The 44,679-nt window shown below is 66.1% G+C and carries 40 protein-coding genes and 1 tRNA gene; 25 read left to right on the top strand and 16 right to left on the bottom strand.

The genetic code is table 11. From position 1 onward, the window contains the following. Positions 1-51: 51 nt before the first annotated feature. Entirely contained in the window at positions 52-1,059 is a 1,008-nt protein-coding gene (locus MKW15_RS22445; protein WP_240862289.1) for a zinc-binding metallopeptidase family protein, read from the bottom strand. A 36-nt stretch (positions 1,060-1,095) separates the two neighbouring features. Here MKW15_RS22445 and MKW15_RS22440 point away from each other — a divergent pair, with 36 nt between their 5' ends. Beyond that, a complete protein-coding gene (locus MKW15_RS22440) occupies positions 1,096-2,100 on the top strand; it encodes an SURF1 family cytochrome oxidase biogenesis protein (protein WP_240862287.1) in 1,005 nt (334 codons plus the stop codon). Here MKW15_RS22440 and MKW15_RS22435 read toward each other — a convergent pair. Then, positions 2,078-3,010, bottom strand: a complete 933-nt coding sequence (locus tag MKW15_RS22435) for a cobalamin biosynthesis protein (protein WP_240862285.1) — start codon at positions 3,008-3,010, stop codon at positions 2,078-2,080. The two genes, MKW15_RS22440 and MKW15_RS22435, sit on opposite strands and share 23 nt — an antisense overlap. Before the next feature lie 66 nt (positions 3,011-3,076). Here MKW15_RS22435 and MKW15_RS22430 point away from each other — a divergent pair, with 66 nt between their 5' ends. Both MKW15_RS22430 and MKW15_RS22425 read left to right on the top strand, forming a co-directional pair. Then, positions 3,077-3,889: a spermidine synthase gene (locus MKW15_RS22430; RefSeq protein ID WP_240862282.1), complete on the top strand. Its 813-nt coding sequence runs from the start codon at positions 3,077-3,079 to the stop codon at positions 3,887-3,889. 230 nt (positions 3,890-4,119) lie between these two features. Then, a complete protein-coding gene (locus tag MKW15_RS22425; RefSeq protein WP_240862280.1) occupies positions 4,120-6,084 on the top strand; it encodes a protein kinase domain-containing protein in 1,965 nt (654 codons plus the stop codon). Between the two features lie 203 nt (positions 6,085-6,287). Here MKW15_RS22425 and MKW15_RS22420 read toward each other — a convergent pair whose 3' ends face one another. Further along, positions 6,288-7,145, bottom strand: coding sequence for a maleylpyruvate isomerase family mycothiol-dependent enzyme (locus MKW15_RS22420; RefSeq protein WP_240862277.1), 858 nt, complete (start codon positions 7,143-7,145; stop codon positions 6,288-6,290). 113 nt (positions 7,146-7,258) lie between these two features. Between MKW15_RS22420 and MKW15_RS22415 the strand changes: the two genes are divergently transcribed. From MKW15_RS22415 to MKW15_RS22405, 3 genes are all read left to right on the top strand, one after another. Further along, the gene (locus MKW15_RS22415; protein ID WP_240862276.1) at positions 7,259-8,920 is read left to right on the top strand and encodes a serine/threonine-protein kinase; all 1,662 of its coding nucleotides are present in this window, start codon (positions 7,259-7,261) and stop codon (positions 8,918-8,920) included. Between the two features lie 56 nt (positions 8,921-8,976). Then, on the top strand, positions 8,977-9,951 hold the full coding sequence (locus MKW15_RS22410; RefSeq protein WP_240862274.1) for a helix-turn-helix transcriptional regulator: 975 nt from the start codon (positions 8,977-8,979) through the stop codon (positions 9,949-9,951). Between the two features lie 75 nt (positions 9,952-10,026). Next, positions 10,027-10,098 (top strand) — tRNA-Val (locus MKW15_RS22405). Between the two features lie 143 nt (positions 10,099-10,241). Here the strand turns inward: MKW15_RS22405 and MKW15_RS22400 are convergent. After that, the gene (locus tag MKW15_RS22400) at positions 10,242-11,021 is read right to left on the bottom strand and encodes an oxygenase MpaB family protein (protein WP_308221092.1); all 780 of its coding nucleotides are present in this window, start codon (positions 11,019-11,021) and stop codon (positions 10,242-10,244) included. Between the two features lie 286 nt (positions 11,022-11,307). On the opposite strand from MKW15_RS22400, the gene MKW15_RS22395 reads away from it, so the two are divergent. Then, the gene (locus MKW15_RS22395; protein WP_374247968.1) at positions 11,308-12,156 is read left to right on the top strand and encodes an SGNH/GDSL hydrolase family protein; all 849 of its coding nucleotides are present in this window, start codon (positions 11,308-11,310) and stop codon (positions 12,154-12,156) included. Between the two features lie 157 nt (positions 12,157-12,313). Beyond that, on the top strand, positions 12,314-14,959 hold the full coding sequence (locus MKW15_RS22390; RefSeq protein WP_240862271.1) for an acyltransferase family protein: 2,646 nt from the start codon (positions 12,314-12,316) through the stop codon (positions 14,957-14,959). A 50-nt stretch (positions 14,960-15,009) separates the two neighbouring features. On the opposite strand, the gene MKW15_RS22385 is transcribed toward MKW15_RS22390, so the two are convergent. Further along, positions 15,010-15,981: a GlxA family transcriptional regulator gene (locus MKW15_RS22385; RefSeq protein WP_240862269.1), complete on the bottom strand. Its 972-nt coding sequence runs from the start codon at positions 15,979-15,981 to the stop codon at positions 15,010-15,012. A gap of 82 nt (positions 15,982-16,063) precedes the next feature. Here MKW15_RS22385 and MKW15_RS22380 point away from each other — a divergent pair, with 82 nt between their 5' ends. Then, positions 16,064-16,282 carry a hypothetical protein gene (locus MKW15_RS22380; protein ID WP_240862267.1) on the top strand — a complete coding sequence of 73 codons (219 nt, stop codon included), beginning with the start codon at positions 16,064-16,066 and terminating at the stop codon, positions 16,280-16,282. A gap of 16 nt (positions 16,283-16,298) precedes the next feature. Here MKW15_RS22380 and MKW15_RS22375 read toward each other — a convergent pair whose 3' ends face one another. From MKW15_RS22375 to MKW15_RS22365, 3 genes are all read right to left on the bottom strand, one after another. Continuing rightward, the gene (locus MKW15_RS22375; protein WP_240862264.1) at positions 16,299-16,781 is read right to left on the bottom strand and encodes a peroxiredoxin; all 483 of its coding nucleotides are present in this window, start codon (positions 16,779-16,781) and stop codon (positions 16,299-16,301) included. Continuing rightward, the gene (locus MKW15_RS22370) at positions 16,778-17,212 is read right to left on the bottom strand and encodes a DUF3052 domain-containing protein (RefSeq protein ID WP_240862262.1); all 435 of its coding nucleotides are present in this window, start codon (positions 17,210-17,212) and stop codon (positions 16,778-16,780) included. The genes MKW15_RS22375 and MKW15_RS22370 overlap by 4 nt, the downstream gene beginning before the upstream one ends. Positions 17,213-17,351: 139 nt before the next feature. Further along, positions 17,352-17,948 (bottom strand): hypothetical protein, encoded by a 597-nt coding sequence (locus MKW15_RS22365; protein ID WP_240862260.1) that lies wholly within the window; start codon positions 17,946-17,948, stop codon positions 17,352-17,354. Positions 17,949-18,168: 220 nt separating this feature from the next. Between MKW15_RS22365 and aceE the strand changes: the two genes are divergently transcribed. The 6 genes from aceE to MKW15_RS22335 all read left to right on the top strand — a co-directional run bounded on the left by aceE (position 18,169) and on the right by MKW15_RS22335 (position 26,637). Continuing rightward, positions 18,169-21,003: a pyruvate dehydrogenase (acetyl-transferring), homodimeric type gene (gene aceE / locus MKW15_RS22360; protein WP_240862258.1), complete on the top strand. Its 2,835-nt coding sequence runs from the start codon at positions 18,169-18,171 to the stop codon at positions 21,001-21,003. Positions 21,004-21,061: 58 nt separating this feature from the next. Next, entirely contained in the window at positions 21,062-22,333 is a 1,272-nt protein-coding gene (locus MKW15_RS22355) for a PucR family transcriptional regulator (protein WP_240862255.1), read from the top strand. A gap of 195 nt (positions 22,334-22,528) precedes the next feature. After that, on the top strand, positions 22,529-23,437 hold the full coding sequence (locus MKW15_RS22350) for an ACP S-malonyltransferase (protein ID WP_240862253.1): 909 nt from the start codon (positions 22,529-22,531) through the stop codon (positions 23,435-23,437). Positions 23,438-23,571: 134 nt separating this feature from the next. Next, the gene (gene acpM, locus MKW15_RS22345; protein WP_240862251.1) at positions 23,572-23,877 is read left to right on the top strand and encodes a meromycolate extension acyl carrier protein AcpM; all 306 of its coding nucleotides are present in this window, start codon (positions 23,572-23,574) and stop codon (positions 23,875-23,877) included. After that, positions 23,874-25,145, top strand: coding sequence for a KasA/KasB family beta-ketoacyl-ACP synthase (locus MKW15_RS22340; protein ID WP_308221091.1), 1,272 nt, complete (start codon positions 23,874-23,876; stop codon positions 25,143-25,145). Before acpM ends, MKW15_RS22340 begins: the two co-directional genes overlap by 4 nt. Positions 25,146-25,185: 40 nt before the next feature. Then, on the top strand, positions 25,186-26,637 hold the full coding sequence (locus MKW15_RS22335) for an acyl-CoA carboxylase subunit beta (protein WP_240862249.1): 1,452 nt from the start codon (positions 25,186-25,188) through the stop codon (positions 26,635-26,637). A 159-nt stretch (positions 26,638-26,796) separates the two neighbouring features. Here the strand turns inward: MKW15_RS22335 and MKW15_RS22330 are convergent, their stop codons facing one another. The 5 genes from MKW15_RS22330 to MKW15_RS22310 all read right to left on the bottom strand — a co-directional run bounded on the left by MKW15_RS22330 (position 26,797) and on the right by MKW15_RS22310 (position 32,385). Then, positions 26,797-27,315, bottom strand: coding sequence for a DUF3145 domain-containing protein (locus MKW15_RS22330; RefSeq protein WP_240862248.1), 519 nt, complete (start codon positions 27,313-27,315; stop codon positions 26,797-26,799). A gap of 253 nt (positions 27,316-27,568) precedes the next feature. Beyond that, on the bottom strand, positions 27,569-28,387 hold the full coding sequence (locus tag MKW15_RS22325) for a serine hydrolase domain-containing protein (protein WP_240862245.1): 819 nt from the start codon (positions 28,385-28,387) through the stop codon (positions 27,569-27,571). An 88-nt stretch (positions 28,388-28,475) separates the two neighbouring features. Next, positions 28,476-29,606 carry an NDMA-dependent alcohol dehydrogenase gene (locus MKW15_RS22320; RefSeq protein ID WP_240862243.1) on the bottom strand — a complete coding sequence of 377 codons (1,131 nt, stop codon included), beginning with the start codon at positions 29,604-29,606 and terminating at the stop codon, positions 28,476-28,478. Between the two features lie 230 nt (positions 29,607-29,836). Continuing rightward, entirely contained in the window at positions 29,837-31,441 is a 1,605-nt protein-coding gene (gene fadD5, locus MKW15_RS22315; protein WP_240862241.1) for a fatty-acid--CoA ligase FadD5, read from the bottom strand. Positions 31,442-31,536: 95 nt separating this feature from the next. Beyond that, the gene (locus MKW15_RS22310) at positions 31,537-32,385 is read right to left on the bottom strand and encodes an enoyl-CoA hydratase-related protein (RefSeq protein WP_374247956.1); all 849 of its coding nucleotides are present in this window, start codon (positions 32,383-32,385) and stop codon (positions 31,537-31,539) included. 218 nt (positions 32,386-32,603) lie between these two features. Here MKW15_RS22310 and MKW15_RS22305 point away from each other — a divergent pair, with 218 nt between their 5' ends. Then, positions 32,604-33,812, top strand: a complete 1,209-nt coding sequence (locus MKW15_RS22305; protein ID WP_240862239.1) for a TetR/AcrR family transcriptional regulator — start codon at positions 32,604-32,606, stop codon at positions 33,810-33,812. 12 nt (positions 33,813-33,824) lie between these two features. On the opposite strand, the gene MKW15_RS22300 is transcribed toward MKW15_RS22305, so the two are convergent. Then, complete coding sequence (locus MKW15_RS22300) at positions 33,825-34,787, bottom strand: hypothetical protein (protein ID WP_240862237.1); 963 nt, start codon at positions 34,785-34,787, stop codon at positions 33,825-33,827. Between the two features lie 116 nt (positions 34,788-34,903). Between MKW15_RS22300 and MKW15_RS22295 the strand changes: the two genes are divergently transcribed. Together MKW15_RS22295 and MKW15_RS22290 are read left to right on the top strand one after the other, a co-directional pair. Further along, entirely contained in the window at positions 34,904-36,043 is a 1,140-nt protein-coding gene (locus MKW15_RS22295) for an acyl-CoA dehydrogenase family protein (protein ID WP_240862234.1), read from the top strand. Then, the gene (locus MKW15_RS22290) at positions 36,000-36,740 is read left to right on the top strand and encodes a GntR family transcriptional regulator (protein WP_240862232.1); all 741 of its coding nucleotides are present in this window, start codon (positions 36,000-36,002) and stop codon (positions 36,738-36,740) included. The genes MKW15_RS22295 and MKW15_RS22290 overlap by 44 nt, the downstream gene beginning before the upstream one ends. A 273-nt stretch (positions 36,741-37,013) precedes the next feature. Here the strand turns inward: MKW15_RS22290 and MKW15_RS22285 are convergent, their stop codons facing one another. Together MKW15_RS22285 and MKW15_RS22280 are read right to left on the bottom strand one after the other, a co-directional pair. Beyond that, on the bottom strand, positions 37,014-37,439 hold the full coding sequence (locus MKW15_RS22285; RefSeq protein WP_240862230.1) for a pyridoxamine 5'-phosphate oxidase family protein: 426 nt from the start codon (positions 37,437-37,439) through the stop codon (positions 37,014-37,016). A 58-nt stretch (positions 37,440-37,497) separates the two neighbouring features. Next, a complete protein-coding gene (locus MKW15_RS22280) occupies positions 37,498-39,102 on the bottom strand; it encodes an HNH endonuclease signature motif containing protein (RefSeq protein WP_240862228.1) in 1,605 nt (534 codons plus the stop codon). A 902-nt stretch (positions 39,103-40,004) separates the two neighbouring features. Here MKW15_RS22280 and MKW15_RS22275 point away from each other — a divergent pair. The 7 genes from MKW15_RS22275 (at position 40,005) to MKW15_RS22250 (ending at position 44,579) form a co-directional block, all read left to right on the top strand. Continuing rightward, entirely contained in the window at positions 40,005-41,186 is a 1,182-nt protein-coding gene (locus MKW15_RS22275) for a tyrosine-type recombinase/integrase (protein ID WP_240862226.1), read from the top strand. A gap of 361 nt (positions 41,187-41,547) precedes the next feature. Further along, on the top strand, positions 41,548-41,748 hold the full coding sequence (locus MKW15_RS22270) for an excisionase family DNA-binding protein (protein WP_240862225.1): 201 nt from the start codon (positions 41,548-41,550) through the stop codon (positions 41,746-41,748). Positions 41,749-41,833: 85 nt separating this feature from the next. Further along, positions 41,834-42,109, top strand: a complete 276-nt coding sequence (locus MKW15_RS24705) for a DUF6011 domain-containing protein (protein ID WP_374247947.1) — start codon at positions 41,834-41,836, stop codon at positions 42,107-42,109. Then, positions 42,102-42,425, top strand: coding sequence for a DUF2742 domain-containing protein (locus MKW15_RS22265; RefSeq protein ID WP_240862222.1), 324 nt, complete (start codon positions 42,102-42,104; stop codon positions 42,423-42,425). The genes MKW15_RS24705 and MKW15_RS22265 overlap by 8 nt, the downstream gene beginning before the upstream one ends. Next, positions 42,422-43,795 carry a hypothetical protein gene (locus MKW15_RS22260; protein ID WP_240862220.1) on the top strand — a complete coding sequence of 458 codons (1,374 nt, stop codon included), beginning with the start codon at positions 42,422-42,424 and terminating at the stop codon, positions 43,793-43,795. The genes MKW15_RS22265 and MKW15_RS22260 overlap by 4 nt, the downstream gene beginning before the upstream one ends. Beyond that, positions 43,792-44,259: a hypothetical protein gene (locus MKW15_RS22255; RefSeq protein ID WP_240862219.1), complete on the top strand. Its 468-nt coding sequence runs from the start codon at positions 43,792-43,794 to the stop codon at positions 44,257-44,259. Before MKW15_RS22260 ends, MKW15_RS22255 begins: the two co-directional genes overlap by 4 nt. Next, positions 44,259-44,579, top strand: a complete 321-nt coding sequence (locus tag MKW15_RS22250) for a WhiB family transcriptional regulator (protein ID WP_240862215.1) — start codon at positions 44,259-44,261, stop codon at positions 44,577-44,579. Before MKW15_RS22255 ends, MKW15_RS22250 begins: the two co-directional genes overlap by 1 nt. Positions 44,580-44,679: the final 100 nt, after the last annotated feature.

The raw sequence follows: 44,679 nt of genomic DNA, 5'->3' as shown, positions 1-44,679 counted from the left end.
GGGGGGGGGGGGGGGGGGGGGGGGGCCCCCCCCCCCCCCCCCCCCCCCGCCTCACTCGTCTGCGGGACTCACCAGGTTGTGCACAAACCGGATCTTGTTCAGCACTGCCTCGGGCAGCACGAACGGATAGAGATCCGGGTGTCCCATCGACCGGTTGATCTGGTTGAGCGACCACGACAGCGGCAGCCACCATTCGATGATGCGATCGAACCCGACGTCGCCCGGCAGCACACCGTCGAGTGTCGAACCGGCCGGCGCCATCGCGAATGCCGCCGCGGTGTCGAGACTGTCGCGAATGTGCAGATAGTGCGCGAAGGTCTCGGCGAAATCCTCGGCCGGATGCATCGTCGCGTACGACGACACGTACTGCTCGGGCCATCCTTCCGGCGCGCCCTGCGAATAGTGGCGGTCGAGCGCGGCCTGATAGTCGTCGTCCGGGTTGCCGAAGAGCTCTTCGAATCCGGGTCGTGCGGCGTCATCGATGAGCACCAGTTGGTAGTAGTGCCCGATCTCGTGCCGGAAATGACCCAGCACGGTTCGGTACGGCTCGGCCAGTTCGACGCGCATCTGCTCGCGGTGCACGTCGTCGCCCTCGGCGAGGTCGAGGGTGATCACACCGTTGTCGTGTCCGGTGATCACGGATTCGTGTGCGCTGGAGAGGAGATCGAAAGCCAGTCCGGTGTTTGGGTCATTGTCTCGGCCGGTGATCGGGAGGCCGAGTTCGTCCAGTTCGAGGATCACACGTCGTTTGGCGGTCTCGGCCTGGCCGAAGATCGGCAGAGCGTCGAGGTCGTCGTCACCGGGGCGGGTCCGAGTGAGTTTGCACGACACGCACCGCGTCGGCTTACCGGTCCACTTCACAAGCCAATTACATTGGGCTACTTGGGTATTTGCGCACCGTTCGAGGAGGACACCGTCCACCTCGGTACGTCCGGACTCGTCGAGCACGTAGATCGATCGGGTCGGCAGCCAGAAACCCAGCGGACTCTGGCAATGCAGACACAGGCTGTTTTCGAAGGACAATCGCTGACCGCATTTGCGGCATAAGAAGTCGCGCATTGGTTCCACGCTACCCGGTCTCGGTACCGTTGAGGCGTGCGCGTGCTCCGATCCGTATTGCGTCCAGGGTGGATCGCCCTGGGCGTCGTCGTGATCGCGTTCGCCGTTGCGTGCTTCACGCTGCTCGCGCCCTGGCAGTTGGGCAAGAACTCCTCGACCCACCAGCGCAACGAACTCATCCGCAGCGCAGCCGAGACCGACCCGGTCCCGCTGGCCCAACTGGCGCCGACCGCGGCCTTCGATCCGTCGAAGGAATGGCGGGAGGTGACGCTGCGCGGACGCTATCTGCCGCAGGATCAAGCGCTCGTCCGACTGCGCAACGTCGACGAGCAGCCGGCGATCGAGGTCGTGACGCCATTCGCCGTGGCGGGTACCGACCGGGTGATCGCGGTGAATCGCGGATACGTCCGTCCGCGGGAGGGCGCGGCACCGCCGATTCCGGCTGTACCACCCGGCGATGTGACGATCACCGGGAGGATCCGTGCCCCCGAGGGCACCAGCGCCGGTCGCGGTGCCCACGCCGAGGAGGGGATGCTGGCGGTGTACTCGATCGACCCCGCCGAGATCGGCCGGGCGACGGCGACTCCGATGGATCGGTTCTACATTCAGCTGTCTCCCGCGCAACCGGGGTCACTCGGCGAGATCCCGCTGCCGCAGTTGGATTCCGGACCGTATCTCTCGTACGGATTGCAGTGGCTGGCGTTCGGCATCATGGCGCCGCTCGGTGCCGCCTACTTCCTGTTCTCCGAGATCCGTCACCGCAGGCGGGCGGGCGCCGGTTCCGTGACCACCGAACCCGACGGTGACACCCTGCTCAGGGGCACTGCGCCCGGGGGCGATGCCGCACCCGGGGCCGACGCCGCCGAGCCCACAGCGACCCCCGACACCCGCGCGGAACGAAAACGACGTGTCCGCAGCGACCTGCGAGCGGCCGGCGTCGTGTCCGGGTCACGTCAGGTCGGCCAAGTCGGCACCGGACCCGATGCGACCGCGACATCAGACGGGGTGCGCGACAAACTCAGTCGCCGATACGGCGGCTGAGCAGAACTCCGACCGCCAGCGCGAGCGAGGCTGCCTGCACCCGACGCGACAGCGTGACGGTCGCACGCAGGTCCGTCGTCGTCGGCGGATCGCCGTCACCCAGAGTCGGCCGGTCCTCGACGGCGTGCGGGTACACCGTGCGCCCGCCGAGCCGCACGCCGAGCGCCCCTGCAAACGCGGACTCCACCACGCCCGCATTGGGACTCGGGTGCGCGCGGGCATCCCGCCGCCACGTGCGCACCGTTCGTCGAGGCGCGCCGCCGACGAGCACCGTGAGTGCACCGGCGATCCGGGCCGGGACGAGGTTCGCGATGTCGTCGGCCCGTGCCGACGCCCAGCCGAAACGGCGGTAGCGCGGGCTTCGGTACCCCACCATCGCGTCCAGGGTGTTGACGGCCCGGTAGCCGACCAGACCCGGCACTCCCGCCACGGCACCCCAGATCAGTGGGGCGACAGCGGCATCCGAGGTGTTCTCGGCGAGGGATTCGACCGCGGCCCGGCAGATGCCCGCGTCGTCGAGGGAGTCCGGGTCGCGTCCACACAGACTGGGCACCAGGGACCGCGCGCCTGCGGTGTCGGCCGCACTCAAGGCGTCGGCGACCTGTTCGCCCACCCGCGTCAACGACGCACCGCCCAACACCATCCAGGTGGTCAGTCCGGTGAACGCGAATCGACTGGCCGGCCCGTCACACAGACGCTGCGCGCCGAGCGCCAACGCGGTCGCCGAACCGGCCGTCGCGCAGGCGAAAACGGTTCCGGACCATCGGGAATCACGGTAGATGTGACGTTCGACGGCCGACACCATCCGACCGAATCCGGCCACCGGATGTCCGCGCCGCGGATCGCCGAGCAGGCGATCGAGCAGGTACCCGCACACCAATCCCCCCGCGGTCGCGAGCGCTCGTTCCATCGGCCGATCGTAGCCAACCCACGCTGCGTGACAGACTTGCCCGGTGATGCTGGACAGGACCGAGTAGTGGCCAGGACACGACCACAACCCATTGCCGGTCGCTACGACATCGACGGCGGCATCGCCGAACTGGCACCGGACCCGGTCGCCGGCGGATGGCTGCTGACGATCAACGGCACCCACAGTTCGCACATCCACCCGGACCCGACGCTCCTCGACTTCGAATACCTCCGCCAGATGGCAGCGGTCATCGAAGACCGGTACCCATCACAGACTCGCCTGCGCGTCGTCCACCTCGGCGGTGCGGCCTGCGCGCTCGCTCGTTACCTCGCCGTCCGATACCCCGACGCGCGGCAGGTGGCGGTCGAGATCGACGCCGAACTCGCGCGTCTGGTCCGCGAATGGTTCGACCTCCCACGATCCCCGCTGCTTCGCATCCGGGTGGGTGATGCCCGGGCGGTCACCGAAAGCCTCCACCCGGGCAGCCGCGACGTCGTGGTCCGCGACGCGTTCGTCGGGAACCGAACCCCGGTGCACCTCACGACACGCGAGTTCACGTCGTCGGTCCACGAACTGCTCACACCTGGCGGGTTGTACCTGGCGAACTGTGGCGATGGGCGAGCGCTCGACGGTGTTCGGGCCGAGGCCGCCACCATCGCATCGGTCTTTGCCAACGTGATGCTGATCGCCGATCCGGCCATGTTCAAGGGTCGACGCACCGGCAATGTCGTACTGGCGGCCAGCGACGCCCCCCTGAAGGCATATGCCGCGCTCACGCGCCGGTTGCTCAGCGATCCCCTCCCCGCTCGCGCCATCGACGGCGACGCGGCACGCGTCTTCGGCAGCCAGGTCCGCGTCGACGAGGACTCCGCCCGGTAACTCGATAGTCGGTCGATCGTCCAATCGGACGACACGAGGTTCTAATCAGTGAATACCGACATCCAGCCGAGTGAATTCGGGCCGCACATACGTTCGGAGGAGCCTCGCCTTGTGTCGTCCCACTGCTCGACATACGAAGGTGTAGTTCACTCGATAGGCTGAGAATGGATCTGTCGGCGATCGGACCCGATCGACGGCGAGAGTTTCGGATCGAGAATCGAAGGGGTGACGTGACCGAGCCAAAATCGAGGACCGGCACCATGCTGGGCCCGTACCGCATCGGCCGGCTCCTGGGTCGTGGTGGCATGGGCGAGGTATACGAGGCCCTGGACACGGTCAAGGAACGCACCATCGCCCTGAAGTTGCTCCCGCTGCACTTCGCGAACGACAGCGATTTCCGCGAGCGATTCGAACGCGAATCGAAGACCGCCTCCAAACTGTCCGACCCGCATGTCATCCCGATCCACGACTGGGGTGAGCACGACGGCGTGCTGTTCATCGACATGCGCATGGTCGACGGCAAGGACCTGCGGGGCATTCTGAAGGACGGCCCCATCGCACCTGGCCGCGCTGTCTCGATCCTCTCCCAGATCGCAGGTGCGCTCGACGCGGCGCATCGCAGCGGGCTGGTCCATCGGGACATCAAGCCGGACAACATCCTTGTCAACAACGACGACTTCGCTTATCTCGTCGACTTCGGCATCGCGCACGGTGAGACCGACAGGCACCTGACGCAGGTCGGCACGGCACTCGGCACGCTCGCGTACATGGCTCCCGAACGTCTCAACGATGTTCCGGCGGGACCGAGTTCGGACATCTACGCGCTGACCTGCGTGCTCTTCGAGAGTGTCACCGGAAGCGCGCCGTATCCATCGAAGACCGACGCCGGCATCATGACCGCCCACCTCACCCAGCCGCCGCCGCAGACCGGAAGTCCGCTCGACCCGGTGATCGCCCGCGGTCTGGCCAAGGACCCGGCCCAGCGCTTTCCGACGGCGAAGGAGTTGATGCGGGCGGCATCCGTCGCGATCGCCACCACCCCCACCCGGCCCGTCCACCAACCAGGACCCGGGCCCGGTCCCGCTCCGTCCGGACCGTCTCGGATGCCGTCGGGCCCAACGTATCCGCCGGGCGGGCAGGGGTCGCGTCCCTCCGGGCCTGGGGTCTCGGGGCCTGGGGTGTCGGGGCCTGCGGCCGCGGGCGCAGCGGCATGGGGAGCGCAGCCAGGCGGGGCATACTCGGGGCCCACTCAGATTCGCCCCACCCCGTCGGGACCGAGCGGATTCGGTGGCGCGCCGCCATCCGGGCCCACAACGATCGGCTCCGGCCCACACTCGGCTCCCGGCGGCTCGTACACACCGCCGCCACCCAGTGGGCCGAATCCGTCGTATCTCTACTCCGGCGGTGGCGGAACGCCACCTTCGGGGCCGCAAGCCAAGAAGCGTCCGGTGGCGCTCCTGGTGGTCGCCGTCGTGGCGGTCCTCGCCCTCATCGGGGCCGGCGTCTTCTTTGCCGTCCGCGCAGCTGGAGGTAGTGACGATACGAAGACAGCGTCGTCGACGCCACCGACGCCGAATGTCGAGACCGTCGCGTGCACGTACACGACCCACACGCCGGTCGGCGGCGTCCCACTCGACCCGCCCGCGGCCCAACAACCCAAGTCCGGCACGGTGAACGCCACCTTCGCAATAGCCGCGCAGGGCGACATCAAGGTCACCATGGATCGGACGAAGGCACCCTGCAACGTCGGGGCCGTCACGACGATGATCCAGAACGGGGTCTACGACCACAACACCTGCCACGAGTCCGGCAAGATCTATCTGCTGTGCGGTTCCCCGAACGGCGAGGACAACACCAACCCCGGCTGGACGAGCCCAGACGAACAGCCAGTCGGATTGACCCCCGACGGCACCAACGACAGCGGCGAGAACGTCTTCGTGTATCCGCGGGGAACGATGCTCATCTACCCGTCCGAGGACATCAAACCCAATGGCGGATCGACGATGCTGGTGTTCCTCACCGACAACGCCCGACTGCCGTTGCGCTTCACGATCCTCGGGAAGGTCGACGACGCGTCGATGCCGGTTCTCGACGGCATCGTCAAGGGTGGGTTCATTCCCGCCAAGCCGAACGCGACCTACGGCAAGCCGAACATCAGCGCCATCATCCAAACCGCCACGGTGACATCCGGCTGATTCTTTCTCTCGCCGACGACGCGCCTCGGACTCGGGAGCATCGTCGTCTAGCACAGGAGGCGCGACCTGCCGCCCACGAAACCAGCGCAGCCGTGCACCGCGACAACCAGAGCCGAGTTGGAGAACGCGAGTGCTGCAGCACTCGCGTTCTCCAACTCAACTCGAGTTCTCACAGTTCGACGACCGAAACAGTCTTCTTCGAATCAGATCACGTAGTTCAGGTTCGTCAGAATCCGGTCGGCGATCTCCCGGTCACCCTCGACCGTCACTGCTGCGGGGTCGGCGTCGCGTCGTCCGCCGGCGAGTCGAGCCAGATCGATCGCGTCGAGCGTGAGCCGGACAGTGGCGGCGTCGTCGCCGGGCAGATTCGGCCCGCTCGCTGCGTTCCCGGCGCCGGCCTCGAATTCATCAACCGCGACGGCGCGCTCGGCGACCACGATCCGAACGTCGGTCGGCGCGGCGCCGGTGATCCGAAACAGGACCGAGGTGCCCGCGGGCGCACCTGCGCGTTTGCCGACCACGAACGGCAGCGAGGCCGCGATCTCGGCGATCGCCCACTGCGCAGCGCCGGTATCGGCCGGTGACGCGACGCCGATGCCGTCGCTCAGGTCGATCTCGTGCATCCAGCAGTCGAAGATGCGAATCCGCATGAACCGGCCGTAGGTGTCGGGACCGGCAGGGGTCATCGACGCGGCATCGAAGTCGTTCTGGCCCATCGCCGCAAGGGCCTCGGTGCGCAGGGCGACGATCTCGTCGAACGCTGCGAGCACATCTGCGCGTGGCTGCCCACGAAAATGCTCGACCCACTTCTCATTCAGTTCACCGATCGGATTGCGCACGTGCGCAAGCGCACTCACGTCCACTGCCGCGACATCACGCCCGGCGAGCAGGCTCTCGGTCCCGATGATGTGGGCCACGATGTCGGCGTTGGTCCAGCCCGGGAGCACAGATGGCACGCCCCACTGATCGGCGTCCATGGTCTCGGCGAGGCCGCGGATACCCGCCCAGGCGGCCACGAGGCCTTCGGTCACCGGGCCGATGGGCAGGATCGTCGTCGCCATCCGAACTCCTCACATGTGGGCTGTGCTTTCACCGTATCGGGCGGACATGGACGCATCGGTGCGATCGGCTGCAACGGTCGCGACCGTCGGCGTCGAGCCACTACGCTGATCACGTGCAGGAGGATCGATCCGGTTCTGTGTTGGGGCATTACAAGATCGACGCCCTGCTCGGACGCGGCGGTATGGGCGAGGTCTACCGCGCCACCGACACCCGCAAGGGCAGGGTGGTCGCGCTCAAACTGCTGCGCGAATCCGTCGCCGACGACCCCGCATTCCGGGATCGCTTCCTCCGTGAATCCCGGGTTGCCGCCTCGCTGAACGACCCGCACGTGATCCCGATTCATGACTGGGGCGAGATCGAGGGTCTGCTCTACATCGACATGCGACTGGTCGACGGCCACGATCTGCGGGCGTTGCTCGACGCAACAGGTCCCCTCGCGCCCAGTCGTGCGCTATCGATCCTGAGCCAGATCGCCGACGCCCTCGACACCGCGCATCGGGGCGGGTTGATTCACCGTGATGTCAAACCCGACAACATCCTCATCGACCGTCGCGATTTCGCTTACCTGGTGGATTTCGGTCTGGCGCAGGCAGACACGGACACCCGGATGACGAGCGCCGGGACCGCCATCGGATCGTTCGGCTACATGGCACCCGAGCGGTTCGGCGACTCCCCACTGGGTGCGCCGGCGGACATCTACGCACTCGGATGTGTGCTCTACGAATGTCTCGCCGGAGCGCACCCGTTCGCGAGCGCGACGACCGTCGAGCAACTCATCGCCGCCCACCTCGCCAAGCAGCCGCCCAGCTTGTCGTCGCCGCTGGACTCGGTGATCGCCCGCGCCATGGCCAAGGATCCGGCGCAGCGATACCTGAGCGCCGGGGACATGATCGACGACGCCCGGGCCTTACAGACTGCCACCGGCATCAAGACCTTGACGCCGCGCGTCGCTCCCCCGACGGTCACCCCTTCAGCGCCTCCGACGATGCCGCCCGCCTACCTCTCGACGGCCGCGCGCCCGGTGTCGCCTCCCCCGCCCACCGGGGGTCAACCGACGTTGCGGGCGTCCGCGGATCGCTTCTCCGGACCGCATCCCAACCCGCAGTATCCGAATCCGCAGTATCCGAATCCGCAGTATCCGAATCCGCCGTATCCGAGCTACCCGGCTCCAGAGAAGTCACGGTCGATCGCGGTCCCGGCGGCGCTCACCGCGATCGTCGTGCTGGTGATCGCGATCGGCGCCGTCGGGTGGGTGCTTTTCACGTCGGGTTCCGACGACTCGAAGAACGCGGCCGACGTATCGCGGGAGCCGCAGACCGTGACCGTCGAACGCGCGACACCGCAGGTGACCGAGACAACAGCCGAAACGACGGTCGAGACGACGGCCGGACAGACCCCGCCGTTCGTGCCGACGACGACCCAACCGACCACCCCGCAGCGGGGTACCGGCGATCTCGGCCTGGCCACCCCGATCTCCCGCCCGGCCTGCGACGGCACCGGGATCGTTGTCGTCGCGAACGCCGTCACACCGGGGCAGTACGCGTCCGAGGTCCAGGGCTACCTGAATTCGTATCCGGGCTTCAGCTACCTGCGCACCGACCAGTCCTGTCCGTCACTGCGGCAGAATCTCAACGGCAATCCAATCTACGCCGTGTACAAAGTCGCGGGTACAACGCTGAGCGAGATCTGCGCCCTGCGCAGCCAGATCGGCGGCGACGCCTACGGCAAGTGGCTGGACACCACCTCCAACCCGACGTCGTACATCACCTGCTGATCCGCTCTTGTCAATGCGGTCAGAAGTTGTCCGCAACATGCGGCAGCATGTGAACCATGCTGGAAACGTCGGCTCGTCTTCTCGCCCTGCTGTCACTGCTGCAGATGCGGCGTGAGTGGTCGGGCAACGAGCTCGCCGACCGTCTGAACATCACCACCCGGACCGTCCGCCGCGACGTCGACAAGCTGCGTGAACTGGGGTATCCGGTCGATGCGACGGTCGGCGTCGGGGGTGGTTATCGCCTGGGCGCCGGTGCCGAGATGCCGCCCCTGCTGCTCGATGACCAGGAAGTGCTCGCGGTCGCGCTCGGGCTCGACGCGGTGACCACCGGGCCGGTCGCCGACATGGCCGAGGCGTCCGCCGGGGCGCTCACCAAACTGCGGCAGGTGATGCCGTCGCGACTACGCCACCGTCTCGACGCGCTGCGGGTCGAGGCCGTGCCCCGCGAGCAGCCGCACAGCGCCGTCTCCGCGGACACGCTGACCGAAATAGCGACGACGTGCCATCGCCTCGAGCGTCTGCGCTTCGACTACCGACGCCGCAACGGCGAGGAAAGCCGCCGCGAGGTGGAGCCCTATCGTCTGGTGCGCAACGGATACCGCTGGTATCTGGTGGCGTGGGATCTGACCCGGGAGGATTGGCGTTCGTTCCGGGTCGACCGGATGACGCTCAAGACACCGACCGGTCCGCGATTCACGCCGCGAGAGTTGCCCGACGACAGCGCCGCCGCCTACCTGGCCCGCAATCTCGGTGCCGTGTATCGCCAGGCCACCGCACGCGTTCGGATCCACGCGCCCATGGAGACGGTCACCGCGATGGTCGACGACTCCTGGGGCGTCATCGAAGCCGGGGACGACCACAGTTGCGAGCTGATCGTGTTCAGCACGTCGCTCACCTCGATCGCGCGCTGGCTGCGCGCGTTCGACGCGGATTTCACCATCATCGAGCCCGACGAGCTACGCGCCGAATGCGCCGAGGTCGCCGCCTACCACGAACGCGCGGCGCAACGGTACCGGCGAGCCGTCGGCTGACGCCTACTAACGGTTTTGCCGTCCCGGCAGGTGAGCCGCTACATTCGTTTGTTGGCGCGCCCAGCAGGCGCCCGAGCGCGTATAGCTCAGCGGTAGAGCTCTGGTCTTACACACCAGCGGTCAGGGGTTCGAATCCCTTTGCGCGCACCGTTACACCCTTGCCGACCTCCGGCCGGAGTGCTCCCACTGACGTGTGAAAAGAGATATACGCGGGCGCACCGTCTACACGGGACAGCCCGATCGCCCCTCTGGGACGGCGAAGGATTCCAAGCCGTACTTGCGGTGCGCCCTCACCAGCTTCTCGTACTCGAGCCGGTTGCGAGCGAGTGGCAGTAGCAGGACACGGTCCGGAAGTACCTTCCAGGACAACTGCAGGAACGCACAAATGATGGCGAACTCGACGTCGTGGTGCGGTCGCAGGCGGAACCCGGTGAGCTTCTGCACGCCCGGATGCATTGCCTTGGACAGGAGACAACAATGGCGCGGCCAACCACCGGGCGCAATGCATACCAGAGGGGCCGCATCACCACCCGTTCCAGGGGCTTCATGCCCAAGGTGGGCATCGGCAGTCGGGTGAGCCCGGCAAACTGCTCCACCAGGAAAGGTGTCGATGCCAGCTTGGTCTCGACCATCTCGTCGTGGTACGAATCGGCGTCGGCGAGCGTCGGCGGCAACTTTCCCGCAGCGCTCGGCAACTCCAGGTCCATGAACACCTCGCGCAGCATCTGATAGCCGACTTCGCGCTCGGCGGCATTCATCCGGATGCCGGTGCAGAACTCGAAAGTGTTGAGCGACAGCATCATCCCGCTGACCGCGATCCACTTCCAGTTCTCCGGTTTCAGGGCGCTGTACCGGACATCGCGATATGCGCCCCGACCACGGCCACGAACTGCCTTGTGTTGCTCCTTGAGCCACCGAGCCTCGGCAGCGCGGTCGGCCGGGTCGCCCCATGTTGCGAGCATCGCCGACAGACCCCCACGAAAGCCACGATCACTGAAGTTCTCGGCAAACCTGCCCGAGCGGTCGACCGCCGCAGCAACCTCGGGCAAGGCAACCTGATCGAAGGCCACGCCACCGAAGAGTCCCCCAAGCGCACTCCCGGTGTGCTCCGGAACTCTTTCATGACGTCGGCGCGCACCTCTGCGCTGTCCGAACTCGCTACCGGTGCCACCCCGACGTTTGTCGCCACGAAAGCCGCCCCTTGCCTCGCTCGATTGACGCTTGATAGACGCAATGAGTGAATTCTATCACCCATCGAGGGGCGTCGAGGTTGCACTTCCGCGACGTCCGCTTGACCCAATCGTTGTGCTCTTCGGATTGCCAGCACTGTTACAGGTGTTGTTTAGTGGGGTCATTGTGACTAACAGACGCCCACGCCCCGCCCGCACGCTGGTTAGACGTGCGGGCCTCGTCGCTGCGGTCGCTGCAGCGCTGACCGCTTTCGGCACGGCCGGTGCCCACGCCGCCCCGAACCCCGACATCAAAACCCCAGACGCCAACAGCTCCGTCGACCTGCTCGGCCAGCTCACGCAACTCCCGATCATCCGCGACCTCCTACCGAAGCCGGGTACCGGCAACGGCCGCACCGGATGCGATCGAGTGATCCAGATCGGCGATTCGACCTCGGTCGGCGTCGATGACGCCGCACGCGTGCCGACTCCCGGCGATCGCCTCACCGCGCAGTACCAGCGAGTGGGCGCACGCACGGTGACGCTCGACGCACTCGGCGGGCGCTCCATCGTGGAACGCGTGAACGGCGAACCGAATGCTGCCGACGCCACTGCGGCGCACCTCGCCAAAGGCGAACGCGGCTGCTGGGTCATCGCGATGGGGGTCAACGACGCGGCGAACATCGCAGTGGGCAGCCGGGTCAACGCCGATCAACGCATCGACCGGATCATGACTCAACTTCGCGGACAACCTGTCCTGTGGCCGACGGTCTCCACCACGCCGGCGGCAAGCAACAAGGCGTACAACGCCGCCGCCATGCGCGGCTTCAACGACGCGCTGCGACGAGCGACCTCGAGGTACCCCAACCTCGCCGTCTACGACTGGGCAGCACACGCCAACGCCAACCTCTTCTCCGACGGCATCCACTACACCGCGGCCGGGACCGCCCAACGCAACGCTCGATTCGCCGACGCGCTTGCCACCGCATATCCCAACCCGTCTCCGACGACGCCGCGGATGAACTGGATCGCCTGACCGCTCGCTCCTGCCCCCAACTATTCGACCGACCGGGGGACGCGGAACTGAAGTCGGCCCGTATACACTCGCAAGCTGACTCCACTGGTTCGTTCGACGCTGCCGTCGACGATTCCAGGCTTGTTTCCCATCCCCCACCGAGGTTGAGCCACAACCAATGCCACGTCCCGCCCACGCGGGGACGACCTACCTGCCAGCGCTGGACGGACTCCGTGCGCTGGCAGTTGCCTTCGTCGTCCTCTATCACCTTCATGTGCCCGGGTTCACCGGTGGGCTTCTCGGCGTCGGTGTCTTCTTCACGCTCAGCGGCTACCTGATCACGTCGCTGCTGCTGCGTTCGCGCGAACGCACCGGCGGGTTCGAGCTGAACAAGTTCTGGCTCTCCCGCGCGCGCCGTCTGTTGCCGGCACTGATCCTGGTGCTCGTGACGTCGCTCGCCGCAGCGGCCATCGCTCGACCGGCAAAGCTCGGCGAGTACTCACAGCAAGCATTGAGCGCGTCGTTCTATGTCAACAACTGGCACAACATCGCCGTCTCCGACGACTACTTCAACCGCTTTCTCGGCCCGGGGCCGTTCGATCATCTGTGGTCGCTGTCGATCGAGGAACAGTTCTACATCGTGTGGCCGCTGCTCCTTCTGGGACTGATACTGCTCTTGCGGCGCCGGGTCTTCGTGACGGTGGCGATCATCGGACTCGCACTGATTTCGTTCCTTCTGCTCGACGCCGTCGCGCACGCAGGAATCGACAACACGCGCGCCTACGAAGGCACCGACACCCGCGCCGGCGGCCTTCTTCTCGGTGCGGCGCTTGCGTTTTGGTGGCCGGCCCGCCCACGGACGGTGACACACAACCAGCGCTGCGTGATCGACGTGATCGCCCTGATCGGACTGGCGACAATCGTGCACCTGGTCCGCGCCACCCCAGACGGCGCGATGTCGCTCTACAGCAGTGGCATCGCCGTTCTCACGATCGCGACCTGCGCGGTCCTGGTCGCCACCGTCGTCCCCGAGACCCTCGTCGCCAGCGCGCTGGGAATCGCCCCGCTGCGATGGATCGGCGAACGGTCCTACGGCATCTACCTGTGGCACATGCCTGTGATCGCCTTCCTGCCGGCCAACGTCCGAGTCGGGCATCCGGTCGCCGCGGGCACCCTCGTCATTCTGGCCACTCTGTTGCTGTCCTGGGCCTCGTGGCGCTACGTCGAAGATCCCATCCGCCGTCACGGCCTGCGCGCCGCCTTCAGTACCCAACCGATTGCGAGGAAGCCCATGGGCCAGCAGCTGGTACAGAAGCTTATCGACCTGCTCACCCGCCTGCTCGGTGTGCTGACGGGGCTGGCCGCCCGGCTGGAAGCGCGCGGCGAGAAGAGCCCGAGGCCTGACGCCGTCGAATCCTCGGTGCCAGTACTCGACTCCGACGCGCATGCCCCCGACGCTGACTCGCCCGACACCGACGCCCCCGACGCTGACCGGACAGACGAGCCGATCGAGGTGGAGATCGCCCTCGACGAGACCGTCGCACATGCGCCCGACGACGGACCCAAGTACGACACGCCCGAGCCGGCTGAGTGTGAGGACGCCGAAGGCTCCGACGGTGAACTTGCCGAGGACGCACCGGTCAGCGAGCCTGCTGACGCGGTTGTCCTCAACGAGACTGCCGACGACACCGTCGACGAATCCGACTCCGAGGTCCGCGTCATCGAGACGGCAGCGGTCGACGCCGATACCGATACCGGTACCGACAGTGCCGAACCGGACGGCGAGATCGCGGCGTCCGCCGACCCCGCACCTGACACCGACCCCGCTCCGGAGACCGACCCCGCACCTGAGACCGTCAGGGCCCTCACCGACGAACGCGAACTGGAGACGGTCCCCGCAGGTCCGCCCGAGTCGCAACGACTGTTTGACCGGGTGCCGCGATTGGCGGTCTCGCTGGTTGTGGTGACAGCGCTGGCGGTCGGGACGCTGGTTGCCATCAGCGCGATCAAGGCGTCTGCGCCCGACGACGGGGGCGCGGACCCGGCACTGGCCGCCGAGCTCGCTCCAACGTCACCCGCCGTCCGATACGGCCCGACGATCCCCGTTGTCGACCGGCGCACCAGGTGCCGAACGGTCATCCACATCGGCGACTCCACCTCGATCGGCATGAACAGCATCGACACCCTCCCGCGGGCGTCCGAGCGGATCACCGGCCGCTACCAGCAGGTCGGGGCGCGGACGGTCATCACCGACATCGTCGGCGCACGGTCGAGCCTGGAGACGGTCAACGGCGAACCCAACGCGGCCACCGCGATTGCCGGGCATCTTGCTCGTGGGGAACGCGGATGCTGGGTGATGGCGATGGGCATCAACGACACCGCCAACATCGAGGTCGGCGGCCCGGGTCCGCTCAGCATGCGCATCGACCGACTCCTCGGGCCACTGAAGGATCAGCCCGTCATGTGGCCGACGGTGATCACCGGCAGCCTCAACGAGAATCCGGCCTACAACAACGCAGCGATGCGCCGATTCAACCGCGCACTGGTGAAGGCCTGCGAGCGGTACCCCAACCTGCGCATCTACGACTGGGCCGCCGAGACCAAACCGTCGTGGTTCATCGACGGCATCCACTACACCGCACCGGGATACGTCGAACGCGCCTACCGGTTCTCGATCGCGCTCGCGACCGTCTTCCCCGCCACCGACTTCCCGCCGGCGACGTGCCTGCTGCGGTCGTCGGACGTGGTTGCGGCCCCCAAGCCTGTCCCGCCGCCGGCCCCGGCCCCGCCGAACCGGCTCGCCATCGGAACTCCGACGCCCTGACGCGAGTCGGCAACCGGCGTTGCCTTGAATCTGCGTCGGCGTGAATCCCATCATTGCGACACGGGGACGTCGCTCGCACACGCGAACCGACGCCGATAGGCCAGCGGCGCGACGCCGACTGCCGAGGCGAAGTGATGCCGAAGAAGCGTTGCCGACGCGAACCCGACGAGCCTCGCCACCTCCTCGATGGGCAGGTCGGTCTGTTCGAGCAGCCCCTTGGAAGCCAGCACGCGTTGTTCGGTGAGCCACCGGCGCGGTGCGACGCCCACCTCGTCGACGAATCGCCGAGCAAAGGTCCGCCCCGACATGTGCATCCGGGCCGCCAGATCGTCGACGGTGAGATCGCGGTCGAGGTGTTCGACCATCCACTCCAGCAATTCCCCGAACCCGGCGTCGGCGCAGGTCGGCATCGGCATGTCGACGAACTGTCGCTGGCCGCCGTCGCGGTGCGGTGGCACCACCATGCGCCGAGCGATTCGGTTGACCACCGCCGGACCCCACGACTCGCGCACGAGATGGAGTGCGGCATCGATCCCGGCGGCCGTGCCCGCGCTGGTGGTGATCGGACCGTCGTCGACGAACAGGACATCGGTGTCCACCCGCGCCTGTGGGTACATGCGTCCCAGCTTCGCGCCGTAGCGCCAATGCGTCGTACACCGCCGACCGTCGAGCAGGCCGGCCGCGCCGGCGACGAAGGCGCCCGAACACACGGTGAGCACACGTCCTCCGTTGTCGACCACCGTGCGCAACGTCTCGAGGATCTCGCTCGGGTAATCGCCTGAGGTACTGCCACCGGGAATCGCCACCAGGTCGACGTCGCGGCAGTCCTCGAGCGAGTGCGGTGCCGCGATCGTCACCCCGTTTCCCACATTCAGCGCTGCGCCGGGTTCGGGCGACGCGACGCGGAAGTCGAACGCAGGCACACCGTCGTCGGTGCGGTCGAGGCCGAAGACCTCACTGAGCACGCCGAACTCAAAGAGCGCGACGTCTCCGAACAGGAGTACTCCGATGGATCGCAACACACACCCAGTGTGGCAGATTCTTTGCGAACAATGTCTTTCCCGCCTCTGTTGGCAGGAACTTTATGCGCGCATGATTTCTTCCATGACCGCACTCACCATCGTTCTCGCCATCGCCATCGTGCTACCGATCGCCGTAATCGTGTACCGCACGCACCGCCGGGTCGACGACCCGAGGCCGATCCCACTGGGATATCTCGTCGACTGGGCAACCCGCGCCCAAACACGTCGCTACGGACCCGACACCGACCGCATCATCGCCGAACTCGACATCCTCGCCCGGTCCGATCGCACTCGGAACTGAACCACTGGGGCGTGTCTCAGCCCAGCGCGGTGAATGCCTTGTCCCACAACGCTTGTTCGCGCACCTCACCGGGGCCGACCACGTCGGAGAACACGATGTCACCGTCCGGTCCGACGAGGAAGGTGCCGCGGTTGGCGATCCCCCGCTCGGCGTCGAACACCCCGTAGGCCTGTGCGACCGCACCGTGCGGCCAGAAGTCCGACAGGATCGGGAACAGAAATCCCTGCGCCGACGACCAGACCTTGTGCGTGGGTGATGCCCCGACCGATACCGCGACCGTTGTGAGCGCGTCGTTGTCGAACTGCGGCAGGTTGTCGCGGATGTGGCCGAGTTCGCCCTGACAGGTTCCGGTGAACGCCAGCGGGAAGAACACGACCAGCACCGAGCCGTCTGCGCGGAGTCGTTCCAGCGACACGACCTGATGGTTCTGGTCGCGCAATTCGAAATCGGGCGCGCGGGTACCGACGGGCAACGGCCCTGTCGGTGACGCGTCGTTCATGCGCGCTTTCCGGGGCGGGCCTTGGGCTGAACGAGCCGGGACCCCGACCACTCACCCAGGTTCACCACCGACGTCTGCGTCAATCCGGCAGTCGTCGCGGCCTCGGCGATCTCGCTCGGATCGACATAGCCCGTGTTCCCGGTCTTCGGCGAGACCACCCACACGAACCCGTCGTCGGCCAGCGGCGAGATCACATCCATCAACTCGTCGACAAGATCGCCGTCATCGTCGCGCCACCAGAGGAGGACCATGTCGATGACGTCGTCGGCGTCATCGTCGAGCATTTCGGCTCCGATGGCGTCTTCGATGTCTGCACGCAGGTCGTCGTCGGTGTCCTCGTCCCAACCCAGCTCCTGCACAACCATGCCGGATTCCAGACCGAGTTTGTCGGCCCTACTACCCCCCGAGCTACCGTCTGTGGCGGCTACCACCGCGCGAAACCTCCTACAAGTGCCAATGTGGTGCTGGACGAACTTAGAGAACAGCCTAGGGCATGTCTTTCAGTTCCACTGGGAGGCATGAACGGATTCGTTTTGTTGCACTCCCCCGGCCACTGCGTCGAGTGGGCGCTCACCCGGGCGTCGCCGACGGACGCGGTGTCGCGGACGTGGCCGCGGGCATGGGTACGTACGGTGCACAGGCATCGAGGAGGCGCTGCTTGTCGCCGGTCCAGCCGCTCGCGATCGGGTTGAGTGCGACCAACAATTCGCGACGGATGCCGTCCTCCAACCGCCCACTCGACGCCAGGAACGCCCGGGCCGGAGCAGCGACGTCTGCTGGGGTCACGCCGGTGATGTGCGGACGAATCTGATCGGCACCGGCGATGAGGCTTGCACGGGCCTTGTTGTCCAGATCGCCCACCGCCGGGTAGTTGTGCGCCTGGTTCAACCGACCGACGAAGGTGTTGTAACCCCGCACCATCACCACCATCGCGGCCATCGCCTCACGACACAGCTCGACACCGGCCGTCTTCGCCTTCGACTGACGCGCCGCGGTCACCTCGGACCGGTAGGCGGCAACCTCGCCCGGCGCCGCCACGCCGTGTCCGGGCAGCGTCGTCGCGCACGACGACAGCACGAGAGCACCTGCGGCGAGACCCACGAACAGCGCCACCAGACGAGTCGCCGACGCCGCGGCGAAACGTCTCCGCGCCGGTCCGCCCCACATGCTCAACTCCTTACGCGTCAGTAATAAGGACCAAACGCTACCGCACCCATGACGCGCGAGATGGCCAACACCGCCGCACCCGGTGCCAAGCGACCTCACATGGGGCACGATGTGAGAGGGACACCGCAGTTCTCACCATCTCCGAGGAAGCGGCGCCCATGTCATCGGACGCCGGACCTCCACCCGTTGGCCCGGCCGAGTCGAGGGAGTAGGCAACACAGTGACCCATGAGGCACCGACCGAACAGGCAAGCGCGAGCGGAAGCGACACATCGACAGGGAGCGACGGCACCGTCGATCCCTCGCGGAATGGTCACTCCAATCGCGTCCGCGTCATCCGTGAAGGAGTCGCGTCGTACCTGCCCGACATCGATCCAGAGGAGACCGGCGAGTGGCTGGAATCCTTCGATCAGCTGATCGATCACGCCGGACCATCCCGAGCGCGCTATCTCATGCTGCGGCTGCTGGAACGGGCCGGTGAGAAGCAGGTCTCCATCCCGTCGCTGACCTCGACCGACTACGTCAACACGATCACCACCGAACGCGAGCCCTGGTTCCCGGGCGACGAGGCGGTCGAACGCCGGTTCCGCCGCATCCTGCGCTGGAACGCCGCGATCATGGTGCACCGTGCGCAACGACCCGGCGTCGGCGTCGGCGGCCACATCTCGACCTACGCGTCCTCGGCCACCCTCTACGAGGTCGGCTTCAACCACTTCTTCCGCGGCCTCGACCACTCCGGCGGCGGCGACCAGATCTTCATCCAGGGCCATGCCGCGCCGGGAATCTACGCACGTGCCTTCCTCGAGGGCCGCATCGACGAGGCCCGCATGGACGGCTTCCGCCAGGAACACAGCCACGCCGGCGAGGGTGGCGGCCTGCCGTCGTATCCGCACCCCCGACTGATGCCCGAGTTCTGGCAGTTCCCGACAGTCTCGATGGGTCTGGGACCGATGAACGCCATCTACCAGGCCCGGTTCAACCACTACCTGCACGATCGGGGCATCAAGGACACCTCCGACCAGCACGTGTGGGCGTTCCTCGGCGACGGCGAGATGGACGAAACGGAGTCGCGCGGATTCGCGAGCTTCGCCGCCACCGAGGGTCTCGACAACCTCACCTTCGTCGTCAACTGCAACCTGCAGCGACTCGACGGCCCGGTCCGTGGCAACGGCAAGATCATCCAGGAGCTCGAATCGTTCTTCCGCGGCGCCGGCTGGAACGTCATCAAGGTCATCTGGGGCCGCGAGTGGGACAAGCTGTTCTACGCCGACCACGAGGGCGCGCTGGTCAACCTGATGAACACCACGCCCGACGGCGATTTCCAGACCTACCGCGCCAACGACGGCGGTTTCATCCGCGACCACTTCTTCGCCCGCGACCCGCGGACCAAGGAACTCGTGAAGAACATGTCCGACGCCGACATCTGGGAGATGAAGCGCGGCGGACACGACTACCGCAAGGTCTACGCCGCCTACGCGGCAGCGATGGCCCACAAGGGGCAGCCGACCGTCATCCTCGCGCACACCATCAAGGGCTATCTGCTCGGCAGTCACTTCGAGGGACGCAACGCGACCCACCAGATGAAGAAGCTGACCCTCGACGATCTCAAGGCCTTCCGCGACAACAACCGGATCCCGATCACCGACGAGCAGCTCGAAAAGGACCCCTACCTTCCGCCGTATTACAACCCCGGGCCCGAGTCGGCGGAGATCCAGTACATGCTCGACCGCCGCAAGGCGCTCGGCGGATCGCTGCCGGAACGGCGGACCAAGGCGAAGGCACTGAAGCCCGACGTCAGCCAGGCGCTCAAGACGAGCGGCAAGGGATCCGGCAAGCAGCAGGTGGCCACCACCATGGCGCTGGTCCGCATCTTCAAGGACCTGTTGCGCGACAAGGAGATCGGCAAGCGCATCGTCCCGATCATCCCGGACGAGGCCCGCACCTTCGGCATGGACTCATGGTTCCCGAGCCTCAAGATCTACAACCGCAACGGGCAGCTGTACACGGCCGTCGACGCCGAGCTGATGCTCGCCTACAAGGAGAGCTCGGAAGGGCAGATCCTGCACGAGGGCATCAACGAGGCCGGATCGGCGGCGTCGTTCACCGCCGTCGGCACGTCGTACTCCACGCACGGCGAACCGATGATCCCGCTCTACATCTTCTATTCGATGTTCGGTTTCCAGCGGACCGGCGACAGCTTCTGGGCCGCCGCCGACCAGATGGCCCGCGGTTTCGTCATCGGCGCGACAGCCGGACGCACGACGCTCACCGGTGAGGGACTGCAGCACGCCGACGGGCACTCACCGCTTCTCGCGGCGACCAACCCGGCGGTGGTGGCCTACGACCCCGCGTTCGCCTTCGAACTCGGCCACATCATCGCCGACGGTCTCAAGCGCATGTACGGCGAGAATCCGGAGAACATCTACTACTACCTGACCGTCTACAACGAGCCGTTCAGCCAGCCCCCGCAGCCGGAGAATCTGGACGTGGCCGGCGTCCTCAAGGGCATCTACCGCTTCGCCGACGCGCCGGAGGGCAAGGAACACCCGGCCAGCATCCTGGTGTCCGGGATCACCATGCCCGATGCCCTGCGCGCCCAGGAGATCCTCGCCGAGGAGTGGAATGTCGGCGCCAACGTCTACTCGGTGACGTCGTGGAGCGAACTCGCCCGCGACGGCATCCGGGCCGATCGGGCCGCGGTGCGCGAACCGTCGACCGACGGCGGCCGCGCGTACCTGACCGAGGTTCTCGGCGAGGTTCCCGGTCCGTTCGTCGCGGTCAGCGATTACATGCGCGGCGTGCAGGAACAGATCCGCGCCTACGTGCCGGGCACCTACCTCACCCTGGGCACCGACGGGTTCGGCTTCTCCGACACCCGACCGGCCGCGCGGCGATTCTTCAACGTCGACGCGCAGTCGATCGTCGTCGGCGTTCTGGTCGCACTCGCCCGCGACGGGCACATTCCGATGACCGTCGCACGCGAGGCGGCGGACAAGTACAAGATCACCGACGTCTCGGCGGCCGAGGTCTCGTTCGCGGATACCGGGAGCGCCTGAGCAGACCGGACCGTCGAGCACGGTCTCGACCACCTCCACCGACCACTACATTGGAGTGGTGTCGGACGCACGGATCAACCAGCAGCCCCCGAGCATCGACGTGTTCGGGGAGCGTGGTGCACACGTGCCTGCGCCGGCCACTGTGCACGACGCCCTGCCGGACACACTGCTGCGCCGGGTGAAGCAGTACAGCGGCCGTCTCGCCACCGAGGCGGTTCACTCGATGCAGGATCAGCTGCCGTACTTCGGCGACCTCGACGCCGCGCAGCGGGCCAGTGTGCAACTGGTGGTGCAGACCGCGGTCGTCAACTTCGTCGAGTGGATTCAGGACCCCGAGGGCAACGTCAAGTTCACCGTCCAGGCATTCCAGGTGGTGCCGCAGGATCTGGCCCGACGCATCACGCTGCTGCAGACGGTCGAGATGGTGCGGGTCGCGATGGAGTTCTTCGAGAAGTGGTTGCCGCTTCTCGCCCGCAACGACGCGCAGCTCCGAGCGCTCACCGAGTCGGTCCTGCGCTACGGCCGCGAGATCGGTTTCGCCGCGGCCTCGATCTATGCGTCGGCGGCGGAATCACGTGGCGCGTGGGACTCGCGCCTGGAGGCACTCGTCGTCGACGCCGTGGTCCGCGGCGACACGGGGCCGCAGCTGCTCTCCCGAGCCGCAGCCTTGAACTGGGATTCCGACGCCCCCGCTACGGTCATCGTCGGCGCGCCACCGCCCGAGCAGAACGTGTCGGTCCCCCTCGCGATCCACAACACCGCACGTGCACACGACCGGTCGGCGCTGTCGGTGGTGCAAGGCTCGCTGCTGGTGGCCATCGTCAGCGGCCCGATCAAACCGACCGAGAAGTTCACGACCGCCCTGCTCGGCCATTTCGCCGACGGTCCGGTGGTGATCGGTCCCACCATGCCGAACCTGGGAAGTGCGCACGCGAGCGCCACCGAGGCCATGTCCGGAATCACCGCCGTGGTCGGGTGGCCGAACGCACCACGACCGGTGCACAGCCTCGAACTTCTCCCCGAACGCGCTCTGAACGGGGATGACTCCGCGATGGCCGCATTGAGCGAATCCCTCGTCCGACCGCTGGAGAAGGGTGGGGCCACGCTGAACTCCACTTTGGAGGCATACCTCGACTCGGGCGGTTCGGTCGAGTCGTGCGCCCGTGTTCTGTATATCCATCCAAATACGGTTCGTTACAGACTGAAGAAAATTTCAGAAATCACAGGACGTGATCCAACTAACCCGCGCGACGCGTACGTACTGAGGATCGCAGCGACTGTGGGTCGACTGACACACTTCCGACACGAATCGCCTACACAAGCAACATAGGAAACATCCGTAACACGGCCATTTCGACGTTTCCGCAGTTAGAGCGCCCGAAGACACGGTTGGGTAACGAATCTCAGTGTGATGACGAACCAGGTGACGCCAAGGTGAAGTTTGTAGGAACCCCACAAAAGTGCTCGACAAGGTTCATGCTTCTCTACACCCACATATGTCGTTCAAACGGTGTTCTCTGGTCACGTGCTAACGATGCTTGCCCCCGGACAGGGTTCCCAGACGCCCGGCATGCTCACGCCGTGGCTGGATCTTCCTGGCGCGCGTGATCAACTGGCGACCTGGTCGAAGCTGACCCGCCTCGATCTGGAACGCCTCGGCACCTCCGCGACCGCGGAGGAAATCACCGACACCGCAGTCACCCAGCCGCTCGTCGTCGCCTCGGCGCTCCTGGCCTTCGACGAGGTGCGCAAGGGTGGCGAACTCCCCGACGACGCGGTCGTGGCCGGCCATTCGGTCGGCGAACTCGCCGCGGCCGCCATCACCGGAGTCATCAGCTCCGACGAGGCTGTGACCCTCGCCGCCGTCCGCGGCGCCGAGATGGCCCGGGCCTGCGCACTGGAACCGACCACGATGGCCGCCGTTCTCGGTGGTGACGAAGCGCAGGTGCTGGCACGTCTCGCCGAACTCGACCTCGTACCGGCCAACCGCAATGCCGCCGGGCAGATCGTCGCCGCCGGCGCCGAATCGGCGATCGACGAACTCATCGCCGCTCCGCCGGAAAAGGCGCGCATCCGTAAGCTCGCCGTCGCCGGTGCATTCCACACCCGCTACATGGCGCCGGCCCAGGAGGCTGTCGCCGAGGCGGCTGCGCGGATCACCCCGGCCGACCCCAACCGCACCCTGCTGTCGAATTCCGACGGTCAGCCGGTCGCGAACGGCGCGGACGCACTGACGAAGCTCGTCGCCCAGGTGACCAGCCCGGTCCGCTGGGACCTGTGCTCGGCCTACCTCCGCGACAACGCCGCGAACGCAATCGTCGAACTCCCGCCGGCCGGCACGCTGGTCGGCATCGCGAAGCGCGAGCTCAAGGGCACCCCCGCGGTCGCCCTCAAGGCGCCCGCCGACATCGCGAAGATCACCGAACTTGGATAGCGGTCACGGCTTAGTTGCCTGACCCCCGGAAGATCGGCAGTGTGCCGGTTGTCCAAGCGCCCGTGGGCGAATGCTGCCCTCGTCGCGCTCCGGAGCGAGTAATCACCCAAGAGAATCAAGAAGGGAACCACACAGTGGCTGCCACCCAGGAACAACTCATTGCCGGCATCGCCGAAATCATCGAGGAAGTCACCGGCATCGAGCCGTCCGAGGTGACCTTGGAGAAGTCGTTCGTCGACGACCTCGACATCGACTCGCTGTCGATGGTCGAGATCGCCGTGCAGACCGAGGACAAGTACGGCGTGAAGATCCCCGACGAGGATCTCGCCGGCCTGCGCACCGTCGGTGACGCGGTTGCCTACATCCAGAAGCTCGAAGCCGAGAACCCCGAGGCCGCAGCTGCCATCGCCGCCCAGGTCGAGGCAGACAAGAACTCGTGAGCTCCCCCTCCCTCCGCGAATATTCGACGCTGGGCGGGAACTTCCCGAGCGTGGTGGTCACCTCCATGGTGGCCACCACCTCGCTGGGCGAAGACCTCGACTCCACGTGGAAGGGTCTTCTCGCCGGCGAGTCCGGCATCCGGCTGCTGACCGACGACTTCGTCACCCAGTACGGCGAACTGCCGTGCCGTATCGGCGGGCGGATGCTCAAGGACCCCGCCGAGGAGGTCACCCGCATCGAGGCGCGTCGTATGGCCTATGTCGAGCGCGTGTCGCACGTCATGAGCAAGCGTCTCTGGGCGCACGCCGGTGAGCCCGAGGTCGATCCCGAGCGTCTCGCTGTCGTGATCGGTACCGGTCAGGGCGGCGGTGACGCGATGGTCGACAACGTCAAGGCGATCGAGCAGTCCGGCAACTACCGCAAGGTCTCCCCGCTGGCCGTCTCGATGGCGATGCCCAACGGTCCGGCCGCGGTTGCCGGCCTCAATGTCGGCGCGCGCGCCGGAGTGATCACCCCTGTCTCGGCATGCTCTTCGGGCGCCGAGGCGATCGCACACGCGTGGCGTCACATCGTCATGGGTGACGCCGACATGGTCGTCGCCGGTGGCGTCGAAGGTCATATCGATGCGATTCCGATCGCGGCCTTCTCGATGATGCGGGCGATGAGCACACGCAACGACGATCCTGCGGGCGCCTCCCGGCCGTTCGACAAGGACCGTGACGGATTCGTGTTCGGCGAGGCCGCCGCGATGCTGATCCTCGAGCGTGAAGAGCACGCCAAGGCGCGCGGCGCTCACATCCACGCCCGCGTTCTCGGTGCGGGCATCACGTCCGACGGTTTCCACCTGGTTGCCCCCGACCCCAGCGGTCAGGGCAACGCGCGGGCCATGGCCCGCGCCATCCAGACCGCAGGTCTGAGCAAGACCGACATCACCCATATCAATGCCCACGCCACGGCGACACCCATCGGTGACACCGCCGAGGCCGTCGGCATCGTGTCGGCGGTCGGCCAGCACGCTGCGGTCTATGCACCCAAGTCGGCACTCGGACACTCCATCGGCGCAGTCGGGGCGCTGGAGTCGGTGCTGACCATCAAGAGCGTCGAAGAAGGGGTCATCCCTCCCACGCTCAACTTGGAGAACCAGGATCCGGAGTGCGACATCGATGTCGTCCACGGCGAGCCCCGCTATGGACAGATCGACTACGCGATCAACAACTCCTTCGGATTCGGTGGGCACAACGTGGCGATCGCCTTCGGTCGTTACTGAATCCGCCAACACACCCCCGACACCCTGCAGGAGACCGCGAATGACGACCTTGGCTCCGATCAGCGGCCATGAAGAAGCTGCCGACCCCCGCGACCCGTTGCTGCGGTTGACCAACTTCTTCGACGAAGGCTCGATGTCGTTGCTGCACTCGCGCGACAAATCGGGCGTTCAGGCGGCGATCGGCCTCGTCAACGGCGTTCGTACCGTCTCCTACTGCACCGATGGCACCGTCATGGGCGGTGCCATGGGTGTCGTGGGGTGTGCCCACATCGTCAACGCCATCGACACCGCCATCACCGAACAGGCGCCGGTCATCGGCATCTGGCATTCGGGCGGTGCTCGACTGGCCGAGGGCGTCGAAGCTCTCCACGCGGTCGGCCAGGTCTTCGAGGCGATGGTCCGCGCGTCGGGCTACATCCCGCAGATCTCCGTCGTCGTCGGTTTCGCCGCAGGCGGCGCCGCCTACGGTCCGGCACTCACCGACGTGGTGATCATGGCTCCGGCCGGCCGGGTGTTCGTGACCGGCCCCGACGTCGTCCGCAGCGTCACCGGCGAAGACGTCGACATGGAATCGCTCGGCGGGCCCCTCACCCACGGCAAGAAGTCCGGCGTGTGCCACATCGTCGCCGACTCCGAGCCCGACGCGTTCTGGCGCGCACGGCGTCTCGTGTCGACCTTCAGCCGACAGGGCCACTTCAACCGCGAGCAGGCGCAGGCCGGTGACACCGACCTCAAAGCCCTTCTCCCCGAGTCCAATCGACGCGCTTACGATGTGCACCCCATCGTCGAGCAGCTGCTCGACACCCAGCTCGCCGCCGACGGCGAAACCGAGATCTCCAGTTTCGAAGAGCTGCAAGCCCGTTGGGCCCCGAACATCGTTACCGGATTCGGCCGGCTCGCCGGCCGCAGCGTCGGCGTGATCGCCAACAACCCGCTCCGCATGGGCGGCTGCCTCAACTCCGAGAGCGCCGAGAAGGCGTCCCGATTCGTCCGCCTCTGCGACGCGTTCGGTGTTCCCCTCGTGGTCATCACCGACGTCCCCGGTTACCTGCCCGGTGTCGGCCAGGAATGGAACGGCGTCGTTCGACGCGGTGCAAAACTGTTGCACGCCTTCGCCGAATGCACCGTTCCGCGGGTCACCCTGGTCACCCGCAAGATCTACGGCGGCGCCTACATCGCGATGAACTCGCGTGCCCTCGGCGCCACCGCCGTCTACGCCTGGCCCGGCTCCGAGGTCGCCGTCATGGGCGCCAAGGCAGCCGTCGGCATCCTGCACAAGAAAGCCCTCGCCGCCGCACCCGACGACGAGCGAGAGGCCCTGCACGAACGCCTCGCCGCCGAGCATGAGGCCATCGCGGGCGGCGTGGGACGCGCTCAGTCGATCGGCGTGGTCGACGAGATCATCGACCCGGCCAAGACCCGCAGCATCATCGCCGAGGCCCTCGCGGCCGCACCGGCACGACGCGGGCGGCACAAGAACATTCCGCTGTAGGCTGCCTGCCACCACTGCCTGAGGTGTGAACCACCGCTCCCTGAGGTGCGAGCTTGCGAGCCTCCACCGCTCCCTGAGGTGCGAGCTTGCGAGCCTCCACCGCTCCCTGAGGTGCGAGCTTGCGAGCCTCGAAGGGCAGCGCCCGCCCGCTGACGAAATTCAGCCGACCCGTTGCTGTAGCCAGGTGACCTCGGCGCCCGCACCGCCCATGCGATACGGCTCCAGCGCCTCGTCCCACGCGGTTCCGAGAGCGGCTTCCACTTCACCGGCGAGGCCGGCGCTGTCGGGCTGCGCCTCGATCATCGTCCGCAGCTGCATCTCCCCGATCACCACGTCGCCGTTCGCGCTCGTCGAACCGCGCCACAGACCAAGACCCGGTACGTAGCTGAAGCGTTCGCCGTCGACGCCGTCGCTGGCGTTCTCGGTGACCTCGAAACGCAGCGCCGACCACTCGCGCAGCGCAGTGACCAAGCGGGCCGCGGTACCCACCGGGCCTGCCCAGTCCACCGTCGCGCGCTGCAATCCGCGGTCGGCCTCTTGCGCGGACCACTTGAGGTTGGCCCGCGCATTCAGGGTCGACGACAGAGCCCACTCCACATGCGGGCACAGCGCCACCGGCGCCGAGTGGATGTACACCACTCCAGTCGTCATGTCCGCAAACTGGTTCAGATTGCGCACCGTCTTCACCTCCGGTTGTCGACGAGGAACGTCTTCCCCAACACACCTCGCGATACCGGATATCACATCGTTGTGGTTTATTGTGCCCCATGGTGCACGTGTTGCGCCAGTTTCTCGTGCGATTATCTATCACTTACGTGACGAAACTGCCGTCGGAAAGCGGTACGCCCTGGCCCGACCGACTGCACTGTGCACTTGGGCGGCCTCGCACGTACAGATTCCCGTAGCTCAACGGCCCCGGTCACCGGCCGGATCAGTCCGACGACCGGATCGCCGCGACCACGGCGTCGTTGAACTCACTCCACCGCGGCTTGGCCCAGGCTCCGAAGTCGCGGTCGGTCAACACGACACATGCGGCGCCGAGTTCGGGGTCGACCCACAGGAATGTGCCGGACTGGCCGAAATGCCCGAACGTCCGTGGCGAATTCGACGATCCAGTCCAGTGCGGCGACTTGTTCGAGCGAATCTCGAACCCCAGACCCCAGTCGTTCGGGCGGTGCTTGCCGTAGCCGGGCACAAAGCCGTCGAGCCCCGGGAACTGCACGGACGTCGCCAGATCTGAGGTCTCCCGGGACAAGAGCTGTGGCGCCAAGAGTTCGGACGCGAACGCCGTGAGGTCGGCGACACTCGACCGCGCACCATGTCCGGCGGGACCGGCCAACTCCGAGGACGCCATACCCAGCGGCTCGAATACCGCACCGGCGAGATACTCCGGGAAGGCGATCTGCGTGGCCGATTCGACGACCTCGGCCAGCACCTCGAAACCCGCGCTGGAGTAGATGCGCCGTTCCCCTACCGGCGCCTCGACGTCGCGTGTGCCGAACGCCAGGCCCGACGCGTGTGCGAGCAGATGCGCGACCGTCGCGCCGGGAGGCCCGGCGGCATCGTCGAGCTCGACCGCCCCCTCCTCGACGGCGACGAGTACCGCCTCGGCCACGAGAAGCTTGGTGACCGAGGCGAGTTCGAAGACCGCACCGGTGTCGCCGAACTCCTCGACCACGCCGTCGGGCATGATGAGCGCCCCTGACACACGGTCAACCGGCCAGTCCGCCAACGCTTCGAGTGCCGCCACAGCAGGCCACGTTACCGCCGCGCTCCGGCCCAGACACACCGATGGCGGCCGAGTACGAGACCCGACCGCCATCGCAACTTACGAACGGCTAGTGATCTTCGTCGGTGTAGCGGATGACGCCACGAATGTTCTTGCCGTCGAGCATGTCCTGGTAGCCCTCGTTGATCTGGTCGAGACGGTACTGCCGGGTGATCATGTCGGCGATGTTCAGTTTGCCGAGCTTGTACATCGACAGCAGGTTCGGGATGTCCAGCTTGGGATTGGCACCACCGAAGATGGAGCCCTGCAGGTTCTTCTGCAGCAGGGTCAGCATCGCGAGGTTGAGGGTCACATCGCTTTCCATCATGTTGCCCATGCCGGTGAGCACGCAGGTGCCGGCCTTGGCGGTGATGCCCATCCAGGTGTCGACGTCCTTGCCGTGTACCTCGCCGACCGTGACGATCACCTTGTGGCACATGTGCCCGTGGGTGATCTCCGCGATCGACATCGCCGCTTCCTCGACCGACGCAAAAGCATGGGTGGCGCCGAACTTCAGGGCCTGCTCGCGCTTCCACTCGACCGGGTCGATCGCAAAGATGTTGCGGGCGCCCGCGATCACCGCACCCTGCAGCGCGGCGGTGCCGACACCGCCGACGCCGACGATCGCGACATCTTCGCCCGGCCGCACGTCACCGCTGCGGGTCGACGAGCCGTAGCCGGTGGGGATACCGCAGCCGCACAGGGCGGCGACCTCGAACGGGATGTCCTTGTCGATCTTCACCGCCGACGCCTCGTGCACCACCATGTACGGCGAGAAGGTGCCGAGCAGCGTCATCGGGTAGACGTTCTCCCCCGCCGCGGTGTGGATGCGGAAGGTGTTGTCCGACACCGCCTCGCCCTGCAGGAGCATCGCACCGAAGTCACAGAGGTTGGCCAGACCGGCCTTGCACGACGGGCACTTGCCACACGACGGGATGAACGACAGCACCACGTGGTCGCCGACCTCGAAGTCGGTTACACCCTCACCGACCTGTTCGACGACGCCCGCCCCTTCGTGGCCACCGAGGATCGGGAAGCCCGCCATCGGGATGCCGCCGGTCATCAGATGATGATCCGAGTGGCACATGCCGGCCGCTTCCATGCGGATCTTGATCTCACTGGCCTTGGGGTCGCCGATCTCGATCTCCTCGATCTGCCACGGCTTGTTGAGTTCCCGAAGCAGTGCACCCTTTGTCTTCACGTCACATCCTCCATTCGCCCCGACGACATCGATCCGCCGGGAATTCCACCCGCAATGGTGATTTCTCCTGTGAGGGTAGTCACTGAATCCGAAAAATGAAACGTGTTCTAATGTGCGTTTCTTGAGATTCGCATATTCGCAGGTCACACGCAGTTATCGACCACTTCGACGCGAACGACCCGGACGCCGTAACAGGCGTCCGGGTCGGTGTCCGGTGATGCGGTGCGGCGTCAGTTCGCCAGTCCGGCGTCCTTGCTGCCGTAGCTGCTGCGCAGCGTCGGCTTGACGACCTTGCCGCCCGCGTTACGGGGCAGCTCGTCGACGATCACGATGTCCTTGGGGTGCTTGAATCGCGCGAGGTTCTCGTTGAGGTACGGCTCGAGGTCCTCGAGGGTGAGGTCGTCGACGCCCTCGGCGAGCACGACGACCGCCACCGGCACCTCGCCCCACTTCTCGTGTGCGCGGCCGATGATCGCGGCCTCCACGATCTTCTCGTGGCCGAAGAGCACGTTCTCCACCTCGGCGCAGTAGATGTTCTCGCCGCCGGAGATGATCATGTCCTTGGCGCGGTCGACGACGTAGATGAAGCCCTCTTCGTCCTGGCGGACCAGGTCGCCACTGTGGAACCAGCCGCCGTGGAATGCGTCGGCGGTGCCCTGCGGGTTCTGCCAGTAGCCCTTCATCATGTTGGGTCCGCGGTAGACGATCTCGCCCACGACGCCCGGTTCGACGTCGTTCATCTCCGGGTCGACGATGCGCGCGGTGACCGCAGGCACGACCTTGCCGATGGAACCGATCTTGCGCAGGGCATCGCGGCCCTCGAGCACGCAAGTGATCGGCGACATCTCGGTCTGACCGAAGACCGCCACGTTCATGGCATCCGGGAACGTCTCGTTCATGGCGTTGAGCACGCTGTCCGAGGCGGGCGCGGCACCCCAGCTGATGACACGCAGCTTGAGGTCACGCGGCTTGGCCTGCTGCACGGCACACACGGCCTGCCACTGAGCGGGCACCAGGAAGATGGAGGTGGTGCCCTCCTTCTCGAGGGTGTCGAGCATGTCGTTGGGGTCGAACGCCCCCAACGGGTGGATCACCGAGAGCGCACCCATGTAGAACAGCGGCGCCATCGCGCCGAGGCCGGCAATGTGGAACATCGGCGCAACACACGAGCCCACATCGTCGGACCGGGTGTTCAACGCCTGCAGACAGGTCACCGCCTGCGCCTGCAGGTTCTGGTGGGTCAGCATGGCGCCCTTGGGCTTTCCGGTGGTGCCGGAGGTGTACATGATGAGGGCGACGGTCTCTTCCGGGACGTCGATCTCCGGCAGGTCCGAGGAGTCCTCGGCCACCAGGTCCTCGAACTTCAGGTGCGCCTCGTTCTGGGTGTCGCCCACCACGACGGTGGCGTCGATCGCGCCGGTCGCGGCGCTGACCGCGTCGGCCAGCGGTGCGAGCAACGACTCGGTGACGATGACCTTCGCGCCGCTGTCGGTGACGAGGAACGCGATCTCGGCGGGACTCATCCGGATGTTGACCGGCACCGGAATTGCGCCGATGAGGTTGGCGCCCAGCGTCGCCTCGACATACTCCGAACGATTCAGCAGGATCAGCAGGATTCGGTCACCGAACTGCACGCCTCGACGGCTGAGGGCGGCGGCGAATGCGCGCGACCGTTCGTCGAGCTGCTTCCACGTGGTGACCTGCCCCATGAACTTCAGCGCAGGCTTGTCCGGTGTCATGAACGCATGGCGGCGAATCTGGTTGTTCCAGTGATTGCGGCGGGAGCGCAATGGCTCGGTGACGAGATCGCTGCTCGAATCGAGGGTGGCGGTCATCGGTGTCTCCTTCTTCTTCGGACGTGCGAATTGATTGTCGAGTGGTATCGGTGGCGAGCGAGATCAGCTCGGCCACAACACTTTTGGTCGGCAGGCTACCTGCCGGTGAAGGCCGCGAGTGCGGCCTGGAACTCGGGTGACTGCAACAGCGACGTCTGACCGGCGAGTTCGCGTTCGAGGGCGGCTTCGAACCCGGCCATGGTGTGCGCGTCGAGCGCGGCCTTGGTGAGCCGCATCGCGGCCGGGCTCGAGGACGCGACCTTGTTCGCAGCCTTGTCGACCGCGGCGTCGAGGGCGGCACGGTCGTCGAGGACAGCCGTCACCAGTCCGGCGTCGTAAGCGGCGGACGCCCGCAGCTTCTCGCCCAGCAAAGCCATCGCGTTGGCACGCGCACGACCCACCGACACGGCCGGCAGCATCGAGGCCGCGCCGTCGGGCATCAGCCCGATGTTGATGAACGCGAGCAGGAAGTACGACCGCGACGTCGCGTAGACGAGGTCGGCCGCAATGGCCAGCGAAGCACCGATACCCACGGCCGCGCCGTCCACCGAGGCGATCACCGGCACCGGCACCCGGCGCACGGCACGCGCCAGCTCGGAGCCACCCGAGATCGTCTGGCGCGCCTGCTCAGGCGTGAGGCCGGCCGACCCCGACGCAGCGTTCTTGGCGGCATTCTCGGCGATCGCGATGACGTCTGCGCCGGTGCTGAAGCTGCCGCCGGCACCGTCGATGACCACCGCACGGACGTCGTCGTCGGACGCCCACGCGTCGAGGGCCTCGATGATCGCGGCCGACGCCGCACCATCGAGCGCATTCATGCGTTCGGGCCGCGAGATCGTCAGACGCGCGACGCCGCGCTCATCGACGTTGGTCCCGATTCCGCTGGCCCCGATCCCCGTCGTCGGCTTATCCGTCACCTTCTCCGTCACCGCACCGTCGCTCACAGCACTCCTCGTCCGCCATGACATTCCACGCCACGGCATCGATAGACACAACCGGACATATCCGTCCCATCGGGTCCTGACCTTACTACCATAGTGCGACCCACATCACGAGAATACCGGTTAACTTATCACGGCCACACACGCGGTCTTCCTGGTCTTTTTGTCCTTGCGACATAAATCGGTCACGCGAAGACTGCATCCGGCTAGGCTGAACCGTCATGACCGCACAACCAGGGACCACGCCATCCGACGTGCCTGCCGCAGACGCCGGCGCACCTCGTCGGCGACGCCCTGCTGCGCGGCGACAGTTCATCCTCGACGCGGCCGCCAAGGCGTTCAGCGCCGGGGGTTTCCACACTGTGCGGCTCGAGGACATCGCCGACGCGGTCGGCATCTCCGCGCCCGCGCTCTATCGCCACTTTCCGACGAAATACGCACTGTTCGCGGAGACGACCGCACAGTTGGCGCACGGGCTGAGCGGCGCCGTCGACGGGGTCGAACCGGGTTCACCCACCGAACTCGACGACCTGCTCAGCGCCATCACAACCACGTCGATCGAGAACCGCCGCACCGGTGGCCTCTATCGCTGGGAGGCCCGCTACCTCGAAGGTGCCGACGCCGACCTCGTGCGAGAGGTGGTCATCAACCAGCACCGGCGCATCCGGGCCGCGCTACAACGACGCCGACCCGGCCTGAGCGACGCCGACGCCGATCTGATCACCGCGGCAATGACGAGCGTGGTGGCCAGCCCGGCCACGCACCGAGCGGCGCTCCCGGCCCGCGAGGCACATACCCTGATCCGTGACGCGGCAACCGATCTCGTCCAGGTCGATCTACCCCCGCCGACCGACCCCACCACAGCCACACCCGGCACCGGACTGCTCCCCGCGGCCAAGCGGGAGGTGGTCCTGGCCGAGTCGATCCACCTGTTTGCCGCGCGCGGATTCCGGGACGTCACCATCGACGACATCGCGCGCGCCGCCGGGATACCCGCATCAGGTGTCTACCGGCACTACCCGAGCAAGTCGGCGATCCTCGAGGCCGCGTTCTGGCGTGCCGCCGAGCGAGTGACCGCGTCGATCACCGACGCACTCGCCGCGTCGAGCACCCCTCGCGAGGCGATCGTCGCACTCGTCACCCGCTATGTCGGATTGACCTGCGGCAGTACCGAGTTGATCACCGTGTATGTCACCGAGATCGGGCATGTCGGGCCGACGCAGCGCACGGCGCTGCGCAACCAGCAACGACTCACCGTCGAGGAATGGGCGACTTGGGTGACCCGGTGGCGACCCGATCTGAGCGCAACTCAGGCCCGCTTCCTCGTGCACGCGGCACTCAACGTGATCACCGACTTGGCGCGACTCCCCCAGCAACCCTCCGAGGCGCGGATCACCGCGCTGAGCTCACGAATTCTGCTGGGCGAATGAGATTTCCGAGACTCAGACGACGTCGAAATCGTCGATGAGCCAGCGCCCGTCGTCGGACTGGACCAGCGTCATCTTCACGCGGGATTGGTAGAGAATTCCGTCCGGCTTGGCCTTCCGGATCTCCGGCGACGTCACTGTCTGGTCCAGCGTGAGCAGCACGACGTATTTGCCCTCGTCGACCGACATGATCGCGGCGTTGTCGGCCTTGGCCGACGACACCGCTTTGACCTGCGCACTGCCCCGACGCGCATCTTGCGACGACGCGATGTACGACTGCGCGAACTTGGGTGTCGAGACCGCCTCGATCCGACGATCGAGGTCGGCGAAGTTCGCCGAGTCGTAGCTGGTGAGTTCGACGGCGTACTTACGCGCGGCATCGACGGCCGACTGTGTCGTCGGGTCAAAGCCTGACGACGCCGCGACGTTGTCCGACTTGGCATCTCGATACGCCACGGCCAGCCACGCGGTGGAGACCGCCAATGCGACCACGAGCGCCGCCAACGCTGCGATCACCAAGAAGGTCTTCCGACTACCGCCCACCCGGAAGCGACTCCCCGTTGTCGCGGCACGATCGCCTGCCTCGAGTTTGCGAGGTATCCGATCCACGGCCATCTCGGCGGGGTCTGCCTCGTCTGCCGCGCCAACGGCATCGACTTTGTCCGAGGCATCGTCGGCGTCGTCCGACGCTCCCCGACGACCGGCCTTCCGGTCGGCCTTCGCCGCTTCGCGCGCCGCCTTGCGCTCCGCCTCGACTCGATACTTTTCTCGATTTGTGCGGTTGGCAGCCAAGAATGCCTGCCCGTCGAGCGGCGTCGGGTCCTTGACGAGGGACACCTCGGCCGGGTCGTCGGTCACGTCAGGGCCGTCGGCGGCGTCACCGTCGACGTCGGTGTCGACGACCTTGGTGTCGACGACGTCGGTGTCGATGACGTCGGTGGAATCCCCGGCGCTCGGTACGTGTCGAGACTTCGGCATCCCACCAATGTAGCGACAGTGATTTGTGTCCCAGCTCACGCCCAGTCGTATCAAATATATTTGATGTGATAGCTTGGCCACCGATTTGGGCGTCAATCGAGAGGACAGGCACAACGATGGTGAATTTCACCGAGGAACAGACCGCGTTCGCGAAGGCCGTTGCCGACTTCTGCCAGCGTGAGGCGGGCACGCGGGAGCAGCGCGATCGTCTCACCGACAACGGCGCCGAACTGCATTCGCCGGAGCTCTACAAGAAGATGGCAGAACTCGGCTGGGCCGGCATCCTCGTGCCCGAGGAGTACGGCGGCGCCGGCGCAGGCAACGTCGAGATGTCGATCCTGCTGCACGAGTCGATGCGTGCGATGGCTCCGATCGGCGGCATCGGTCCCACCCTGATCACCGCCGCCGCCTACCAGAAGTTCGCCGATGAGCAGCTCAAGAAGGAGGTTCTCACCGGTGTCGCGGAGGGCGACTCGCTCTCGATCTCGATGTCCGAACCCGAGGCCGGCTCCGACGTCGCCAACCTCAAGTGTCGGGCCGAGAAGGTCGACGGCGGCTGGATCATCAACGGCCAGAAGACCTGGTGTTCCAACGCGCATTTCGCGAAGTCGATCTTGCTGATCGCGCGCACCGAGCGCAGCGACAAGAAGCATGAAGGCCTCACCCAGTTCCACATTCCCGCCGACACCCCCGGGCTGGAGATCAAGGGCATCGACACGCTGGGCGGCCGCGAGGTCAACGACCTCTACTTCACCAACGTCAGGGTCCCGGATTCGGCGGTCGTCGGTCACGTCAACAACGGCTGGAATCAGCTGATGGCCGGCCTCAACACCGAGCGGCTCATCCTGGCGGCGATGCAACTCGGTGTGGCCGAGCGTTCCTTCGCCGACACGCTCACTTTCGTCACCGAGCGCAAGCAGTTCGGCCGGCCGGTGGGTACGTTCCAGGCGCTGCGACATCGTCTTGCCGACCACGCGACCGAGATCGAATGCACCAAGCTGCTGGTCTACCGGGTAGCGGAGCTCGCCGACACGTACCCGAAGAAGCTGTTCCCGCGCGAGGCGTCGATGGCCAAGCTGAAGGCCACCGAGGTTTCCAAGGCGATGACGATCGACGCCATGCAGATGATGGGCGGCTACGGATACGCCACCGAGTTCGACGCGGAGCGGCAGATGCGCGGCGCCATCATCTCGACTGTCTATGGTGGCACCAATGAAATCCAGCGAGACATCATCGGCAAGACGTTTGGCCTCTGAGCCGGCCGACGTCGACGCGCCGTCTCGCGCTGCGGCCAAGCCGCTTCGGCGGCGGCCGCAGTTGTCCGAGGAGGTGGCCACGCACCTGCGTGGTCAGATCATGACGGCTGCCGTCCAACCGGGCGACTACATCCGGATGGACGAGACCGCCGAGGCGCTCGGTGTCAGTGTCACCCCCGTCCGGGAGGCGCTGCTGACGTTGCGGGGCGAGGGCATGGTGAACCTCGTCCCGCGACGCGGCTACGTGGTCGCCGAGCTGAGCCGCACCGACGTCGAGGATCTGTTCTGGCTCCAGGGCGCGATCGCCGTGAAATTGGCGCTGCGCACCGCCGACGTCATCACCGAGGAGCAGTTGGCCGAGCTCGAATGGTGCAACCGGCAGTTGCGAGCGGCCCTCGACGCGGGTGACGTGGACGCCGTGCAAGACGCCGAGTTCGACTTCCACCGCGTCCACAACCACATCGCCGACGGCCGGAAGCTGGCCTGGTTCCTCCTTGCCGCCACCCGCTACACGCCCGCGCACCTCTACGCGGCCGACCCCGAGTGGGGCGACGTTGCGGTCGACAGTCACGCCCGACTCATCGACGCCTACCGGTCGGAGGATCGCGACGCCGTGGTCGAGCAGACGCGTCGCCAGTTCGTCGACGGTTCAACGCGTCTCACGAGGCACCTGGAGAACTCAGGCATCTGGTCCTGACCGGGGTTCACCGTGCGCCAGCCTTGCTTCCGCTCCTTGAGGTGCGAGGAGCGCGATTCGAAGACTCATCCGCTCCCTGAGCTGAGGTGCGAGGAGCGCGATTCGAAGACTCATCCGCTCCCTGAGGTGCGAGGAGCGCGAGCGACGAGCCTCGAAGGGCCTGGTGAGACAGGGTATTTGGGGACAAGCGCCATGCACCCCACCGCCGCCTGAGGTGCGACGAGCGCCATGCGCGAGGAGCCTCGAAGGCCCGGGCGACCTTGATATGCCAACTCAGACACTGCCGAGATCCAGCGACACCCACTGTCGCGGCTCGAGCGTCACTCTGGTCTGCGGACCGTGGTTGTCCCATGCGAAGTCGACGTACGGCCCGACCTTTTCCTCGGGCAGGTAGCGCGCGGCCATCTCCCACAGGTCATCTCGCGTCGCATCGTCATATCCGACGACGTCGCCCGACACCGACGCGTACCGGATAGTCGGTTCGACGCGTTCCACCATCAGAGTGAATCGACCTGCGGCCCTGATCAATCCGAGCTTTCGTGATTCGGTGCCGGTGAGCAGCCATGGCCTCTCCCCCGGCGTGTACTGGTACCAGATCGGAACGGTCAGCGGTGCCCGTCCTGGTTCTGCTTCCACCGACAGTGCAGCGATGTGCGGTTCGGACAGGAACTGTTCTCGTTCGGTGACGGTGAGTGCCATGCCTCCACCGTAGATCCGAGCACCGACACACCTGTGCGCGTCGGCACCGCGAGCCGTCTTACAGGTACTTCTCGACCAGCGCCATGGCCAGGCGTGCTTCTACCGCCGAGACCGGTGGTGGGATGGTCTCGGTGAGTTGGTATGTGGCCGACGGTGGCGGGTCGGGTTCGGTGTGGTGGATTCTGCCGCGGGCCTTTTCGAGTTGTTGGTCGAACAGTGCCCGGATGTCGGGGCGCCGGTTCACGCGCGCCGGATTGGGTGGCGCACCGGGTCGGTGGTTACGCCGCCACCAGGTGCGTCCGGCCAGATCACCACTGCGATACACCCCGGTGGTGTAATCACCGAGCCGACCACTGACCATCCGATTGTGCTTCGGACACGCCGGCGCAAGGTCGACGATGTCGGTGCGCCCACCGTCGGCCCAATCACGGTGCGCGTGATGCATTTCCACGTGCGTGGCCGGCTGATCACAGCCCGGTGCCGAACACACCTCCCCGTCCTCACGGGCAAACGACATCAACCGCTGCGCCATGGTGGCGCACCGCTTGGACCGGCCCTCGTACAGGGCTAGTGGAATGTTGTCGGCGAACACCGCCAAATACTGTTCGGCCTCGGCCGCCAGACGCACCACATCGGCCATCGGCAGCAGCGACCCAGTCGCCGTCGTACCGAACCCGGCCTTGGCGATCAGGTCCTCGAGTTCGACCTTGATGATCAACTGCACCGGCAACCCACGATGGGTTTTGCCCAGCAAACCATCTGTGAACACTGCTTTCAGCAACGCCGAGAGCGCATCATGATTGCGTTGGGCTTGTGACCGCCCATCACGGGCGGCGGCCGCTTTCAACTGGTCGGGGTCGGCGTCGTCTTCGGCACCACTCGGCGAGTCAGGATCGTTGGGGTTGTTGAGACCGGGTTTGGCCCAGACCGCCAACAGCATGTCCACCAGCGCCCGGGTTTCCGGGTCGAGGTGAGCGGTCAGCTTCGACATCTGTTGCGCGTTCTGCCGATTCAGCCACAGATTGCGTTGCCGTTTACGGTCGGCGTCGTCGGACAGTTCCCCATCCGGATCCAGATGCGCCAGGATGCGTTGCCCCAACGTGTTGATCTCGTCCGGTGTGTGTTCGGCAGCCAACCCCGACAGTGTCGCTTCGGCGGCGACCTGCTTGTCGTGGGACACCTTGTGCGGGATGGCATCCAACATCTCCGCGGCCTTGCGTACATGGCCGGGCCCCACGAGTCCGTCGGCGAACGCGGTCGCCAGCGTCGGATACCTCGGCTCCCTCAGCTGCCCATCGAGTTCCCGGAAGCGGCCGGTGGCCGCCATCTGGTCTTTGCGTCGCGCCGGGTCCGACACCCGCAGCTCGACGTTCAGGAAGTTGGTGAGACTACGAAACCCCATCGCGCGGGGCACATTCCGATCCGACAGCTCCAGCACTTGTCGATTGCCTTGAAACGTCATCCGATTGATGGCACGCTCGTGAACCTGCGCAACAGCCACCAACTCGGCATCAGAACAGCGCGTCAGATCCGCGGCCGCCAACCGATCCAGCAACCCGTCGATCTCGGTGAGCAGACCAGGAACCTCCGACAACGACGACTCCGCCGCTTGGCCGATCTGCTGATCCATGCTCACCCCCGAATCCGGATCACTCGAACTCACATTCGAGAGTACATGCCTAGCGCCGGGTTCGCAAGTATTTTCGACGACACCTACACAACATCAGGAGACTTGTCGAATCATGTTGAACCACAGCATTTTCGACAAATCGACAGATCGTCCGACCACTGCGGCCCCTCCGAATGACGGCGTCGCCCAGGAGTTGTCGTCGACGAAGCGGTCAGGCCGGTCACTTTGGGCGGACCCATACTCCGTCGAGTAGAGACCGTTCATCGTCTGGGTTTTCAGGGTCCACGTCGCACACCGTGAGTGAGTGCATGGTGAACAGTCCCCAGCCCGGGAAGTCGTGCCCGATGGCGGTCTCCTCACCACAGAGACCGATAGCAGCGAGCTCAGCGATGACATCGTCGTACGCCCGGCAACTAAGCCGGATTCCCTGGACGACCAGCACTGGTTCGCCTGGCCGTGAGTACGACAACTGGGCGAAAGGCACGCGACCTGCGCTGTCGAACTCGACCTCGATCGCATTCTCGCGATAGAGGAGATTGCCACGCGCCTCGGCTGAAGGCGCGCCGATGACAGCTTCAACCTCTGTGCGACTGCCCCAGGACTACCGGGCCGATCCGCCTCCCGGGAACGACTTCAAGAATCTCCGTCATGTGATCGATCCTCACACATTTGGCGGCACCCGAGTCTTCTCGGAGAGCCAGTCCGGCACCAACAAGAAAGGCCCGGTGAAAACCGGGCCTGACCTGCTGCTACTCTGCTCCCCCAACTGGACTCGAACCAGTTTGCCCGGTGTGATGAAATTGTAGGGATGGCCTGGGAAATCTGTCGATAACCTGCGGTCATAGGTGACAGTACACAGTGAACGGTGCGGAAGCAACGGGAACATGATGTAACGTCCTATTGCACGATAGTTGCACGGTATCCGGGGAGGACCAATGACGAAGCCGAAGCGCCAAAGACGGGAGTTCGGCGCGATTCGCAAACTCCCCTCCGGCCGATTCCAGGCTCACTACATCGGACCGGACGCCGCCAAGCACTACGCACCCAAGACGTTCGCCGCGAAGGTCGACGCCGAGGCGTGGCTAACCGACCGTCGGCGTGAAATCGACAAGAAGCTGTGGAACCCGATTGATGCCGACAGGGCCGAGTCACCCATGTTCGAGCCCTACGCCGACGAATGGCTACAGACCCGGCTCGTGCGCGGCCGACCGCTGAAGATCCGAACTCGCGACCACTACCGGCAGCTGCTGGATCTCCACATACTCCCGGCGTTCCGCGCGAAGCGATTGGACCAGATCACCCCCGCCGACGTCCGTAAGTGGCATGACAACCTGCTCCCCGACGCCCCGACGATGCGCGCGCACGCCTACTCGTTGCTGCGCACGATCATGATGACCGCGTACAACTCCGAACTGATCGTCGCGAACCCGTGCCGAGTTGAAGGCGCCGGGTCAGCTCGACGCCGCTCCCGCACAGTGCCGGCGAGTGTCGACGAACTCGCGGTCATCGTCGAGAACATGACACCCCGGTACCGGCTCATGGTCTCACTCGCCGCCTGGTGTGCGCTGCGGTTCGGTGAGTTGATCGAGATACGACGCCGAGACGTGATGCTTGAGTACGAGACCGGCGACGACGGCGAACGGCAGTTGGTGGCCGGATACGTCGCCGTCAGTCGTGGCGCGGTCCGCGACGCGGAGAAGAATGCCTACATTGCCCAGGACTCGGCGAAGTCCGACGCGGGGTCTCGCACCGTCCACATTCCCCCGCACGTCCTGGACGCGGTGGAGCATCACCTACAGGAGCACACTGGACCCAATCGTGATGCCCTGCTGTTCCCCGCGCCCGAGGGTGGATACCTAACGCCGACAACGCTTTACAACCACTTCCATCCGGCACGCGACGCAGCGAAGCGCCCCGACCTCCGGTTCCACGACCTCCGGCATACTGGTGCGGTACTCGCGGCCGCGACCGGAGCCACCCTCGCGGAACTTCAACAGCGGCTAGGGCATTCGACCGTATCGGCCGCGATGCGGTATCAACACGCGGCACAGGGCCGAGACAGAAAGATCGCCGAAGCGCTGTCCCTACTCGTCAAACCCGACACACCGCAAGAGTGACTTGCAACCGCAAGCTGTACCAGTACAGTGGAAGCCAGCGGAAGAATTATGTTTTTTGTTGTCTTCCGCCACCAAAACTGAACACTAACCCGCTAGATTCGCGAGGCGCTGAGTAGGACAAGGCAAGCCGCCGTTTACGGCCCCTTCCCATTACACCAGCCTGTGAGATGGCAGTTTGAGCTGTTCATGTAGCTCAGCATCGACCGAATCGAACGGCGTTGGAGGCCGCAAGGCCCCTCCTTGAAAGACCCTGGTTGGTCAGCCGATACTTCCCCTAGGCGAAGGAGAACGTCGAGCAGAACCGCAGGAAATCCTGCAGTGAAGCTTGGTGTTCTCCTTTTTCGTATCTGGAGGAAACATCGTGGCCAAGTCCACACTCCCCTCGCCCCGTCGTTGGGCGTCCATCCAACAGACCGCCGACCATCTCGGCGTCACTTCCCGCACTGTCAGGTCGATGATCGCCGACGGGCGTCTGCGCGGATACCGAAACGGCCACAAAGTAATCCGCGTCGACCTGAACGAGGTTGACGCCTCGATGACCCCGTTCGGTGGGGCAGCATGAGCGGCCCCGACTACGAACACCTCGATTGGCTCGACGATCTCGGCATCACCGACCACCAGGCCGACCAGATCGGCGGTGACGTGGAATGACCCGAGCAAAACGAAACCCCGGCGCTGGCGGGCGGACCGGGGCTCGAAAATCCACGTGGGTGCGGGATCACGACAAGTTTAACGCAGATGCGCGTATTACCTCGCCAACCTCTGACGAGATCTACGAACACGCCGTGATCGACGCCGCGACCGCGCTCGGATACACGGTCAGCGTGCCGTGCGAGGTGTGCGGGCATCCACTCACTAACCCGAAATCCGTTGGAACGCACATCGGTCCGAAGTGCGCGGTGAAGGGTGGCCGCGATGACTGACCCTTACATCGAAACCCGCTCGTTCGTTCAACGTCTCGTCGGCATCCACGGTGGGCCGGCACCTGCCGCCGGATCGCCCGCATGGTGCGCGTTGGGAGACGCAGACCCGGCGAAGCTGCTGGCCGTCCTGCACGCCGGAAGCGCGCACGTGCTCAACCAGTGCCACGAGGCGATCGACGACCGGCGCTTGGCCATTCGTGAGGCGTCCGTGGCGATCTCCCAGGCGAAGGACTGGGCTGCGGTGGCGAAGCGTATCCGCGATCGCGACGAGTTCCGGCGCGCACATCCGTGGGCGGTCCGCGAGGTGACCAGGTGACGGCCGCCGACTTCTGGACCGCGCGCCCGGTCCTGGAGCATGTCCGTGACTTCGCACGCGCTCGGCGGGTGCCACCGCTGGCGATGCTCGCGAGTCTGACGGTACGCGCGATCGGCTCACTCGATCCGAATATCGTTGGGCCACCTGTGATTGGCGGGTACTCGTCACTGAACTGCGCGGTTGCCTACGTCGGCCCGTCTGGCTTTGGCAAGGGTGCCACTGAGGCCGCGGCCCGCGATGCCACGAATCTACCCGCGCTGCCTGAACTGCCACTCGGCACCGGTGAGGGTATGGCCCGCACTTTCGCGGCGAACGACGAGGGCCAGCAAGAGATTCGTTCGGCGATCTTCACCGCATCCGAGGTCGACGGGCTGGCAGCTCTCGGCGCGAGAACCGGCGCGACCGTCATGTCAGTGTTCCGGCAGGCGATCAGCGGCGAGTCCATCGGATCGGCGAACGCCCAGAAACACACACGGGTGATCGTCCCGGCGCACTCGTACCGTGCGGTGTTCACCATCGGTGTGCAACCCGAGCGGGCGCAGCCGCTCATCGGCGATACCGCGGGCACGGCACAGCGGATTCTGTGGGTGCCGACCAGCGACCCGGACGCGCCAGAACGCCGGCCATCCGAACCGGATCGGTGGACCGTACCGCGGACCCTCGTGCCCGGTGATCGGCGGACCGTGCTGCGGTTGCCAGACGAGGCCGTTGAGGCGATGGATCGGACCCAGCTCGGCAAGCTCCACGGTGACCCCGACATCAATCCGCTGGACGGGCACGCGCTCATGACGCGGGCGAAGATCGCTGCGGGTCTCATGGTGCTCGACGGCCGGATGCGCGAAGTCACGATCGAGGACTGGGAGCTGGCCGGCGTTCTCATGCGTGAGTCGGACCGGACCCGCGACCGAGTTGCTGCGGTGCTCGCCGACTCGGCTCGACGGGTGAACCGGGCCAAGGCGCATGCGGTCGCCGAGCGCGATGACGTGGTGGCCGAGAAGAAAGTACAGCGCGCAGCCAACGGCATCGTTGCACGCCTGGAACGTAGCCGGCAGGTGCTCTCCAAGAGCGATCTTCGGAAGGCTCTACGGTCCGATCTTCGGCCCGAATTCCAGCCGGCCATCGATCGTCTGATCGGCGATGGGCTGGTGGCCGAGACGCCTCACGGTTACACGCTCACCGGTGGACAGGTGGACAGCGGTGTCCACCCTGATAACAGCAGGTCAGAGCAGGTGGACACACCTGTCCACGTGGACACCCCGCGCGGGAACCCACCTGGGAAAACACCACCCGGAGGCATCACGCCCACGACACCCGGCGTGACAGCACGAGTCCTCGAAATCCTCCATTCCACGACAGGAACAACACCATGAACCACTCACCGAACCGCTCGACCGACCGTCTCATCGAGGCAGCCTGGAATGTCCACGACAGCATCGACTGGGCGCTCGACAGTCTCGCGATGGGCGACGAGATCGACACCGACGAGAGCATCGAGCTGTGCAGGATCGCTGACGCTTCCACACCGCTCGGAGCCGCGCTGCGCGAGTTCACTCGGTACAGCGACGGCCGGCCGATCCGCTCATCGGTCCCAATCGTCTACGGCGTCACGTTCATAGTGGTCTGGCCCGCCGATCCCGAGTGGTCTCGTATCGAGCACGCTGCGCGTGAGGGAGCGGTGTTCGATGGCGACTGGCGTCTCGTCCTCGAGGGCCGACTACCCGTCGACCCCGGAGTCCCCGACCGCGGTGGCTACCGGGTGTGGGTCGATGACAAGCCGTGCGCGGTGCGGGTCGAGGAACTACCACCCGCACCACGACTCTCGGCGGTGCGGTGATGGTCGCCCAGTACCGCGGCCCCGCACGCCGCGAGGGCGGCTGGGTTGACCTCACCGCCGAAATACTGCGCGGGACCGCCGACCTGTCCGGCGCCAACTGCGTCGGTTCCGAAGCGCTGTTCGATCCCAAGGCCCACAACGAGGAGTTCACCGCCGCCGACTACCGCCACCAGGCCGCGGTCGAGCTGTGCCGCACCTGTCCAGCGGTCGTCGCCTGCGCGCAGTGGGCGGCAACACAGCCCGACGTCCACGCCGTCATCGGTGGCCGCCGACCCGCGCTTCCCGGCAACCCCGGCCGACCCCGAAAGAGTGCCGCATGAGCCCGATAGATGAGATCCGCGCCAGCGTGCTGCGATACGCCGAGGAACGACAACTGCGGACCTACTCGCCCGCACTCTCCCTGTTCATCGACTACCTGCG

It is taken from the genome of Gordonia gummivorans, from assembly GCF_022513585.1.
In the GTDB taxonomy this organism is placed as follows: domain Bacteria; phylum Actinomycetota; class Actinomycetes; order Mycobacteriales; family Mycobacteriaceae; genus Gordonia.
Note: the sequence above shows the minus strand (reverse complement) of the source record. Positions and strands in the feature narration are given on the sequence as shown.

What these genes read in the sequence shown, in the direction of transcription:
- MKW15_RS22250 (WP_240862215.1), top strand. Translation starts at nt 44,259, where the DNA reads ATGGTCGCCCAGTACCGCGGCCCCGCACGCCGCGAGGGCGGCTGGGTT.
- MKW15_RS22380 (WP_240862267.1), top strand. Translation starts at nt 16,064, where the DNA reads ATGACCGCACTCACCATCGTTCTCGCCATCGCCATCGTGCTACCGATC.
- MKW15_RS22375 (WP_240862264.1), bottom strand. Translation starts at nt 16,781, where the DNA reads ATGAACGACGCGTCACCGACAGGGCCGTTGCCCGTCGGTACCCGCGCG.
- MKW15_RS22410 (WP_240862274.1), top strand. Translation starts at nt 8,977, where the DNA reads ATGCTGGAAACGTCGGCTCGTCTTCTCGCCCTGCTGTCACTGCTGCAG.
- MKW15_RS22435 (WP_240862285.1), bottom strand. Translation starts at nt 3,010, where the DNA reads ATGGAACGAGCGCTCGCGACCGCGGGGGGATTGGTGTGCGGGTACCTG.
- MKW15_RS22295 (WP_240862234.1), top strand. Translation starts at nt 34,904, where the DNA reads ATGGTGAATTTCACCGAGGAACAGACCGCGTTCGCGAAGGCCGTTGCC.
- MKW15_RS22335 (WP_240862249.1), top strand. Translation starts at nt 25,186, where the DNA reads ATGACGACCTTGGCTCCGATCAGCGGCCATGAAGAAGCTGCCGACCCC.
- MKW15_RS22300 (WP_240862237.1), bottom strand. Translation starts at nt 34,787, where the DNA reads ATGCCGAAGTCTCGACACGTACCGAGCGCCGGGGATTCCACCGACGTC.
- MKW15_RS22285 (WP_240862230.1), bottom strand. Translation starts at nt 37,439, where the DNA reads ATGGCACTCACCGTCACCGAACGAGAACAGTTCCTGTCCGAACCGCAC.
- MKW15_RS24705 (WP_374247947.1), top strand. Translation starts at nt 41,834, where the DNA reads ATGACCCGAGCAAAACGAAACCCCGGCGCTGGCGGGCGGACCGGGGCT.
- MKW15_RS22290 (WP_240862232.1), top strand. Translation starts at nt 36,000, where the DNA reads ATGAAATCCAGCGAGACATCATCGGCAAGACGTTTGGCCTCTGAGCCG.
- MKW15_RS22420 (WP_240862277.1), bottom strand. Translation starts at nt 7,145, where the DNA reads ATGGCGACGACGATCCTGCCCATCGGCCCGGTGACCGAAGGCCTCGTG.
- MKW15_RS22305 (WP_240862239.1), top strand. Translation starts at nt 32,604, where the DNA reads ATGACCGCACAACCAGGGACCACGCCATCCGACGTGCCTGCCGCAGAC.
- MKW15_RS22365 (WP_240862260.1), bottom strand. Translation starts at nt 17,948, where the DNA reads ATGTGGGGCGGACCGGCGCGGAGACGTTTCGCCGCGGCGTCGGCGACT.
- fadD5 (WP_240862241.1), bottom strand. Translation starts at nt 31,441, where the DNA reads ATGACCGCCACCCTCGATTCGAGCAGCGATCTCGTCACCGAGCCATTG.
- MKW15_RS22255 (WP_240862219.1), top strand. Translation starts at nt 43,792, where the DNA reads ATGAACCACTCACCGAACCGCTCGACCGACCGTCTCATCGAGGCAGCC.
- MKW15_RS22275 (WP_240862226.1), top strand. Translation starts at nt 40,005, where the DNA reads ATGACGAAGCCGAAGCGCCAAAGACGGGAGTTCGGCGCGATTCGCAAA.
- MKW15_RS22390 (WP_240862271.1), top strand. Translation starts at nt 12,314, where the DNA reads ATGCCACGTCCCGCCCACGCGGGGACGACCTACCTGCCAGCGCTGGAC.
- MKW15_RS22445 (WP_240862289.1), bottom strand. Translation starts at nt 1,059, where the DNA reads ATGCGCGACTTCTTATGCCGCAAATGCGGTCAGCGATTGTCCTTCGAA.
- MKW15_RS22265 (WP_240862222.1), top strand. Translation starts at nt 42,102, where the DNA reads ATGACTGACCCTTACATCGAAACCCGCTCGTTCGTTCAACGTCTCGTC.